Here is a 57,671-nt window from a genome sequence, read left to right as displayed (position 1 = left end):
GCCGAGGATCATGTCGCGGTACATGACGAAATCGCCGAGCAGGCTGTACAGCGGATGCTGGAAAGTCGCCGGACGGTTCTTTTCAAAGAAGAAGTGGCCGACCCAGGCGAAGCTGTAACCGGCCAGCGGCAGGGCCAGCAACAGCAGCCAGGCGCCTTTGGCGATGGTCATGGCCAGAATGAAAATCACCAGCGTGGTGCCGATGAAATGCAATCGTCGGCAGGTACTGTTGGCGTGTTCGCTGAGGTAATACGGGTAGAACTCGGCGAAAGTGTTGAATTGCTTGATGTTTTCCACGACTGCGATCTCTGTGGTTATTGTTCTGACGGCAAGTTGTTCGGCGGGTAGCTTATTTGAGTCTAGAGTGAACACTGGCATCAGCCAGTGACAATGGGCGCCACTTTAGTATCCTTCGCAAATCGGGTCGTCACATGCGATCCATCATGTAAAAGAATAACGCCATGAGCGAACGAACGACTTCTGCAAGCTGGGCGATGGGGATTGTCAAAGCATTGGAGATGGACGGCCTGGATTGCCGGGTACTGTTCAAGCAACTGGGGCTCGATTACGCCGCCCTGAATGATCCGGATGCGCGCTTCCCGCAAGATTCCATGACCCGCCTCTGGCAACGGGCGGTCGAGCTGTCCGGCAACCCGGCGATCGGCCTGAACATGGGCAAGGTGGTACGCCCGGCGTCGTTCCACGTTGCCGGCTATGCCTTGATGTCGAGCAACACCCTGGCCGAAGGCTTCCAACGCCTGGTGCGTTATCAGCGGATTATCGCCGAGAGCGCCGACCTGAGTTTTCGTCTGCTCGAAGAAGGCTATGCGCTGATTCTGACGGTGCATGGCGATCACCTGCCGCCAACCCGGCAGAGCGCCGAAGCCTCGCTGGCCTGTGCGCTGGGCCTGTGCGGCTGGTTGACCGGGCGCACCCTGCACCCGGTCAAAGTGCTGTTTCAGGGTGACGAACCCGCAGACCTGCAACCTTACCGGCAAGCCTTTCATGCACCGCTGATGTTCAACGCGCCGTACGATGCGTTGATTTTCGAACGGGCCGACATGGAAGCACCGCTGCCCACCGCCAACGAAGCCATGGCGCTGCTGCACGACCGGTTTGCCGGGGAATACCTGGCGCGATTCTCTGAAAGCCGCGTGACCCACAAGGCGCGCCAGGTGTTATGCCGTTTACTGCCGCAGGGCGAACCCAAGCGCGATACCGTGGCGCAGACCCTGCATCTGTCGCAGCGCACCTTGCAGCGCCGGTTGCAGGAGGAGGGCACCAGTTTTCAGCAGCTGCTCGACGACACCCGCCGCGAACTGGCCGAGCAGTATCTGGCGCAGCCGAACATGACCTTGCTGGAGATTGCCTATCTGCTGGGGTTTGCCGATCCGAGCAACTTCTTCCGTGCGTTCCGCCGCTGGTTCGACACCACGCCCGGCGATTACCGGGCGCGGCTGTTGCAGGCGCCGGTCAGTGACGCCAAAAGGCCGGAATACACAGCACAAACACCGTAATGATCTCCAGTCGGCCGAGCAGCATGCCGAACGACAGAATCCACTTCGCGGCATCCGGCAAGGTGGCAAAGTTGCCCGCCGGGCCGATGGTCTCGCCCAGGCCCGGGCCGACGCCGGACACGGTGCTGGCAGCGCCGGTCAACGCGGTCATCCAGTCGACGCCGAGCAGCGACAGCAGCAGGGCGATCACGCAGATGGTGATGGCGAAGAAGAACGAAAAGGTCAGGATCGAACGCACGATCTCTTCGTCGAGACGGTGGCCGTTGTACTTTTGCTTGATCACCGCGCGCGGGTGAATCAGCTGGTTAAGGTTGGCCTTGAGCAGGATGTAGGCGACCTGGAAACGGAAGATCTTGATCCCGCCCGCCGTCGAGCCGGAGCAGCCGCCGACAAAGCCCAGATAGAAAAACAGCATCAGCGAGAAATTGCCCCACAGGCTGTAGTCGCCGAGGGCAAAACCGGTGGTGGTGACCACCGACGTTACGTTCAGCGCCACGTGCCGCAGCGCTTCCAGCCAGTGCAGCTTGGTGGTCCACCAATACCAGGTGCCGAGCACCAGCCAGGTCACCAGCAACATGCCGAGCAAACCCTGCACTTGCTGATCCTTGATCAGCGCACGACGGTTGCCGCGCATGGTCGCCACGTACAGGGTGAACGGCAGGCTGCCGAGAATCATCACGACCACCGCGACCCAGTGCACCGCCGGTTGCGTCCACTTCGCCAGGGACTGGTCGGAGGTCGAGAAACCGCCGGTGGAAATCGCCGACATCGCGTGGTTGATCGCATCGAACGGGCTCATCCCGGCCCACCAGAACGCCAGGCTGCCGAGGATGGTGATACCGACGTAGGCCGCCACAATCAGGCGCGCCACCATGTGCGAGCGCGGCATGACCTTTTCCGAGCGGTCGGACGATTCGGTCTGGAACAGGCGCATGCCACCGATGCGCAGCAACGGCAGAATCGCCACCGCCATGCCGATGAAGCCGATACCGCCGAGCCAGTGCAGCAGCGAGCGCCACATCAGAATCCCCGGGGACATGGTGTCGAGCCCGCTGAGCACGGTCGAGCCGGTGGCGGTGATGCCGGACATGCTTTCGAAGAACGAGTCGGTGTAGCTGATGTGCTGGGTCAGCAAAAACGGCAGCGCGGCGAAAATGCACACCACCAGCCAGCTGCTGACGGTCAGCAGGTACATGTCGCGCGGGCGCAGGTGAATGTGCTCGGGGCGGCCGGGGATCACCAGTGCGAGGCCGGCGAGGAAAGTGATCATGCTCGCCCAGAGGAACGACGGCAGATCGCCGGTGCGCTCGAAAATCACCAGGGTGGCCATGGGCACGACCATGGCGATGGCCAGGGTGATCAGGAAGATGCCGATGATGAAACCAATGATCCGTAAGGTCGGCAACGCCATGAAGTCCGCTCGGGCTGATGTAGGAAGGGCGCCATTCTACCCGTGGGGCAGGGCATGTAAACCGGCACCCTGTTGCCGGATACCGCTAGAATAGCCGCACATTTTTCTCAGGAGGTGGCCGATGCAGGCTCTCGACGCTTTGCTCAACCGTGTTTCCGTTCCACGCCTGGTCGAACCGGCCCCTACCGCCGAGCAGCGCGAAGCCCTGTTTGGCGCAGCCCTGCGCGCACCGGATCACGGCCACTTGCAGCCGTACCGTTTCCTCACCGTCGAAGGCGCGACACGTGAGCAAATGGGCGAGTTGCTGGCCGAAGCGGCGCAGATGCAGGAGGGCGAAGTCACTGAAGCGATGATCGACAAGGCGCGCAACGGCCCGCTGCGGGCGCCGCTGGTGGTCGTGGTGATCGCGAAACTGCAGGATCACGTCAAGTATCCGAAGGCCGAGCAGTTGCTGGCGGCGGGGTGTGCGGCTCACGGGATTCTGCTGGCGGCGTACGCGCAGGGGATTGGTGCGGTGTGGCGTACCGGTGATCTGGCTTATTCGGCGCACGTGGCCAAGGGGATGGGCCTGGCTGATGACGAGCAGGTAATTGCCTTCCTGTACCTCGGCACGCCGCAGAAAGAGCCGCGTGTGGCGGAGAAGGTTGATCTGACCGAATTCGTCAGCGCCTGGCCGGGCAAGGCCTGACACCACCGATCAAATGTAGGAGTGAGCCTGCTCGCGATAGCGGTGGATCAGTCAATGAATTTTTGTCTGATCCACCGCTATCGCGAGCAGGCTCACTCCTACAGGTTTGATCAGGGTTGCACGACGGCGCCCGGCACCAACGGCAATTCCAGGCTGGCGACAAACCCGCCCTCAGGATGATTGGCCAGCAGCAGACTCCCGCCATGCCGCTCCGCCGCGCGCCTGGCAATCGCCAGGCCCAGACCATGCCCGGCCGCCGTCTGCCCCGGCGCCCGGTAGAACGGTTCGCCCAGCTGGCTCAGGTGCTCGGCCTGCACACCCGGGCCGTGGTCGCGCACGCTCACCACAATCCGTTCGCCCTGACGCGTGGCCTGCATTTCGATTGCCTGTCCCACCGGGTTGAAGCGTTGGGCGTTGCGCAGCAGGTTGTCGACGGCGCGCTCGATCATGGTTGGCCAACCGGTCAGCGTCAGGTGTGGTTCGGCATCCAGGCGCACGGTCTGCTCCGGCGAGCCAAGTTGCGCGTCTTTCTGCAAGGTGCCGAGCAGGGCGTTCAGGTCTACCGCTTCGGCACTGGCGTTGTCGGCATCGACTCGCGCCAGCACCAGAATTTCGCTGATCAGCGCTTCCAGCCGATCACATTCGCGGGTCAGGCGTGGCCAGAGCTTTTCCCGTTCTTCGGGGTTGGCCCGTTCCGCCAGTGCCAGCGCAATCCGCAGTCGCGCCAAAGGTGAACGCAGTTCGTGGGACACATCGCGCAGCAACTGGCGCTGACTGCCGATCAGGCTTTGCAGGCGCGCGCCCATGCGGTTGAAGTCGTTGGCCAGCACGCCGAACTCATCGCGGCGGTTGGCCAGTTTCGCCAGGCTGTTCTGTTGATAGGTGGTCTGCCCCAGATCATGCACCGCGCCGCGCAAACGGCTGAGCGGGCGGGTGATGGAGAAGGTCACCAGCAGGCTGAACAGGGTCAGCACCACCAGCGCAATGCCCAGCGCACTGAGCGGCCAGAGCAGGCTTTCGCGGTGCCAGGCGTCGAGCTCCGGGTGCGGGATGCGGAAGATGAACAGATAGGTGTCGCCGGTTTTTTCGCTGGTGAATTCGTCGGTCAGGCGCCGCCAGGGCAGGCGTCGGTCATCGTTGTTCTGCCGGGCTTCGAAGGCGGCGGCGCGACGCGGGAAGGTGCCACGCACCACCGGGTCGCCGCTTTCGTTCAGCACCTGGACATCGATGTGATATTGGCGTTTGCGCTGTTCGAGGATGTCCTGCGCGGCGTCTTCGCCTTGGGCTTCGTAGGTTTGCGTCCATTCGGCGGCCAGGGTGTTGAGGCCCGGATGGCGGCTGAGAATCCACGCGTCCTGGTTGAGCATGTGCCCGAGCAGGATCGACAGCCCCGCCACCAGAGCGATGGCCAGCCAGAAGCTCGCAAGAATACGCCAGAACAATGAACGCACAGAAAATCCCCAATCAAACAAAAACCCAACGATGTGGGAGCGGGCTTGCTCGCGAATGCGGTGTGTCAGTCAACATCTCTTTGTCTGATACACCGCATTCGCGAGCGAGCCCGCTCCCACATTTGGATTGAGTGGCAACAGACCCGACGGCGTTTAGCCGTCGGGTCCGAGGTTATCGCATTATTGCGCCTTTTGCGGCTGTTGCGCTTTCCACGCCTTGAACTCGGCCCATTCGGCGCGGCGTTCAGCCTGTTTCTTCTGGATCTCGTCGAATTTCTTCTGTTGATCCGGTTTCAACAGGTTGCGTACGTCAGCTTCGGCTTTCTTGTGGTTGGCCGCGATCTCGTCCTTCATGGCTTTCTGATCCGCCGGCGAGAGTTTTTCCAGGTACTTCTCGACCACCTGGCGACGTTCGTGCATCTGCTCGCCCATGATCTTGCGGATCTGATCACGCTGTTCGCGAGACAGGTCGAGTTGGCTGTACGGGCCTTTGCCGTGCTCGCCGTGCATCTGACCGCCGTGGCGTGGGCCGTCGAGCGGGCCACCCATCGGGCCGCCATCCTGTGGCATGGCCATGGCGACGGTTGGCAGAGCGGCAGCGAACATCAGAGCGATAAGAGTCTTGCGCATGGTGTATCTCCTTGTCTCGTTCCCGGTACGTTCCGGATGAGTTCAGATTACGGAGATCAAGGTCAGCGGCGGTCAGCGCTGCGTAAAGCTTGGGTAAAGACGCTTCGATCCCGACCTGACAAATATCTCTGGCAATCCGCCTGTGGCGAGGGAGCTTGCTCCCGCTGGGCAGCGAAGCGGCCCCTCGCTTTTCAAATCAAAAACGAGGGACTGCTGCGCAGTCCAGCGGGAGCAAGCTCCCTCGCCACAGAGAAGCAAACGGTTTACAGGCTGTAGTAATAACCACGGCTGCGCAGGGCGACGATCCGCGGGCGGCCGTCGGGGTGGGGGCCGATCTTTTTGCGCAGGTTGCTGACGTGCATGTCGAGGCTGCGGTCGTACAGGGTCAGCTTGCGGCCGAGGGCCAATTGCGCCAGTTCCTGTTTGTCCAGCGGTTCGCCGGGCTGCTTGAGCAGGGCTTCGAGCAAACGGCTTTCGGACATGGTGAGGGTCAGTTCTTTCTCGTCGATGCTGACCACGCCGCGCACCGGGCTGAAGCTCAGGTCGCCGAGTTCGAGCTGGGTCGACACGGCAGCCGGGTGACTGCGGCGCAGCACGGCGCGCAGGCGCGCGGTGAGTTCACGCGGATCGCAGGGTTTGGCCAGGTAATCGTCGGCGCCCAGCTCCAGACCGAGGATGCGATCCAGCGGTTCGCCACGGGCCGAGAGCATCAGCACTGGCAAGTCGGCGTGTTCACTGCGCAATTGCTTGAGCAGCTCCAGACCGCTGCCGTCGGGCAGCATCACGTCCAGCACCACAGCGGCAGGCGCCGATTCGGCCAGCGCCTTGCGCGCGCTCTGGCCATCGTGGCAGGCGCGTACCTGGAAGCCTTCCTGGCTCAGCCAGCTACTCAGGAGTTCGCACAACTCCTGGTCATCATCAATCAGTAACAGCTCGCTCATGACTCACTCAATTTAGCCATTGCCGACGTTTTCGGCTTGCTCCACTGGCAAAGATACCGCACAGCAGCGCCAATAGCGCTACCCCGGCGCCGGTGACGAACCATTGCTGCTGTTCGGTCAACAGACGCGGCAATGGACTGGCCTGGGCTTCCTTGAGTTGCAGCTTCAGGCGCTGGTTCTCCTGACGCAACCGGGCAAGCTGGGCGCTTTCGCGGGTGTTATCGGCATTTTGCAGTTGTTTGCTCAGTTCTTCCCGCTGCTGCTCGCTGGCCTTCAGGCGCTGCTGCAGTTCGGTAATCTGACTGCCGGCACTTAACGACAATGGCGTGGAGCTGCCGCTTTCGGTGGTTTCCTCACCATGGGCGGGCGCCATGATCGTCAACGTGACCCACATCAGACACAACGGACCTTTGCGCATTGCGATTCCTGCTTGCAAATGGATATTGGGCAGGTTGTCGGCAGGCAAACGAGAATAATGAGCGATTGAGAGCGGTGAGAAGCGGGAAGGTTCAGTGCTTGGAGTGGGTTGAGTGTGGCGAGAGAGCTGTTGTGGTGAGGGGATTCAGCGAAACGTCGCACCGCCCCGATGGGCAGCGAAGCAGACCTGAAATGGGAGCATGCGGTGTGTCAGGCACACCGCATTGGATGGCTTTGGGTTGCTGCGCAACCATCGGGGATAAATCCCCTCGCCACAGAGCCCCTCCACATTCCTTGGTTACGGCAAGACTTGCTTGAACGGCTTGACGATCACGTTGGCGTACACGCCGGCGGCGATGTACGGATCGGCGTCGGCCCAGGCCTGGGCGGCGCTCAGGGAGTCGAATTCGGCGACGATCAGGCTGCCGGTGAAACCCGCAGCGCCCGGATCATTGCTGTCGACCGCCGGGTGCGGGCCGGCCAGTACGATGCGGCCTTCGCCCTTGAGCACTTGCAGGCGTTCGAGGTGGGCCGGGCGCGCGGCGAGGCGGGCTTCGAGCGAGTCGGCGACGTCGGTGGCAATGATTGCGTAAAGCATGTCAGTCCTCGGTTTTTGGCGTTGTGGTATCGGCGTCATGCAGATGGCGGGACAGGTAGATGCCCTGACCGACCAGGAACAGCACGGTCATGCCCAGGCTGCCGAACACCTTGAAGTCGACCCAGATGCTCTGGAAGGTGAATGCCACAAACAGGTTGGCAGCGCCGCAGAACAGGAAGAAGGCGATCCAGGCGATGTTCAGGCGGGTCCAGACCGGATCCGGCAGGGTCAGCGCGTGGCCCATGATGCGTTTGATCAGCAGGCGGTCACCGATGAAGTGGCTGCCGATGAAGGCCAGGGCGAACAGCCAGTTGACCACCGGGGCTTTCCATTTGAGGAAGGTCTCGCTGTGGAAGGCCAGGGTCAGGCTGCCGAACACCAGGCAGGCGATCAGGGTCAGCCATTGGCTCTTTTCCAGCTTGCGCTGTTTGATGAACAACGCGCCGTAGACCACCAGGGAGCTGATGATCAGCATCGCCGTGGCGCTGTAAATACCACCTACAGTGACTTCGTGACCGGTGATATCGACAACCCGTGGATCAAGTTTGTAAACGATGAAAAACAGCAGAAGCGGGATGAAATCGATGAATTGTTTCACAGTGAGAGCCAGAAGCTGGATGTGGCGGCATAATAACAAACATATGGGCGCGCGATAGCGCCAGCTGATTTGAGGTTACAACTCCCCGTGAATGTTGATTTGCATTGCCACAGCACGGCCTCCGATGGCGCCCTGGCGCCAGCGATTCTGGTTGTGCGTGCGTTCGAAAACGGCGTGCGAATCCTTTCGTTGACCGATCATGACACCCTCGAAGGCCTCGCCGAAGCGCGCAGCGCCGCCGAAGAACTGGGCATGCAACTGGTCAATGGCGTCGAACTGTCCTGCACCTGGGGCGGCGCGACCATCCACGTGCTGGGCTACGGTTTCGACGTCAACGCCGCGCCACTGGTCGAGGCGATCGCCCGATTGCACGATGGCCGCTGGCTGCGGTCGGAAGAAATAAGCCGCAAGCTCGGCCTCAAAGGTATGCCCGGTGCCCTCGACGGCGCCCGGCAGATCCAGCAGGAGCTGGGCGACAGCGGCAACGCCCCGGCCCGTCCGCATTTCGCCGACTGGATGGTGCGTGAAGGTTTTGTAAAGGATCGCGCCGAAGCATTCCGCAAATGGCTCGGCGCCGGCAAGCTGGGTGACGTCAAGCAACACTGGCCGACGCTGGAAGACACCGTCGGCACCCTGCGCGCCGCCGGGGCGTGGGTCAGTCTGGCGCATCCATGGCACTACGATTTCACCCGCAGCAAGCGCCGAAAGCTGATTGCCGACTATATTCAAGCGGGCGGGCATGCAATCGAAGTGGTCAATGGCCATCAGCCCGCGGAACAGGTCGGCAGCCTGGCAATCCTTGCCCGCGAGTTCGGTCTGCTGGTCAGCGCCGGCAGTGATTTCCATGGCCCTGGAGGCTGGTCCGAGATTGGCCAGTACCGGCCGGTTCCCGAGGACCTTCCACCCCTGTGGTGTCGGTTCAAACATGACACAGATATTGCCGCCGTCTGAACAGGTAGAAAACGTGAGTCAATTTTTCCAGATCCATCCGGAAAACCCGCAAGCGCGCCTGATCAAACAGGCGGTCGAGATCATCCGCAAGGGCGGGGTGGTGATTTATCCCACGGACTCTTCCTACGCCATCGGTTGCCAGATCGGCGACAAGACCGCGATCGAGCGCGTGCGCCGTCTGCGCCAGCTCGACGAGAAGCACAACTTCGCGCTGATCTGCAGCGACCTGTCGCAACTGGGCAACTACGCCAAGATCGACACCGGCACTTTCCGCATTCTCAAGGCGCATCTGCCGGGGCCTTACACCTTTATCCTCAACGCCACCCGCGAAGTGCCGCGTCTGCTGCTGCATCCGAAGAAACGCACCATCGGCCTGCGGGTGCCGAGCCATCCGATTGCCCTGGCGTTGCTGGCCGAACTCGGCGAGCCGCTGATGAGCGTGACCCTGATCATGCCCGGCGATGAAGATCCGCTGAGCGATCCGTACGAAATGCGTCAATTGCTCGAACACCAGGTGGACCTGATCATCGACGGCGGTTTCGGCGGGATCAAGGCGTCCACCGTGATCGACCTGACCGGCGACGACCCGGAAGTGATCCGCGTCGGTTGCGGCGACCCCGCGCCGTTCATGGTCGAGGCCTGAATGTCCGCAGTGGAGACCGTTGTCGATCCCCAGGCCGGCGCCCAGCAGGAACTGCCGTTTGCCATGGTCTATGGCCAGGCGGTCACGGAAATGCCGCTGGACCTGTACATCCCGCCGGATGCGCTGGAAGTGTTTCTCGAAGCCTTCGAAGGCCCGCTCGACTTGCTGCTGTACCTGATCCGCAAACAGAACATCAACATCCTCGACATCCCGGTGGCGGAAATCACCCGCCAGTACATGGGCTATGTCGAATTGATGCAGTCGGTGCGTCTGGAGCTGGCCGCCGAGTATCTGGTGATGGCGGCGATGCTGGCCGAGATCAAGTCGCGGATGCTCCTGCCGCGCGCCGAAACCGTCGAAGACGAAGAGGACGACCCGCGCGCCGAACTGATCCGTCGCCTGCAGGAATACGAACGCTTCAAGGCTGCCGCCGAAGGCATCGACGGCCTGAGCCGGGTCGGTCGCGACGTGGTGGTGCCCAAACTCGACGCCCCGGAAGCCCGGGCGCGCAAGCTGTTGCCGGATGTCGCGCTGGAAGAGATTCTGATGTCCATGGCCGAAGTGCTGCGCCGGGGCGACATGTTCGAGAGCCACCAGGTCAGTCGCGAGGCACTGTCGACCCGCGAGCGCATGAGCGATGTGCTGGAACGGCTCAAGGGCGGCGGTTTTGTACCGTTCGTCGAGCTGTTCACCGCCGAGGAAGGTCGCCTCGGCGTGGTGGTGACCTTTATGGCAATCCTTGAGCTGGTCAAGGAATCCTTGGTCGAGCTGGTGCAGAATGAGCCGTTCGCCGCGATCCACGTGCGAGCCCGAGCCGAATAACGAGTCGAAACATGAACCTGACTGAACCCCGCGAGCTGGCGCCCCTGCTTGAAGCCTTTCTGTTGGCCTCGGGAAAACCGCAATCGCTTGAACGTCTCTACGAACTGTTCGAAGAGGGCGAGCGCCCCGAACCGCCGGTCTTCAAGAAAGCCCTGAGCCTGCTGGCCAAGTCCTGCGAGGGCCGCGCGTTCGAGCTCAAGGAAGTCGCCTCCGGCTACCGCCTGCAGATCCGCGAGAAGTTTTCGCCGTGGGTCGGACGTTTGTGGGAAGAACGTCCGCAGCGCTATTCCCGCGCGCTGCTGGAAACCATGGCGCTGATTGCCTATCGTCAACCGATCACCCGGGGCGAGATCGAAGACGTGCGGGGCGTGGCGGTCAATACCAACATCGTCAAGACGCTGATCGAGCGCGAGTGGATCCGCATCGTCGGTTACCGCGACGTGCCGGGCAAACCGGCGATGTTCGCCACCACCAAGGCGTTTCTCGATCATTTCAACCTGAAAAACCTCGAAGACTTGCCACCGCTGGCCGAACTGCGCGAGATGGAAACCGAGCCAGTCCTCGATTTCGACGACGCACCGGTGCCGCAGGGCCTGCAGGAACAGGCCGACGCCAGCGCCGAGCCGGAAGAGCCGAAGGAAGAAACCAGTTTCCACACCTTGCTGCTGGAGCTGGACAGCATGGAGGAGGGGATCAAGACCGACTTCGATGATTTGTTGCGCGATGCTGCGGATGGTGAAGCGTCGACGACTGAGCCGGAAGTCGAGACCGTCGAGCCGGCGATTGAAGTTGAACTCGAGACCGAGCCAGAAGCCGAACCGGAAGAGGACATTCTTGGCGTTGCCGAAGCCCGGGAAAAACTCCTGGCCGCCGTCGCCGCCCTCGAACAACCGGTGCCAGCGCCCGAACCCGAGCTGAGCGAAGAAGAAGCCGAAGCCCGTGCGCTGGCGGAAGCCATCGAGGCCGAACGCCGCGAGTTCGAGGACTGACCCCGATCCGCTTAACACCGCAGCCCCCCTGTAGGAGTGAGCCTGCTCGCGATAGCGGTGTATCTGGCAAAGATGTCGACTGACACACCGCTATCGCGAGCAGGCTCACTCCTACAAGGGAGTTGTGTCGTTCTGGAGTAGCTATGAGTTCCACCAAAGACCCGTGCATCAGCCTCTGCAAGTTCAGCGACGACATCTGTCTCGGCTGTGGCCGCAGCAAGCGCGAGATTCGTGCCTGGAAGAAACTCGACAAGGACGACAAGCGCACGGTGCTGGCCGAAGCCGCGCTGCGCCTGATCAAACTTGGTGGCGCCGGTCGGCGGAAAAAGAAATAACTGGCGATCGATCAGCTAGTCTCTGATGCGCGATGGCGCACATCCGCGTATGATTCGCGACCCTTCGGCGATCCCTTCGCCCGAAAACCAGATTTCAATGCTTCAGGCGTTGCCTGAACAGACCACACCGGGAGGTGCCCAGATGAGTGACATCAATCAGCAAGACGACCAGGAAATCGGCCCAGCAGGCGAAAAACTGCAGAAAGTCCTCGCCCGTATCGGCGTTGGCTCGCGCCGTGACGTCGAAGCCTGGATCAGCCAGGGCCGGATCAAGGTCAATGGCAAAGACGCCACCCTCGGCCTGCGCGTCGACATGCACGACGCCATCACCATCGATGGCAAGGTGATCAAGCGCGAAGAGGCTGCCGAGTCGGTACGCCGCGTGATCATGTACAACAAGCCCGATGGCGAGATCTGCACCCGTGACGACCCGGAAGGCCGTCCGACCGTGTTCGACAAGCTGCCGCGTCCGAAAGAAGGCCGCTGGATCAACATCGGTCGTCTCGACATCAACACCACCGGTCTGCTGATGTTCACCACCGACGGTGAGCTGGCCAACCGTCTGATGCACCCGTCCTACGAGATGGACCGTGAGTACGCCGTGCGTGTACGCGGTGAAGTCGACGACGAAATGATCGAGCGCCTGAAGGCCGGCGTGGTACTGGAAGACGGCCCGGCGCGTTTCACCGACATTCAACAGGCGCCGGGCGGCGAAGGCTTCAACCACTGGTACCACTGCGTGGTGATGGAAGGTCGTAACCGTGAGGTTCGTCGTCTGTGGGAATCTCAAGGGCTGGTGGTCAGCCGTCTGAAGCGCGTGCGTTTCGGTCCGGTGTTCCTCAACTCTGATCTGCCGATGGGCCGCTGGCGCGAAATGAGCCAGTACGAAGTCGACGTGCTCAGCGCCGAAGTCGGCCTGACCCCGGTGGCAATGCCGCAACTCAACGCCAAGAGCAAGGACAAGCTGGAGCGTATGCAGCGTAAATCGTCGCGGCCGATGGCCAAGACCGAGCGCGTGCGTACCCTGCGTCCAGCCGCTGGCGCGCCGACCGGTCCGCGTCCGAGCCGTGAGCCGCAGATCGAAGGCGAGCGTCCGGGTCGCAAGCCGGCTGCACGTCCGGATGGCGAGCGCGCTCCGCGTGGTCGTACCGAGCGTGGCGAAGGTCGTGCGCCGGCCGGTCGCGGTACGCCGGTGGCGGATCGTCCTGCCGACACCACCAACAAGCGTCCGGCCAAGCCTGCACCGAAGCGTCCGGGGATCAAACTGGTCGACGGCGACAAGCCGTCGGGCAAGCGTCGTGGTGCTCCGGCCGGTTCCGGTCAGCGTCCGGGTTTCGGTCGCAAGAAGCCGGAATAAAGCAGTTGTGAGCTTTGAGCGGCAAGCTTCGAGCTAAAGCAAAAAACGCCAACCGCAGGGTTGGCGTTTTTTTTCGTCTGGCGAAAGTATTGTGTTGCCTGAGCCGGCCTCTTCGCGAGCAAGCCCGCTCCCACATTGGATCGGCGTCGAACACAAATCTCCTGTGGGAGCGAGCCTGCTCGCGAAGGCGTCAATCGCCTAAAACACAAACCGCCCATCAAACACTGGCTTGTCATCCAGCGCCAACACCCCGCCGGAGAAGATCAGGTCCAGGTGATGACTGCCCTTGGCCCCACCGCCCAGTCCCAGATGCAACCCACAATGCCGCTCTTCGAACCCGGCATTGCGCGCATACAGATCTTTCACACCTTCATTGGTACCAATCCCCAATTCCTCGATGCGTCGGTTTGACGGGTTGGCGTCCAGGTATTTGTTGAAGTCGTGTTCCAGCCCCGGCACATCGGTGGCGATGCGGCTGATGGTCGAGTTCTCGATCCACAGTTCCAGTGGCGACTCCAGCACGCCGTACTTGCGTGCAAACGGGATGGTGCTGAGGAACGTGCCCTTGAATTTCACATGGCCGTTGATGGCTTCGCTGTGGGTGGCGATTTCGCCGGGGGCCAGGTCGAAGTTGCCGACGCCGTTGATGTCGGTCCACTTCTTGATGCTGCTCAGCGGTGTTTCGAACCGCGAGCCATGTTCGTCGGTAAAGCTTAGTGTGGTGGCCTGGGACATGCGCTGGATCAAGTGGCTGTTGAGCCCGGCGATGCGCTGCGGGGTGACGCTGAAAGTGTCGTAGAAATAGTCGCCGTAATCCTTGAACAGCAGCGACTTCTTCCAGTTTTCCGCCATCACGCCCTGCAGGGCGCGAACGAACTCCGGGCCGTCGGGGCGCGGGTTGGGCAGGGTGGAAGAGTCGTAGAAGAAAATGTACAGATCGCTGTCGGCAATCGCCGCGGTCAGCGTTGCGGTGCTTTCCAGGTCCAGGCGACGGGCACTGAACGTGAAGCGGGGATGATCGCCGGCCTGTTCGGCGATGGCGCCGGTCAGGGCTTCGTAATCGGCGGTGTGGCCGAGCAGTACCTTCGCTGAATCGAGACCGGCAAGGGCAGGGTGATGTTCGAGGTAGTAAAGGAAATGCGAGATCGCGCGGGGCTTATCCATGAGTCCTCCCTGACTGACCGTGAAGAAAGCGGCAGGCACGACCGGCCGGATCGTGCCTGCCCGGGGATGTCTTACAGAGGCCACATCGCCGTGCCGAACGGAACCACCGCGTCGGCTTGCATCATTTCCACAGCCGCCTCATGGGTCGGTGCTTCGAACCATTCGTCCAGTTGCAGTTCGGTGTCCAGGTCTTTTTCCAGTGCTTGCATGGTCGATCTCCTAGATGACTTTCACAGTTATGACTGGCCGGTCGAGTTGGCCGGCAAGACGTGAAGAACCTAGTTCAGGGTGTTTTGTAATGCAAAAAATTATTTATTTAAAATTTAAATAAACTTTTTATTCTGTTTTTAAGCGGCGGATTTCTTATTTGAAAACAAAAAACTAAGCGGCACCTTTCATTAGCAAGCTTGCTACCGTCAATTTGCAGACGTCCTACAGAATTTTCCGAAATGGAAAATCTGCGTTACGCCTCGTAAAGAAAAGTTTACGAAAACACCGGTAAAGCCCAGTGGATTTACCTCTCTGCAGACGCTGTAAGGAAAACCTGCCGAAGCCCGGCTGCAAAGGCGTCGCGCAGGGCTCTGGCGCGCTTGTTTCAGCGCTGTTTGCAGGGTGAGATGCGCCTCATGCCTGTCGTGCAGGTGCATAACAAGAAGGAGGCGCAATGAACGCCGTGATCGATCTCCACTTCTCTCCGTGGGACGTTTTTTTCCTCGTCCCCGTCGATGGCCTGCAAAGGCCTGACTCAATTTTTGCAGCCGCCCGAGTGTCTCGAGGCGGACCCACGCAATCCCGGCAAGCGCCACGCTGATCCAGCGGGGTCTGGCAGCAGGGGGTTAGCGGTGTACAATGCGCCGCGTTTTAACTGTGACCCTCTGCGTAATCGCGCAAACCTCAAGGTTATCCGCCTTGTTCACTCCGCCACGTCACAAGCGTGTCGGGTTCGATTTCGTCACAGATAAAAACAAACAGGTGACGCATGACCGTTGTAAAAACGCTGAATTCCTGGTGCTTGCGCTGGGGTTTGATCGGGGTTGTCTGAAATCGCAACCTTGCAGCAACGTCTACTGAACATCATCAAACCTTGCGTGGGACCTTTTTCATGAGTGGACAAAACTCGCAATCAGGCGAGCTGAAACGCGGCCTGAAAAATCGCCATATTCAACTGATCGCCCTCGGTGGCGCGATCGGTACCGGATTGTTCCTCGGCTCGGCCGGGGTGCTGAAATCCGCCGGCCCGTCGATGATCCTCGGCTACGCCATCTGCGGCTTCATCGCCTTCATGATCATGCGCCAGCTCGGCGAGATGATCGTCGAAGAGCCGGTGGCCGGTTCCTTCAGCCATTTCGCGCACAAGTACTGGGGCGGTTTTGCCGGTTTCCTGTCGGGCTGGAACTGCTGGATTCTGTACATTCTGGTGGGCATGTCGGAGCTGACCGCGGTCGGCAAGTACATCCACTACTGGGCGCCGGACATCCCGACCTGGGTCACCGCCGCCGCCTTCTTCGTGCTGATCAACGCGATCAACCTGGCCAACGTCAAAGTCTTCGGGGAGGCCGAATTCTGGTTCGCGATCATCAAGGTCGTGGCGATCGTCGGCATGATCGCGCTGGGCAGCTACCTGCTGGTCAGCGGCCATGGCGGCCCGCAGGCCTCGGTCAGCAACCTGTGGTCGCACGGCGGGTTCTTTCCCAACGGCGTCAGCGGCCTGGTGATGGCCATGGCGATCATCATGTTCTCCTTCGGTGGTCTGGAAATGCTCGGTTTCACTGCAGCCGAAGCGGACAAGCCGAAAACCGTGATCCCGAAAGCGATCAACCAGGTGATCTACCGCATCCTGATTTTCTACATCGGCGCGCTGGTGATCCTGCTGTCGCTGACTCCTTGGGACAGCCTGCTGGCAACCCTCAACGCGTCCGGCGATTCGTACAGCGGCAGCCCGTTCGTGCAGGTGTTCTCGATGCTCGGCAGCAACACCGCTGCGCACATCCTCAACTTCGTGGTGCTGACCGCGGCATTGTCGGTGTACAACAGCGGCACCTACTGCAACAGCCGCATGCTGCTGGGCATGGCCGAGCAGGGCGATGCGCCGAAAGGTCTGGCGAAGATCGACAAGCGCGGCGTGCCGGTGCGTTCGATCCTGGCGTCGGCAGCGGTCACGCTGGTGGCCGTGCTGCTCAACTATCTGATCCCGCAGCAGGCGCTGGAACTGCTGATGTCGCTGGTGGTTGCAACGCTGGTGATCAACTGGGCGATGATCAGCTTCTCGCACTTCAAGTTCCGACAGCACATGAACAAGACGCAGCAGACACCACTGTTCAAGGCGCTGTGGTACCCGTACGGCAACTACATCTGCCTGGCGTTCGTGGTGTTCATCCTTGGCGTGATGCTGCTGATCCCGGGCATCCAGATCTCGGTGTACGCGATTCCGGTGTGGGTCGTGTTCATGTGGGTCTGCTACGTGATCAAGAACAAGCGTGGGGCGCAGCAGGCGCTGCACGCGGCGGGTTCTGCCGCGAAGTAAGCCAGACGCAGAAAGTGAGAAACCCGGCCAATGTGCCGGGTTTTTTTATTTGCCGTCAGACGTATTCGGCGATGGGATGGGCTGTGCAGAACGCTTCGGTCTGCAACCGGAATTGCTCGCGCAAGGCCGGTTCCAGCAGGTAATCCTGCTCGCTGATCGGTCTCACACTGTCGAGGATCCGGCAGATCAGATCGACGATCTGGCGACATCCCTGCGGATCGATTCTGCGCTGCGCGATGGAGCCCGTGCCGATGCGCAGACCGCTGGTAATGAGTGAAGGGCGTGTCTCGCCCGGTACACGATATTTGTCCACGATAATTGCGCAACGCTCCAGCGCCGACTCGGCAATGGCGCCGGTGATGCCGCCACGCAACCGAATCAATACCGTATGGTTTTCACTGCCCCCGCCGACGACTTCGTAGTCGTGAGCCTGAAAGGCGCTGGCGAACTCGTCAGCCGTGCTGCGAATCCGCCCCATGCTTCTGTCGAACTCCGTGGACTTTGCGTAAGCCAGAGCCGCCGCCTTCGCAGCGATCATGTTGACGGCAGGCGCGCCCTGCATTCGCGGATAAACGGCCTGGTCGAGGGCGCGGCTGAATGTCGTCCTCAAGCCGGGCACCTTGGTGTTCGCCGCTTGACCCGAAAGGATCAGACCGCCGCGCGGGCCCATGAGTTGTTTGTGGGTGCAGGTGGTGGTGACGTGTGCGACGTCGATCGGACTGGGATGCCGCCCTGTGGCAACCAGTCCGGCGATATGCGAAATATCGGCGAGCAGGATGGCGCCGGCTTCATCGGCAATCTCGCGAAATCGTTGGAAATCGATGACCCGTGAGTACGCCGTCGCGCCGCACATGATGATGCGTGGGCGATGGGCGAGCGCCAGTTTGCGCACCTGGTCGTAATCGATGACCCCCGCTGAAGTCGTGCCGTACCGAATCGCCTTGTAGTAAATGCCGGCGAATGAGGTGGAACTGCCATGGGTATGATGGCCGCCGTATTTGACGCCCATTCCCAGCAAGGTATCGCCTGGTTCGAGCAGGGCGGTCAGCACGTGGTAATTGGCGTTTGATGCCGAATGCGATTGCACGCTTGCGTACTGGGCATCGAACAGTTCCCGCGCTCTGCGGATGGCAAGCGCTTCGACCAGATCGACGTTTTCGCACCCGCCGCCGTAACGTCTGCCGGGCAGCCCCTCGGCCGTCACATTGACCAGTGCCGAAGCGGAGGCGGCCAGGGTCATGGGCCTGACGGCGCAAGAGGAGGAGACCAGCGACAGCACCTGGTGCTGACGGGCAACTTCCGCGTCGAGGATCCCTGCCAGTTCGGCGTCTTGCGCCCACAGATCCGCCAGGCCCCGTTGCAGCAGATCAGCCTGGTTCATGAGCGGTTCGGTATGGACTGCCATTGTCTGTATTCCTTCCCTGTGTGCAGCGCGCTGCGAACGAGCGCGACTTCCTTGGTTTTACCGGAGGGTGCGTGCGTTTCTGCCCTTGCCCGACCGGATACAGCGGATTCCTTGTTTTCGCGGCAGTGCGCGCAAACTAATCTCTGTATCGACGACCCGTTTTCTGCTGACTGCGGTCGCTGCCGACAGCCCGGTTGCCCGACGCATCATAGGTTTTTCACGGCGGAACACCAGAAAATTAATCAGAAAAATGAACATTGTTCAAATAAAATGATTCTTTTCTCAGGGCCTCAGGGTGTAAAACTGCAGGCGGGAAGGATCGCTATTCACGAGATTCTGCTGGCCGATAAGCAGAACTAACGGGTCAGTAAAGAATTCGAATTGTTCTTTCTGGTTCACACCAGCGGTGTTGTTCACACTATGTTTATGCCGAAATCAGGGAGGGGGAATGCTATGATCTGCCGCGGCTCTAATACCCGTATAACTATTTCCTAGTGGGCCTGTTGAGTCCCTGAATGATGATTCGAGGGGTATTTTCAAATTGCCTTTATAAAAGACGGTAAGCATTCCATGCACAGAAGAGAACGATCGGAGAATCTGAAGAACAATATCAAGTACCTGATAAAGAGTCGTGGGGAAACGCAGCTGTCGTTATGTAATTCCAGTGGACTGACCCGAACCACGATCTACAACATTCTTGAAGGTAAAGTGGTCAACGTACAGCAGTCCACTGTGCGCAAGATTTCCGACTTTTTCGGAGTGTCCTACGAAGAGATAGAGACGATCTCGTTTGAAGAAAAGGAAATCATCGACAGCAGCATCTCGCCGCAGGGCAACATGAACCCGGCGGCAGTGCCTGTCATCAAGGAAAGTCTGCTTCTGCAGAATCTGGATAAGCGAATCGGCGAGTTGGCGACGATTTTTCCACTGACTTACTATTTCGGAACGTCCTTCAATTTGATAGGCGTCCTGCTGGAAAATGAAGTCAGTGGCATGAATGAACCGGGCGACCTGCTGATCGTGCAGAAAGGCGCGGCAAGCATCGACAAGGAAAAACTGGTGTATGACAAGGTCAGTAAAAGGTTATTCATAACAACTGAAGTTGATCTTGCGCTGGAGAGTGTTTGTGTTGTCGGGGATATAATCGAGGAACGATTTAATGGATTGCAGCGTTGAAAGGGAAAACACCAAATATAAGCTGTTGGGGTTCGAAAACGGAAAAAGCCTGGCGGTGATCATGGTCATTGCGACAGGCAAGATAATTAAAATAAAGCTGAGTGAAGTGTTGAATAGTGAGATTATGGATAATCTGAACAAGATAGAAGTAAAGAATCTGTACAAGAAATTCTACTCCCAGGGAGGGTCGCTTACCGCTTATGAAATAAATGATCGGCATGAGAGCTCCTGGATGATTTATATCATTCTGAACCTGATGCTGTTCACGCTTTATATTTTTACCAGCATTGCGGCGACCAAGCCTATCTATCTGGAATATTTTGATATTGTCGTAACGCCGGGTACTTTCCTGTATCCGCTGACGTTTTTGATCGTCGACTTGCTGAATGAAACCTTCGGCCTCCGGTTGGCGCGCAAGGCGATACTCTTCGCGTTCATCAGTAATGCGGCCATTATCATTTTGCTGGCCATGACTACGTACCTTCCCGGGCTACCCGGGTGGAAGCTCGACGGGCCTTACAATGATGTGATCAGTCAGCTGTCGTCGGTGCTGGTAGCTTCGTCTGTATCGTTTCTGGTGTCGGAAAATATAAACTCTTATCTGTTGTGCAAAATCAAAGAACTGACCAACTCCCGGTTTCTCTTTTTGCGGGTGTTTCTGAGTACTTTGTTTGCGGTGATAATCGACAGTTTTCTTTTCTGCTACATCGCCTTTTACGGGACGATGGAGAACAGCGCGATACTCAGCATGATTTACGTCCAGATCGCGATAAAGGTCGGTTTTGCGTTCTTCAATATCATGCCGGCATACGGTGCCAGGTCATTGTTCAAGAGGTATCTGACGGGTAGTCAGGCTTGATGGATTAAATAATGCGCTCACTCGAAATTTTCAAGTGAGCGCATTTTTGTATGTTGGGTGCTTTATTGCAGATTCAGCTTCGTTTTCAAGCTGTTCATCACCTCATCCTTGTTTTCCAGAAACTCATTGAGTCCTTTTGCGCGAAGATTGCAAGCGTCGCAATTTGCACATCCGCTACCGGTTATGCCGTTGTAGCAGGTCAGTGTCTGGTGGCGAACCAAATCAAGCTGATGGTGATGATCGGCCAGTGCCCAGGTTTCCGCCTTGTTCAGCCACATCAGCGGAGTATCAAGTTTCAATGGGTAATCCATGCCCAGCTCAAGGGCTTTGTTCAGTGCCTTGACGAACTCGTCCCGGCAATCCGGATAGCCCGAGAAGTCCGTTTCGCAAACCCCGGTGATGACCGTTCTGGCTTGTACCTGATAGGCGTAAATAGAGGCGAGGGTCAAAAACAGGATGTTTCTTCCCGGCACAAAGGTGCTTGGCAGACTTTCGCCAGAACTATTAACCGTCGGAACCGGGATGTTGTCGCGAGTCAGGCTGCTGATGGCCAGCTCATTCAGCAAAGATACATCCATCACTTTATGCACGGTCACGCCGAGCTGTTTGGCCAGTTGCTGCGCGACTTCGATTTCCGCGCGATGACGCTGACCATAGTCAAACGTGATGCAATGAATTTCGTCATAGTGGCTCAGTGCATGGATCAAACAGGTCGTCGAGTCCTGTCCGCCACTAAAAACGATAACTGCTTTATTGCTCATGCTTATGCTTCCTGCATTGAACTGGTAAATTTTCGCTGGGGATCATAACGCGAAACGATTGATGCAAGAAGTTGCGCATGGCCGCAGGAGACCTGCTAGGTGGTTAATCGCGGTATCCTGCACGCTCTGAATTCGGACTTTTTTCCATGCTGGTGATTTCCAACAACGTGCATTTGCCGGATGCCGAGATCGAACTGACGTACATCCGCGCGCAAGGCGCCGGTGGGCAGAACGTCAACAAGGTCTCCAGCGCCGTGCACCTGCGCTTCGACATTCCGGCCTCGTCCTTGCCCGAGTTCTACAAGGAACGGCTGCTGGCGCTGCTTGACAGTCGCATCACCAGCGATGGCGTGCTGATCATCAAGGCTCAGCAGTACCGCACGCAGGAAGCCAACCGTGCCGATGCGCTGGAGCGTCTGACCGAGTTGATCCTCAGCGCCACCAAGGTCGAAAAGAAGCGCCACCCGACCAAGCCGACCCTCGGCTCGAAGAAGCGCCGGCTCGAATCCAAGACTAAGCGCGGCAGCATCAAGGCCGGGCGCGGCAAGGTGGATTTTTAAGGGTTGGTGTCATGGAGTTGTTCCATTTCATCCGGAGCGGGCATTGTATCCATTACGCACCTCTCAACTTAAATCAATTTCCGGACATTGAACGACTCTTTTATAACTAATTGGTCTACATGACTGTCATATCTGACAGGTGTGCCGGATTGCTGTTACACGTTTACTGAACTCTCTTTTCATTGATTGAGCAAAAGTAAATGAATAACTTAAATGTTGTGCGTGGTACTCCTGATACTGATTTTGGTGTGCGCAGTGAGGTCGTTTTATACGGAGAACAAGGTCAGAGGCTTCAGCCTCGGGTCGTCACTCTTCTCTCAGAACCGAACAGGATTCTTTGCGCAGCAACTGACGAGGAGCGGCAAGAGATTTACCTGTGCATGCTTGATGAGGAAGGAGGTATCGACGAGAGTTTCGGAAAAGCGGGTAGTGTTTTTTTTAAACTCTCGGAGTTTTTTCCTGGGTGGGATTTGCCGCAGCCCTATAGCGTGAAGTTTGATAGTGTTCATGGCAAGTATGTGTTGGGGTTCTTCGCTCGTAAAGATGGCTTTAATCGTGCTACCGGCCTGGCTCGATTCGATTTGAATGGGGAGATTGATGAAGGGTTTGGCAGCAAAGGCGTCATGTTGTGGAGTCTGGATCTGAAAGAGGTTGTTCCTGCAAGTTCAGATGTTCCAAAGCTGAAGCAGCCTCTGGCGGATAAAGGCCGCGACTACCACGGAACTATGGAATTATTGGACGATGGCGGCGTTTTGCTTCTGACCACGCTTGACGACAGAGGATTTTTCGATAGGGCGTTTGTGGTCAAGTTAAAAAATAACGGTGGGTTGGACGAAACGTTCGGTAATGGCGGGTACCGATTGGTTTCTCGAGGTCCGTCTGTTTTAGTCATAGGACAGGATATGTTTCGCCAAGGGAATGGTTATGTTGTCGCCGCGTCAGACGGTCTGCGTGATAAACGTTGGTTTGTTGGCCGGTATGATGCCCGTGGTGATCTTGACTCCAGTTTTGGGGCCGGAGGTTATTATGATGGAGTACCTTCGGTTAAAAATGTGATTCTGAAACGTGACGATAAGTTTTATATTGTAGGTACTTCGGATAATGGAGTTCCGCAGTATCTGTTTCTCCAGCTTCAACGTCGTGGGTCGAATGGTGAGGAAGATGACCTTTTTGGCAAACAAGGATGGGGAGGATTTATCACTGATGATTTCAGCGATATCTATATGACGAAAGCAGCACTCTATAATTTGAAATCAACCGTTGTGGTAGCAGGTTATGCTTATTTGCGTGGCGGGTCGGATAGTCAGGCATTTATTGCCAGTCTTGAACAAGACATGGGTTGGGACGAGGGGTTTGGTAATGTTGGAAAGGTTGTATTTCCAAAAGACCAGATTATTCACGATCTCGCGGTCCAGGAAGATCGAAAAATTGTGTTTGTATCCAGTAAAAATAGAGAGAACGGTAGCTTCGCCATTTTCCGTTTGCATGGTTAGCGTATAAAAGCCGCAGTTGTTTATTGGCCATTCGGAACCAATGAATGGCCAATATTGGGCGATCAATGAAAGTGGTGTTTTGGTTTAATGCGGTACAAATACACACTCAGGATCAGGCCGCTCAGTGAGGCAATGGCGGCAAACAGAAAGATCGAAGCAAAGCCGAAACCCGCCGCAATTGCCCCCGCCAACGGTCCGGTGATCCCCAGCGACAAGTCGATGAACAGCGAGTACGCGCCGACCGCTGCGCCACGGCTGGAGGCTGGCACCAGATTCACCGCCTCCACGCCCAGCGCCGGGAATACCAGCGAGAAGCCGAAACCGCTCAACGCCGCCCCGGCCAGCGCCCAATGCGCATCCGGCGCCAGCCACAGCAGCAACAGGCCGAGGGTTTCCACCGACAGGCAGGCGATCGCTACGCGGAAGCCGCCGAGGCGGTTGATCAGGTTGCCGAACAGCAGTCGCGCGCCGATGAAGCTGGCGCCGAACAGGCTCAGGCACAGCACTGCGTTGTCCCAGTGCCGGGTGGCGTAATACAGGGTGATGAAGGTGGCGATGGTGCCGAAACCAATCGAGCCTAGCGCCAGGCCGCAGCCGTGGGGGAACACGCGACCGAGCACATGCATGAACGGCAAGCGCTCGCCGGCGACAATCGGCGCCGCGGTTTTCGGCCACGCCAGCAGCAGGCCCAGCGCTGCCAGCAGAATGATGCTGACGCCCATGCTCCACAATCCCAGCTGGCCGACCAGCCAGACCCCGAACGGCGCGCCGACCGCGAGCGCGCCGTAACTGGCGATGCCGTTCCACGAAATCACTTTGGCGGTGTTCGCCGCGCCAACGCGGCCGATGCCCCAGCCGATCGAACCGGAGCCCACCAGACTTTCCGCGCTGCCCAGCACCAGACGCCCGATCAACAGGCTGATCAGGCTGAACATCGGCAAGTTGGGTGTCCACGCCGAAATCAGCATAAACACACCACTCAAGCCGCATCCGGCCAGACCGATCATCACCGCGCGCTTGCTGCCCTGGTTGTCGATGATCTTGCCGGCGTACGGGCGGCTGAGCAGGGTGGCGAGGTATTGCACGCTGATCACCAGCCCGGCGATCACCGCGCCAAAGCCCAAATCACTATGGACGTAACCCGGCAGCACGGCGAGCGGAATGCCGATGTTCAGGTAGCCGATGAAGGTGAAGAGGACGATGGACACGACTTGCAGCGTGACCGCCAGGGGGCGCTGGGGTTGTGGCATAGAGGACGACATGAGAAACGATCCACGGCAAAGCAGGATTAGATAGGCTGCTTATGATACCGGCGCGGACGAGTCAGGGGCGGGGAAAAGTAAAACTATTTGCCGGGAGGGTGGCTTCAGGGTTTGGCCGGGGCGACCAGTTGTGTAGTGACCAGTGCAGCGAGGGCGTTTTCTTCGCTGCCGAAACGGGCGAGCAGGGCGGCCTGCTTTTCCGGGGAGAGGCGGTTCCAGATCTCGATCATTTTCTCGGTGGCGCCGATCAGGACGGCGGCTTGGCTTTCAGAGAATTCGTCGGTCATGGCGGGCTCGGTTTCAGGCAGTGTGGAAAGCGCATCTTAGCGCTTTCCACACGGTCTGTACGGCGGGGTTTTACTCTTCGCTGTCGGCCTGGCGGCTCTCAACGGCTTCTTTCGGCTCGGGCTGTTGGGCACCGGCTTGTTGCGTGGTCGTCTGCTCAGGTACGTGCAGGCTTGGGAAGGGGAGATTAGGAATCTCGTGCATGGTTGCGCTCCTCGCTAAGTCTGTTGATAGATCTGGTAGATCCGCGCTTCTTGAAAGCCTGCGCAGGATACAGCAGGAAAAATGACAATCAGACTTTTAATTGAAAATAATGCGACAGATGGCCGCAGGGGGGGCGCGATAACAAAGGTCGCCGCAAAAACAACTGTAGGAGTGAGCCTGCTCGCGATGGCGGTGTGTCAGTCAACTCATATGCTGGCTGATACGCCGCTATCGCGAGCAGGCTCACTCCTACAGGGGGATTGCGGGGTTATTTGCAGGCGTTGGCGATGGCCTCGGCCAGCAATGCCAGGCGCGTGGCGTCGATCCCGGCGACGTTGGCCCGACCCGAGCTGACCATGTACACGCTGTGCTGCTCACGCAGTTGTTTGACCTGCTCCGGCGACAGCCCGGTGTAGGAGAACATTCCGCGTTGCACGCCAATGTGCGCAAAGCGCTCGCGCAGACCGTGTGGTTCCAGTGCTTCGACCAGACCGCTGCGCAATTGGGCGATGCGCAAGCGCATGGCTTCCACTTCATCGGCCCAGCGCGCTTTCAGCTCCGTGTCGGCGAGGATGGTCGCCACCACGGCCGCGCCGTGATCCGGTGGCGTCGACCACAGGTTGCGGGCGATGTTGGCCAGTTGGCTGCGGATGTCGATCAGCTTGTCGGCGGTTTTCGCGCAGACAATCAGCGCGCCGGTACGGTCGCGGTACAGGCCGAAGTTCTTCGAGCAGGAGCTGGTGATCAGCAGCTCAGGCACCTCGGCGGCGAACAGTCGGGTCGACCACGCGTCCTGTTCCAGTCCTTCTCCAAAGCCCTGGTAGGCAAAGTCGATCAGCGGCAGCAGGTCACGGCGGCGCACCACGTCGAGCACACGCTGCCAGTCGTCATGGTTCAGGTCGAAACCGGTCGGGTTGTGGCAGCAGGCATGCAGCAGCACCACGTCGCCTTGCGGCACTTCGTTGAGTGCGGCGAGCATCGCATCGACGTCGAGGCGGTTGTCGCTGCCCACGTACGGGTAGTGACTGACCTTGACCCCGGCGGCGGCGAAAATCGTTTCGTGGATCGGCCAGGTCGGGTTGCTCAGCCACACGCCTTTGCCCGGCAGGCACTGGGCGATGAAGTCGGCCGCCAGACGCAGGGCACCGGTGCCGCCAGGAGTCTGGGTGGCGCCGGCGCGCTGTTCGGCGATCAGCTTCGAGTCGGCGCCAAGCACCAGTTCATTGATGACTTTGCCGAACAGCGGATTGCCGTGCCCGCCGATGTAGGTCTTGGTGTCCTGGCTTTCGACCAGTTGCGCCTCGGCGATTTTCACCGCTTCGGGGATCGGCGTCAGGCCCTGGGCATCCTTGTAGACGCCAACGCCGAGGTCGAATTTGCGCGGGTTAGTGTCCTGCGCATAGGCCTCCATCAAACCGAGGATCGGGTCGCCGGGTACCCGGCCGATGGCGTCAAAGTGCATTACTTGCGTCCTTCTGCGGTCTTGGCTACTTCGTCAGTGCGCGCGGCCATGATGAAGTCGTTGCGGTGCAGGCCTTTGATCGAGTGGCTCCACCAGGTCACGGTGACTTTGCCCCACTCGGTCAGCAGACCCGGGTGGTGCCCTTCGGCCTCGGAGATCTCGCCGACGGCGTTGGTGAACGCCAGAGCATGCTTGAAGTTCTTGAACAGGAAAACTTTCTCCAACTGCATGATGCTGTCGCGTACTTCGATGTTCCAGTCCGGGATCTGCTTGATCAGGATCGGCAGTTCTTCGTCGCTGACTTGTGGCGCATCGGCACGGCAGGCTTCGCAGTGGGCTTGGTTCAAAGTGGACATGGTGTGATTCCTGAAATCGAGTGTGTTTTTTTTTATAGAAGCTATCGGCCCGTCAATGCCGTCACGCTAAACCAAAGTGACGGCGACTGACAGACTCAATTGTCAGCAAAAGACGCGGATCACGCGGCTTTCGGTTTTGGCGGAAACTTCGGTGCGTGCAACCCCAGCTGCATGCCTTGGCGAACCATGGCCATGATGTCTTCATGGGCGACGTCGAACAGGCGCTTGAGGTTCGGCAGGACAAAATACAGCGGCTGCAGGATGTCGATGCGATACGGTGTGCGCATGGCTTCCAGCGGATCGAAGGCCTGATGCTCGGGTTCGTCCGACAGCGAGTAAACGGTTTCCTTCGGCGAGGACAGGATGCCGCCGCCATAGATGCGTTGGCCTTGCGGGGTGTCGACCAGGCCGAACTCGATGGTCATCCAGTACAGGCGCGCCAGATACACGCGCTCTTCCTTGGTGGCCTGCAGGCCGAGCTTGCCGTAGGTGTGGGTGAATTCGGCGAACCATGGGTTGGTCAGCAGCGGGCAGTGGCCGAAAATCTCGTGGAAAATGTCCGGCTCTTGCAGGTAGTCCAGTTCTTCGCGGGTACGAATGAACGTGGCCACCGGAAACTGTTTGCTGGCGAGCAATTCGAAGAAGGTCTGGAAGGGGATCAGTGCCGGGACGCGGGCAACCTGCCAACCGGTGGTCTCACCGAGCACCTTGTTGATCTCGCCCAGCTGCGGAATGCGGTCGTGGGGCAGACCGAGTTTTTCGATACCGTCCAGGTACTCCTGGCACGCCCGACCCTCGATCACTTTCAACTGGCGGGTGATCAGCGTGTTCCACACCGCATGCTCTTCGGCGGGGTAGTCGATAAAACCTTGCGCATCGGGCTCGCGGGCCACGTATTGCGTCTGCTTCATACTGCTCTCCTGCTAGGGGAATTCGTTCTTGTTATGTCCAGCGATGGACTGAGAATTACCCGAGAGTGCGGCGTGATGCAGCAGGTTGAGTGCGTTCCTAGTAGGAACAACCACTGCATTTCGTAAAAAAATCGTTACGCTTTGGCTGATATCGCGCATTTGCAGTGATTTGCAGGTTTGAAAAGGGCTGTGGCTGTCACATAATCTTGACAACTATCTGCGCGCCTCGACAGAAAAGTCGGGGCGCTATCCCTGTGGGAGCGGGCTTGCTCGCGAAGGCGGTGTGTCAGTCACCATTCATTCAGCTGACACACCGCCTTCGCGAGCAAGCCCGCTCCCACAGGGATTGTGTTTAACCCCTCATCCTCGTCGGGCCTCTTTATATGCGTATCAAAGTCCACTGCCAAAACCGCATCGGCATCCTGCGCGACATCCTCAACCTGCTGGTGGAGTACGGGATCAACGTTGCACGCGGCGAGGTCGGCGGCGAGCACGGCAACGCGATCTATCTGCACTGTCCGAACCTGATCAACATCCAGTTCCAGGCGCTGCGGCCGAAGTTCGAGGCGATTGCCGGGGTGTTTGGGGTCAAACGCGTCGGGCTGATGCCCAGCGAGCGTCGGCACATGGAGTTGAACGCGTTGCTCGGCGCGCTGGAATTCCCGGTGCTGTCGATCGACATGGGCGGCTCGATCGTTGCGGCCAACCGCGCGGCGGCGCAGTTGCTCGGAGTGCGCGTGGATGAAGTGCCGGGGATTCCGCTGTCGCGCTATGCCGAGGATTTCGACCTGCCGGAACTGGTGCGCGCCAACAAATCGCGAATCAACGGCATGCGCGTCAAGGTCAAGGGCGACATCTTTCTCGCCGACATCGCGCCGCTGCAATCGGAGCACGACGACAGCGAAGCCATGGCCGGTGCGGTACTGACCTTGCACCGCGCCGACCGCGTCGGTGAGCGCATCTATAACGTGCGCAAACAGGAATTGCGTGGCTTCGACAGTATCTTCCAGAGCTCGAAAGTGATGGCCGCTGTCGTGCGTGAAGCGCGGCGCATGGCGCCGCTGGATGCGCCGCTATTGATCGAAGGCGAAACCGGCACCGGTAAAGAGTTGCTGGCCCGTGCCTGTCACCTCGCCAGTCCGCGCGGGCAGTCGCCGCTGATGGCGCTTAATTGCGCAGGGCTGCCGGAGTCGATGGCCGAGACCGAACTGTTCGGCTACGGCCCCGGTGCCTTTGAGGGCGCGCGCGCCGAAGGCAAGCTCGGCCTGCTGGAACTGACGGCGGGCGGTACGCTGTTCCTCGATGGCGTCGGTGAAATGAGCCCGCGCTTGCAAGTGAAGTTGCTGCGCTTTCTGCAGGACGGCTGCTTCCGCCGGGTCGGCAGCGACGAAGAGGTGTATCTGGACGTGCGAGTGATCTGCGCCACTCAGGTCGACCTGTCCGAATTGTGCGCGCGCGGCGAGTTTCGTCAGGATCTGTATCACCGCTTGAACGTGCTGTCGCTGCACATCCCGCCGCTGCGCGAATGCCTCGACGGTTTGACCCCGCTGGTCGAGCACTTCCTCGATCAGGCCAGCCGTCAGATCGGTTGCTCGCTGCCGAAACTGGCGCCGGCGGCGATGGATCGCCTCAGTCATTATCACTGGCCGGGCAACGTGCGGCAGCTGGAGAACGTGCTGTTCCAGGCGGTTTCACTGTGCGAGGGCGGCACGGTCAAGGTCGAACACATCCGCCTGCCGGATTACGGCGTGCGTCAGCCGCTTGGCGATTTCTCGCTGGAGGGCGGGCTGGACGAGATCGTCGGACGCTTCGAGAAAGCGGTGCTGGAGCGCTTGTATTCCGAACACCCGAGCAGTCGGCAACTCGGTAAGCGGTTGGGGGTTTCGCATACCACCATCGCTAATAAGTTGCGTGAGTATGAGGTCGGTAAAGACCCCGAGAGTTAACAGCAACACTGTGGTGAAAAGAGCTTTTGTGGTGAGGGGATTCATCCCCGAAGGGTGGCGAAGCCGCCCCAAACCAGCGAATGCGGTTCATCTGTTACACCACCATGTATGGATTGGGGGCTGCTGCGCAGCCCGTCGGGGATAAATCCCCTCACCACAGGTTCTTTTTCCATCTGCAACAATCGGGATTGCCGCCCAGCGGCATAACACCGCCGGTTTTTCGACTTCGATACATTTCCAATTTCCCCGCAAAACCCCGCAAGTCCTTTGTTTACCGGGCCGCAAGCCGCCAGAAAAAAGTTGGTCTGCAAATTGCTTATGGCTCAGCAGTACAGCGGTGGGCGGCAAACGTCCGGCATGCAGAGGAAAGAGTGTGGACAAGTACCTTTATGTGGCAATGACCGGCGCCAGTCAGAACGCACTGGCGCAAAAGGCCCATGCCAACAACCTGGCGAACATCTCCACCAATGGTTTTCAGCGCGACCTGGAGCAGGCGCGTTCGATGCCGGTGTTCGGTGACAGCTTTCCGGCGCGTGCGTTTGCCATGAGCGAACGGCCCGCCACCGACTTCACCGCCGGTTCGCTGGTGCAGACCGGGCGTGACCTCGACGTCGCCGTGACCGGCAACGGTTTTATTGCCGTGCAGAACCCTAACGGTGGCGAAAGCTACGTGCGCACCGGCAGCCTGAACATCGACGCCCTCGGCGTATTGCGCGCCGGCAACGGCATGCCGGTACTCGGCAACGGCGGTCCGATCGCCGTGCCGCCGGAGCAGCAGGTCGAAGTTGGTGAAGACGGCACCATCAGTATTCGTGCGATGGGCGAAGGCCCGCGCGTCATGGCGGAAGTCGACCGGATCAAACTGGTCAACCCGGACATCAAGAACCTCAACAAAGGCCTCGACGGCTCGATCTACACCAAGGACGGCCAGCCGGCGCCGGCCGATGCCAACGTCAAACTGGTGTCGGGTTTCCTTGAGTCGAGCAACGTCAATGCCGTGGAAGAAATGACCTCGGTGCTGGCCCTGGCCAAGCAGTTCGAGTTGCACGTCAAGATGATGAACACCGCCAAAGACGACGACCAGGCCATGGCTCGGGTCTTGCAGATCAGCTAATTATCAGAACGTCGCGCCGTAAAACAGGCGCACGAGGAGAATCGAATGCTTCCGGCTCTATGGGTTGCCAAAACCGGTCTGTCCGCCCAGGACACCAACCTGACCACCATTTCCAACAACCTGGCGAACGTCTCGACCACGGGTTTCAAACGTGACCGTGCCGAGTTCCAGGACCTGCTGTATCAGATCAAGCGTCAGCCAGGCGCCCAGTCGACCCAGGACAGCGAACTGCCGTCGGGTCTGCAACTGGGTACCGGTGTGCGCATCGTCGGCACCCAGAAAAACTTCACCGCCGGCAGCCTGCAAACCACCGAGCAGCCGCTGGACATGGCCATCGACGGTCGCGGTTTCTTCCAGATCCTGCAGCCGGACGGCACCACGTCCTACACCCGTGACGGTACTTTCCACCTCGACTCCAACGGTCAGATCGTCAACGCCAGCGGTTTCGCCCTGGAACCGGCCATCGTCATCCCGAACAACGCGCAGAGCTTCACTGTCGGCACCGACGGCACCGTGTCGATCACAGTGCCAGGCAACCCGGCCGCTCAGGTGATCGGCAACCTGCAAACCGCCGACTTCATCAACCCGGCCGGTCTGCAGGCAGTGGGCAACAACCTGTTCCTGGAAACCGCTGCTTCCGGCGCGCCGCAAATCGGCACCCCGGGCCTGAACGGTTTCGGTACCACGCTGCAGAACACCCTGGAAGGTTCCAACGTCAGCACCGTTGAAGAGATGGTCAACATGATCACCACTCAGCGCGCTTACGAGATGAACTCCAAGGTGATTTCCACCGCCGACCAGATGCTCTCGTTCGTAACGCAGAATCTGTAATCAAGTCTATGGGGCGGCCATGAGGTCGCCAGCAACACCGTGAGGTAGGGTCATGAAACGCTTCGTATCTGTTCTGGCATTGGGTGGGGTCGTCTCGCTCGCGGGCTGCGTCGCACCGACGCCCAAGCCCAATGACCCTTATTACGCTCCGGTGTTGCCACGCACGCCATTGCCGTCTGCGGCCAACAACGGCTCGATCTATCAGGCCGGCTTCGAGCAGAACCTGTACAGCGACCGCAAGGCATTCCGGGTCGGTGACATCATCACCATCACCCTGAACGAGAAGACTCAGGCCAGCAAAAACGCCAACTCGCAAGTGGCCAAGAACAGCAAGACCGGCATCGGCCTGACTTCGCTGTTCGGCGGCAGTGGCACCACCAACAACCCGTTGGGTGGCAATGACCTGAGCCTCGACGTCGGCTACAGCGGCGACCGTGCGACCAAGGGCGACAGCAAGGCGGCGCAGGGCAACACCCTGACCGGCTCGATCACCGTGACCGTGGCCGATGTGCTTCCCAATGGCATCATCGCCGTGCGCGGCGAGAAGTGGATGACCCTCAACACCGGCGACGAGCTGGTGCGCATCGCCGGTCTCGTGCGTGCCGATGACATCGCCACCGACAACACCGTGTCGTCGACCCGTGTCGCCGATGCGCGCATCACCTACTCGGGCACCGGTTCGTTTGCCGATGCGAGTCAGCCAGGCTGGTTCGACCGTTTCTTCCTCAGCCCGCTGTTCCCTTTCTAGGTGGCGACTTTGAATTTCAAGAGCCTCATGCTGGCTGCGGCCCTGTTGTCCGCAACCTTTGGTGCCCACGCCGAGCGGCTGAAAGATATCGCCAGCATTTCCGGCGTGCGTTCCAACCAGTTGATCGGTTACGGCCTGGTGGTCGGGCTTAACGGCACCGGCGACCAGACGACGCAGACCCCGTTCACCCTGCAGACCTTCAACAACATGCTCTCGCAGTTCGGCATCAAGGTGCCGCCGGGATCGGGCAACGTGCAGTTGAAAAACGTCGCGGCGGTGTCGGTGAGTGCCGATCTGCCGGCGTTCGCCAAACCGGGTCAGCAGGTCGACATCACCGTTTCGTCCATCGGTAACTCCAAGAGTCTGCGCGGCGGCACCCTGTTGCTGACCCCGCTCAAGGGTATCGACGGCAACGTCTACGCCATCGCTCAGGGCAACCTGGTGGTCGGTGGTTTCGATGCCGAAGGGCGTGACGGTTCGAAGATCACCGTCAACGTTCCGTCGGCCGGTCGTATCCCCGGCGGTGCGTCGGTGGAGCGTTCGGTACCGAGCGGTTTCAACCAGGGCAACAGCCTGACGCTGAACCTCAACCGTTCCGACTTCACCACGGCCAAGCGTATCGTCGACAAGATCAACGACATGCTCGGCCCTGGCGTGGCGCAAGCCATCGACGGCGGCTCGATCCGTGTGACGGCGCCGCTCGATCCGAGCCAGCGCGTCGACTACCTGTCGATCCTCGAAAACCTTGAAGTCGATCCGGGTCAGGCGGTGGCGAAAGTCATCATCAACTCGCGCACCGGCACCATCGTCATCGGCCAGAACGTGAAAGTTTCGCCGGCCGCCGTGACTCACGGCAGCCTGACCGTGACCATCACCGAAGACCCGATCGTCAGTCAGCCGGGCCCATTGTCCAACGGCCAGACCGCGGTGGTTCCACGTTCGCGGGTCAACGCCGAACAGGAAGCCAAGCCGATGTTCAAGTTCGGCCCGGGCACCACCCTCGACGAGATCGTGCGGGCGGTGAACCAGGTTGGCGCGGCACCGGGTGACCTGATGGCCATTCTCGAAGCACTGAAGCAGGCCGGCGCGTTGCAAGCCGACCTGATCGTGATCTGAGGACGCCGACCATGGATATGCGCAAAGGCAGTCTGGTGGGCACTGGCGATTCGGGTTCGTACTCCGACCTCAATCGTCTGAACCAGCTCAAGGTCGGCGACAAGAACAGCGATGCGAACATGCGCAAAGTGGCGCAGGAGTTCGAATCGCTGTTCCTTGGCGAAATGCTCAAGTCGATGCGTTCGGCCACTGAGGCATTGGGTAAAGACAACCCGATGAACACCCCGGCGGCCAAGCAATATCAGGAAATGTACGACCAGCAACTGGCGGTATCGCTGTCCCGCGAGGGCGGCGGTATCGGTCTGGCCGACGTGCTGATGAAGCAGATGTCGAGGAACAAACCGCTAGCACCGGGTGAGGCTGCGGCCGCGTCCGCTGCCAAGCAGGAAGCGGCGAAAGCCGCTGCGGTGCAGACCCCGATTGCCGCCGGCACCACCGCCACCAATGGGCCGTTATCGCGGCTCAATGGCGAGCGTCCGTTGTGGGCCTCGCGTTCCGGGCGTGTCGCCAATACCGAAGCCTCCCACAGCAATGACATGGCAATGATCAACAAGCGTCGTCTGGCATTGCCGCCGAAGCTGGCCGATCGTTTGCTCGCCGGTCTGGTGCCGTCCGCCACCAATGCCTTGCCACAACGTGCCGTAAGCACGGCCGCCACCGGCGCCGGCCCGCTGTACAACGGCGACTGGCTGACCCGTGCCGAAGACGCCAAGGCGTCCGGCGGGCAGATGCAGATTTACGGCCGGGCGATGGCGCAGATTCCGCTGGCGCCGGCCAAGCGCGCCTTCAGCTCCGCCGACGAATTCGTCAACACCATGCTGCCGATGGCCAAAGAAGCCGCCGCGCGTATTGGCGTCGATCCGCGTTATCTGGTGGCGCAAGCCGCACTGGAAACCGGCTGGGGCAAATCGGTCATGCGTGCCCAGGATGGCAGCAGCAGTCACAACCTGTTCGGCATCAAGGCCAGCAGCAACTGGACCGGCGATTCGGCCCGAGCGATCACCAGCGAGTTCCGTAACGGGCAGATGGTCAAGGAGACGGCGCAGTTCCGTTCCTATGCCTCGTACAAGGACAGTTTCCACGATCTGGTGACTTTGCTGCAGACCAATAATCGCTATCAAGATGTGGTGAAGTCGGCCGATAACCCAGAACAGTTTGTACGCGAGTTGCAAAAGGCCGGTTACGCGACCGACCCGAACTACGCGACGAAGATTTCGCAGATAGCCAAGCAGATGAACAGTTTCGAAAACTACGCTGCGGCCGGCGTTTCAACGACGCCTCTATAAACACACGGTAAGGTTTGAATCATGAGTTTGCTCAATATCGGGATGTCGGGGTTGTCTGCGAGTTCTTCCTCTCTCGCGACCACAGGTAACAACATTGCCAACGTCGACACCGCCGGGTATTCACGCCAGCAAACCGTGCAGAGCACCAAGTCATCGCAGCAGTTCGGCAACGTCTTCATCGGTACGGGGACGACCCTGGCCGATGTGCGCCGGGTCTACAACTCTTACCTCGAAAACCAGCTGCATACCGCGACCTCGCTCAATAGCGAAGCGGCTGCGTACGGTGCCCAGGCCACTGCGCTGGATGCCTCGATGTCCGATACCAACACCGGCCTGACCGGTGTGCTGCAAAAGTTCTTTACCTCGATGCAGGGCGTGGCGACCTCGGCCACTGATGACACCTCCCGTCAGTCGGTGCTGACCGGTGCGCAGGCCCTGACCAGCCGTTTCAATGCGCTGGCCAAACAGCTGAACGATCAGAACACCACGATCAATGGCAACCTGGGCGACATGACGTCCCAGGTCAACAAGCTGGCGACTTCGATTGCCAACCTGAACCAGAAGATCGGCGAGATTTCCACCAGCGGCGGCCAGCCGAACGATTTGCTCGACAGTCGTAACGAAGCGGTGCGCCAGCTCTCCGAGCTGACCGGGGCGCAGGTTGTCGAACGTGGCACCAGTTTTGACGTGTACATCGGCACCGGCCAGCCGCTGGTGATCGGCAACACCACCAACACCCTGAGCACCGTGCCGAGCAAGGACGATCCGACGCGCATGGCGATTCAGCTGGACCGCGGCTCAAGCGTGATCGACATCACGTCGGCCATGAGCGGTGGCGAAATCGGTGGCCTGCTGACCTATCGCAAAGAAGTGCTCGACCCTTCGCTCAATGAGTTGGGGCGTGTCGCGCTGGTGGTGGCCGATCAGGTCAACAGCCAGCAAGCCCAGGGCATCGACAAGAACGGTGACTTCGGCGCAGCGATCTTCAACAACATCAACAGTGCCGCACTGGTCAGTCAGCGCAGCATTGCGCAGTCGACCAATAGCGCCGGCTCGGGCAACCTCGATGTCACCATCAAGGACACCGGCAAGCTGACCACCAGCGACTATCAGGTGACCTTCACCAGCGCCACCGACTATTCGGTCAAGCGCTCCGATGGCACCGACATGGGCTCGTTCAGCACCACGACCACGCCACCGCCAGTGATCGACGGCTTCACCCTGGCCCTCAACGGCGGCGCCCTGAGCGCTGGCGACACCTTCAAGGTGACCCCGACCCGTAACGCGGCAAGCACTATTCAGACCGTGCTGACCGATCCGAAGAAAATCGCTGCGGCAGCGCCGTTGACCGGTGTGGCCAGTGCCAACAATTCCGGTACTTACACCCAGCCGACGCTGACTGATTCGTTCGACATCTACAACCCGGCGTCGCAGACCGAGTTGCAGAATGCGCTCAAATATTCGACGCCGGTCAAACTGGTGTTCGGTGCGGTCGCCAGCGGCAGCCAGTCGTACAACATGGTCGACGCCAAGGGCAACACCATCGGTTCGGGCACCATCGTGCCGGGGCAGGCCAACACCTTGAACCTCAAGGTCGGCATGGTTGACTCCACCGGTGCTCCGGTGATGGACACCACGGTCACGCCGAACGTGCAGAAGACCTTCACCGTACAGACCACCGTGGGCGCGACGCCGAAGTCCGGCGAAACCTTCACCATCAACCTGACCGGCGCGGCGTCTTCGGACAACCGCAACGCACAGACACTGGTTGGCCTGCAGACCAAGCAGACCGTGGACACCGGCAGCGGCAGCAAGGGCATCAGCCTGACCGACGCCTACAACAAACTGGTGACCAACGTCGGTACCAAGGCTGCCCAGAGCAAGTCCGACAATGACGCCACCTCGGTGATCCTCGATCAGGCCAAGGGCGCGCGTGATTCGCTGTCCCAGGTCAACCTCGATGAAGAGACCGGCAACCTGGTCAAGTATCAGCAGTACTACACAGCGTCTTCGCAGATCATCAAAGCTGCGCAGGAAACTTTCGCCACGCTGATCAACAGTCTTTAAGGAGTCGTAATTCATGCGCATTTCCACCGCCCAGTATTACGCGACGCAAGCTGCTCAATATCAGCGCAACTACAGCAAGACGGTCGCGACCGCCAACGAAGCGAGCAGCCTGCAGCGCATCAACACCGCTGCCGACGATCCGATCGGCGCCGGTCGCCTGCTCAAGCTGGGGCAGCAAAGTGCGATGCTCGACCAGTATCAGGGCAACATCGACACCACCAAGAGCTCGCTGACCGTGCAGGAGTCGACGTTGAACTCCATCACCACGGCTCTGCAGCGCGCCAAGGAAATCGGCCTGGCCGCCAACAACGGTATCGCTACCGACGACAACCGCAAGGCGTACGCGGCGGAACTGAGCCAGATCCAGCAACAAGTGCTGGGCCTGATGAACTCCAAGGATGCCAACGGCAACTACCTGTTCTCCGGTTCCAAGACCGATACCGCGCCGTACTCGCAAAACGTCGACGGCACCTACACCTATAACGGTGACCAGACCCAGATCAACCTGGGCATTGGCGACGGTATGTCGGTCGCGACCAATACCACGGGTTGGGACGCCTTCCAGCAGACCATCAACACCAGCCGCACCCAGACCACCATGACCGCTCCGGCGGTGGATGACGGTCGTGTGGTGCTGTCCAACGGTACGGTCGGCACCGCAGCGACCTACAACGCCAAGTTCACGGCGGGCCAGCCATACACCGTGGATTTCATCAGCAGCACGCAGTTGAAAATCACCGATGCCCTGGGCAACGACGTGACGTCCGAGGCCAGCCAGAACGGCCTGATCAGCAACAGCAATGGTGCCAACCAGACCGTCAGCTTCCGTGGCGTCGACATGAAGTTGAACATCAACCTCAAAGCCGGCGACACCAACCCGGATGCGGTCATCGCCGGTCACAGCTTCCAGCTGTCGGCCACGCCTGATTCGTTCACCACTGCGCGCAGCCCGGGCAACCCGTCGACGGCGGTCATCACCGGCTCCAGCGTGACCAACCAGGCGGCGTACAGCGCGGCCTTCCCGTCGGGCGGCGGCGCGGTGCTGAAGTTCACCAGCGCCACCGATTTCGACCTGTACGCGGCCCCGGTGACCGCTGACAGCAAGCCAGTGTCGTCGGGCACCATGGTTGGTGGCAACGCCACGGCTGCCGGTGTGACCTTCGCCATCGGCGGTACGCCGGGCGCGGGCGATCAGTTCTCGATTCAGTCCAACAACCACCAGACCCAGAACGTGCTCGACACCCTGGGCCAGATGGTCACGGCGCTGAACATGCAGGTTGACGGTGATCCGGTAGCCAAGCAGAAATTCCAGGGGGCCATGGAGTCGGCCCTTGGCAACATCGACAGTGCCTCCAACCAGATTGGCGCTGCGGTGACCTCGATCGGTGCGCGCGGTCAGTCGCTGGATGACCAGGACACCACCAACCAGAGCCTGATCCAGGCCAACACCACGACCCAGGGTTCGATCCGTGATTCGGATCCGGCCGAGGTGATGACCCGCCTGACGTTGCAGCAGACCATGCTGCAAGCCTCGCAACTGGCGTTCAGCAAGATCAGTCAGTTGGGTCTGTTCAACAAGATCTGACATTGGACGGGCGCGCAGGCGCCCGTTTGTCTCGTCCTTCAGTTAATGTTTTTTTGCGGTTTCATGGGCTCGCTTTACCGAGCGGGCTCGTACCGCCTGTGAGCCCGCCGTGAATCCACTTCCTCTCGTCAGTCTGGTCATTCCCGCCTTCAATCCGCGCTTCTTCGAGCGGACCTTGAACAGTGCGGTGAGCCAGACTTATGGCCAACTCGAAATCATCGTTTGCGACGACAGCCGCGGCAGCGAGATTGAAGCCATCGTTGCGGCGGTAGTCGAGCAGTCCGGCGTCGCCGTGCGTTACGTGCGCAATCCGCGCACCCTGGGCATGGTCGGCAATCTCAAGGCCTGCCTGGAACAGGCGCAGGGCCAATTGGTCAAATTTCTGTGCGACGACGACCATCTCTATGCCGCCTGTGTTGAACAGCAAGCGCAGGAAATGGTGCGTGAGGAAGTCCGGCTGGTGCTGGCTCAGCGTCTGTTCTGGGACGCTGACGACATCATTCTTCCGGCACGTCTGGAAAACACTTCGCTGTCTCCGCTCAGTGGCTTGTTCAAGGGCGACGACCTGCTGGGCATCTTTGAAAAGTTTCCGGTCAATGTGCTGGGTGGGTTCACCAATGCGCTGTTTCGCCGGGAAGATCTTGTCGAGTTGCTGCCGGCGTTGACCCAGGAAGGCCACTGCTTTGTGGCAACCCTGGATTTCGCGCTGTTCGTCTGTCTGATGCGGCGCGGCAATGTGGCGGTGTCCAACAAGGTGCTGAGTGCCGAGCGACTGTACCCGGAGCGCCTGTGCGCCCAGCAGTCGATGAAAGATGCGGTTGAAGTCGAGCGCGAGTGGATTCTGCAAATGCTCAAGGCGCGCAGCGGCGAATCTGCGCCTGCGCCGGGTTGGGTTCGCTACATCCCGCTGACCAAGGCTGATGAGACACCCCGGGTCTGGGAAGAGCTGCCTCTGAGCCGCACCCTGGGTACCAAGCAAAGTCGCCAGGAGTGGTGTGTCGGCATCGACAGCTGGAGTTTTGCCGAGCTTTATGCGCAATGGCTGGAGTGCCGGGTGCTCACCGAGGGGCAGCGCAAGTTGCTGCCGGAGACCCTGGCTGGCTGGTCGCATCAGCCGCGCATCGTCCCGATCGTCATCGATCGCGACGGCAGTCGCGACGGTGTCGAGCGCACGCTGGAGGCGCTTGCCGCACAGGATTATCTGCCGGAGTTGATTCTGGTGCTGTCCGCTGCCTGTTCCGAGGCCGAGCTCGATGGTCGGGTGTTCCGCATGCCGTTGCAGGACGACGGACTGGAGCAGATCAATGCATTGTTACCGCAACTGGAAGGGGCCGACTGGTTCTACCTGTTGCAGGCCGGCGATCGTCCGGTGGTGCCGGCGTTGTTGATCATGGCCGAGCGCATTGCCCATTCTCCGGCGCTGACGTGTCTGTACAGCGATGAAGGCAGCCTGCGCAACGGCGAATCGGCGGAGCCTGCGTTCAAACCGGATTTCAACCTCGACCTGCTGCGCAGTTACCCGTACGTCGGGCGCGCGCTGGCGTTCAAGCGCGAACGCTTTCTGGCGCTGGGCGGATTCGCGGCGACGTTCGCCGAACTGGCCCCCCACGACGTGCTGTGGCGCATGGTCGAGAGTGATGGTACGCAGGTGGTCGGGCATGTCGCCGAAGTTCTGGTGCAATCGCCCTTCGATCTGTCCGCCTGGCTCGCCGCTCCGGCGGTCATCGAGCAGAATCCGCGTGTACTCGAGGCCCATCTGCAGCGCCTGGGGATTGCCCACGAAATCCGCCGTGGCAGTTCCGGGTTGCTCAATCGTGTCGACTATCGCCATGCCCGGCGTCCGCTGGTGTCGATCATTATCGTGACCAAGGATCAGACGGCTGCCTTGCAGCGCTGCGTCGAGACGCTGTTGGAGAAGACCGCTTACTCCGAGTACGAGTTGTTGCTTGTCGACAATGGCAGTGAAAGCCACGAGGCGCGGGCCTGGCTGGACGGTATGGCGCAACTGGGCGGCGAGCGGATTCGTGTCCTGAACTACCCGCAGCAGGGCAACGCGGCGGCGCTGCATAATTTTGCGGTAGGGCAGGCGCGTGGTGAATACGTGCTGCTGCTCAATTCGTTTGCGGTAATCACCCAGGCCGACTGGCTCGACGAACTGCTCAATCATGCGCAGCGTCCGGAAGTCGGCGTGGTCGGCGCCAAGCTGTTCAATCCTGATGGGTGCGTACTGCACGCGGGTCTGATTCTTGGTCTGCAAGGTGCAGTGGGTTTGCCGTTCTATGGTCAGTCGTTGCAGTCGGATGGTTACATGTTCCGGCTGCAAGCGGTCCATGACCTGAGTGCCGTCAGTGGCGATTGCCTGATGGTGCGCAAGGCGGTTTATGAAGCTGTCGCCGGTCTCGATGAGCAAGCGCTGAAACAGGCGCTGAATGTCGTGGATCTGTGCCTGCGGATCGGTCAGGAAGGATACCTGGTGGTGTGGACCCCTTATGCCTTGCTGGCACTGGGCGCACGCCCCAGTGTTCAGGCGACGGCAGAAGAGGAGCAATTGCAGCTTCAGGAGCAGGAAACCTTCTACCAGCGCTGGTTGCCGCGCATTGCCCGTGATCCGGCCTTCAACGTCAATTTGTCGTTGCAGGGTGTCGGTGCGACGAGCTTCAGCCTGGAACCGGGCCTGCGTACCGGCTGGAGTGCATTTTCCAGGGCGCAGTTGCCGAACGTGCTTGCCGTGCCGATCAACGCCTCGGCCATCGGTCACTACCGCATGAGCCAGCCGCTGATCGAACTGGAAGCGGCCAACCGCGCTGAAGGGCGGATTTGCTATGGACTGCCGTCGATCATTGATATCGAGCGTCAGTCCCCGGACGTGATTGTGCTGCAGGGGCGTTATTCGCAGGGTGCCATTGATGAGATTCCGCCACTGAAGAAATTCAGTCATGCCCGGCGCATCTTTGAGCTTGATGACTATGTTATCGACGTTCCTCATCGCAATGCGCATATTCGCAACATGCCCAATAAACAGGAAATGGAGCGGATGGTGCGCAGTGCGATCAGCCTGTGTGATCGGGTGGTGGTATCGACCCAGCCACTGGCCAATGCATTGTCGGACATGCACCACGACATTCGCGTCGTCCCCAACATGCTCGCGCGCAACTTGTGGACTGACTTGCGCAGTCAGCGCCGCACTTCGAAAAAACCACGAGTCGGCTGGGGCGGTGGGACCAGTCACCACGGCGACCTGGCGGTGATCGCCGATGTCGTGCGTGAGCTGGCCAATGAAGTCGACTGGGTGTTCTTCGGCATGTGCCCGGATGATCTGCGTCCGTACATGCATGAATTCCACGGGGTAATCCCGTTGGAAGTGTACCCGGCCAAACTGGCAAGCCTGAATCTCGATCTGGCGCTGGCGCCACTGGAATTCCACATCTTCAACGACTGCAAGAGCAACCTGCGTCTGCTGGAGTACGGCGCCTGCGGTTACCCGGTGATCTGCACCGATACCGAGGCCTATCGCGGCTACCTGCCGTGCACCCGGGTCAAGACCAACAGCACCGATGAATGGCTGCAGGCGATCCGCATGCACCTGGCCGACCCGGATGCCAGCTACCGCATGGGCGATGAACTGCGAGAAATCGTATTGCGCGACTACGTACTGCGGGGCGACAACCTGCGCTATTGGGAAAACGGCTGGCTGGCGGATTGACCGGCACTGCTGAAAAAGGCGACTTTCGAGTCGCCTTTTTTGCGTCTTCAATATCCTGTTTGTATCAGTATCGACACTTTTTTACCGCAGAGCCTCAAGCATAGCGCTTTTCCTGTCGATACTTCTCTATTCGCTGACCTCGGACGGTTGCTGCTGGCGTGATCGGCTTGTTACCGGGAGGCAGGTTTCCGGATTCAACAACAATGCAAGGAAGAAGCAAATGGCAGTGATTTATGGGACGAGTGAAGCCGATGTCATGAGCGGCAGTGAAGGCAATGACGAGCTCTTCGGACTGGAATCGGATGATCAGATCTGGGGGACTGCCGGAGCCGATCTGCTGGATGGTGGCGAGGGTTTTGATTCCGTGGATTATCGAATCATGTCTTCGGGCGTCAGCGTCGATATCCGCCAAGGGCTTGCCAGCGTCACGAAGGCAGATGGTTCCATTGACACGCTGGTTGCCATCGAAAAAGTGGTCGGCAGCTTCCTTGATGACACCCTTGCCAGTTCGGTTTCCGGCGTCACGCTGGAAGGCAGCGGCGGGGATGACGTTTACATCATCGGCAGTGAGGGCGTGACGATCATCGAAGACGAGCGCGGCGGCTACGACGAGTTGCGCACCAGCGTTAACATCCAGAAGATGGACCCGTTCCTCGACAAAATGACCTTCACCGGAATCGGCGACTTCAAGGGCTACGGCAATGCCGAGCACAACGTGATCATTGCCGGCGCCGGTAATGACTGGCTGTGGGGTGGCGACGGTGGCGATCAGTTCATTGGCGGCGAGGGCTTCGACACCGTCAGCTATACCGACAGCCTTGAAGGCGTCAGTATCGAGCTCTCGAGCATGTGGGGCGCCACTGGTATTGCATTCGGCGATACCTACTCGAGCATCGAGGCCGTGCAGGGTTCGAATTTCAACGATGTGATCTTCGCCGGCGCAGGCGCAATGGTCATGGACGGTGCCGATGGCTTTGACGCCGTCGATTACAGCCGTTCCAACGACGCGGTCAGCATCGAGTTTCGTGATGGCAAGGGCTTCGGTTCCGGCGACTACGCCGAGGGCGACACCTTGATCAATGTGGAAAAGGTTGTCGGGACTAACCTGGACGATCACTTCACTGCCAACTCGGGTGGCGTGACCTTCGAAGGTGGCTGGGGCAGCGACGTCTACACGATCAACAGCGAGGGTGTGACCATCGTCGAGACAGACTCAGGCATGGGGTTTGACGAGCTGTACACCAGCCTGTCGGTTATGAAGATGGACCCGTTCATCGAGAAAATGACCTACACCGGTACAGCCGATTTCACCGGTTATGGCAATGATTCCGACAACTACATCTTCGGCGGCAGCGGCGATGACCTGTTCTACGGTGGCGCCGGACGGGATGTCTTCGTGGGCGGCGCGGGAATGGACATCGTCAGCTATGAGGACAGCGACACGGGTGTGGTGGCCACGCTGTGGAGAATCGGCCAGAACGGCACGGCTGACGGTGACACGCATTACGGTGTCGAAGGCTTGCGTGGCAGCCATTTTAACGATGAGCTGGGTGCCAACAGGGAAGATACGATTCTGGAAGGCAGCAGTGGTGACGATACCCTGAACGGCAACGATGGCAACGATCATCTCTATGGCGGGCTGAAGTCCGGTCTCGACGGCGACGTGGCGCAGGCTGACAAATTGTTCGGCGGCAACGGCGATGACGTCATCGTTAGTGCTGCGAATGACCTGGGCACTGTGGCGGACGGTGGACAAGGTAGTGACACCATCACGGTCCACAACGGCAGTGCCTTTGGTGATGACGGTTTTGACGTGCTCACCGGCACCGGCAACAGTTATCTGTTGTCAGGTGGCAGTGGCAACGACGTGCTGAACCTCAATCTCACGGGGCAGTCGGGCACTGGCGGCATCGCATTGGGCGGTATGGGTGACGATACCTATATCGTGAACACCACTGGGTTGGTATCGATTCAGGACGAGGGCTGGGATATCAATGACACCCTGATCCTGAACACCATCGCCAATATCAGCCAGTTGAACGTCACCCGCATCGGTGACGACGCCTATCTGCATGGTGCCAACGACGGCAGCGCCGGCGTTCCCGACAACGGCGTGAAGCTGCAGGGCTGGTACGCCGGGTACAACAACATCGAACATCTGCAGACCGCTGACGGCCAGTCCTACGACCTGCCTGCCACGATCGATGGATTCGCGATGTTTGGCTGATCCGTCCGATTCATTGAAGTAGCTTGATGAAAGGGATGACTCCGGCAACGGACTCATCCCTTTTTCATGCCTTGAATTCCCGCCGACGCAGCGCTCGCGGAGCTGGCGCGTTTCCTGCAAGTCCCCCTCAAATCGCCATAAAACGAGCGCTCGCGGTCATCGCAGCGGCGCCGCAGGCGGCAAAAGGGTTAGCCAGACGGCCCGCATCGCTCAACAAAGCCATGCGCAGCCCGGTGACGAACGAGAGGGGAGACGATGAAGGCAGTTATTTTGGCGGGTGGCCTCGGCACGCGCATCAGTGAAGAGTCGCACCTCAAGCCCAAACCCATGATCGAGATCGGCGGCAAGCCAATTCTCTGGCACATCATGAAGCAGTATTCCGCTCACGGAATCCACGACTTCGTGATTTGCCTGGGCTACAAGGGCTATGCGATCAAAGACTTCTTCGCCAACTACTTCCTGCACACCTCCGACGTCACGTTCGACATGCGCAACAACCGCATGGACGTGCACCAGAACTACAGCGAGCCGTGGAGCGTCACCCTGATCGACACCGGCGAGGAAACCATGACCGGTGGCCGTCTGCTGCGTGCCGGCCGTTACCTCAAAGATGAAGAGGCGTTCTGCTTCACCTACGGCGACGGCGTTTCCGACATCAACATTGCTCAACTCGTCGATTACCACAAAGCCCACGGTCGCCTGGCCACCGTCACCGCGGTGCAGCCGCCGGGACGTTACGGTGCCCTTGAGCGCCAGGGCGATCAGGTGCTCGGTTTCACCGAAAAACCGCGTGGCGACGGTGGCTGGATCAACGGTGGCTTTTTCGTGCTGTCGCCCAAAGTCCTGTCCTACATCGCTGGCGATGAAACCACCTGGGAGGCCGAGCCGCTGGCGCGTCTGGCAGAGGATGAACAGCTGAACGCCTTCGAGCACGAAGGCTTCTGGCATCCGATGGATACCCTGCGCGACAAGAACCACCTCGAAGCGTTATGGCAGAGCGGGGAGGCCCCATGGAAGCAATGGGCCTGAGTGCGGATTTCTGGCGCGGCAAACGCGTACTGGTCACCGGTCACACCGGTTTCAAAGGCAGCTGGCTGAGCCTGTGGCTGCAAAGCCTCGGCGCGCACGTCAGCGGTTTCTCGCTGGATCCGTCAACCGAACCGAGCCTGTATGAACTGGCGCGGGTTCACGAAGGGATCAACGATCAGCGCGGTGATCTGCGCGATCTCGGCGCGTTGCTGGAGATCATTGCCGACACCGAGCCGGAGATCGTTCTGCACCTGGCCGCGCAGCCACTGGTGCGTGAAGGCTATCGCGACCCGCTGGGCACTTACTCCAGCAACGTCATGGGCACGCTGAACCTGCTCGAAGCGATCCGTCAGGTCGGTTGCGTGCGCGCCTGCGTACTGGTGACGACCGACAAGGTTTACGCCAACAAGGAATGGCTGTGGCCGTACCGCGAAGACGAAGCCCTCGGCGGCCACGATCCCTACAGCAGCAGCAAGGCTTGCTGTGAACTGTTGGCGCAGTCTTACGCCGCGTCGTTTTTCCCGGCCGACAAGTACGCTGAACACGGTCTGGCCTTGGCCACCGCGCGCGCCGGCAACGTCTTGGGTGGCGGTGACTTCGCCCCTGAGCGGCTGATTCCCGACGTGCTCAAAGCCTGGACTGCCGACGAGCCGGTGACCTTGCGTTACCCGCAAGCCGTGCGCCCGTGGCAACACGCGCTGGAACCGCTGGCCGGTTACCTGCAACTGGCTGCCGGCCTCTACGAACAAGGCCCGGAATACGCCGGGGCGTGGAACTTCGGCCCGGGCGAGGCGGACATGTGCAGCGTCGGCGAAGTGGTCGAACTGCTCGCCAGTCGCTGGCCACAGGCACGCGGTTTGCGCATTGAGAAAAGCGAATTGCACGAGGCCGGTCTGTTGCGTCTGGACAGCAGTCGCGCCCGTCAGGTACTCGGCTGGCAGCCACGCTGGACCTTGCAGCAATGCCTGACCCAGACCCTCGACTGGCATCTGGCGTGGCAGAACGGCGATGACATGCGCAACGTCACTCTCGGCCAACTGAACCTGTACCGAGGCGCGCTGTGAGCGAGTTTTCCTTGAAACCGTTGCCGCTGGCCGGGCTGTTCAGCGTCCAGCACAGACGCTTCGAAGATCAGCGCGGGCATTTCGCCCGGCTGTTCTGCGAAGGCAGCCTGAGTGCGTTCGGCAGCGAATTTCACATCCGCCAGATCAACCATTCCTGCACCCGTGAAAAGGGCAGCGTGCGCGGTCTGCATTACCAGAATGCCAATGCGCCGGAAGCCAAGCTGATCACCTGCCTGCGCGGTGAAGTGTGGGACGTGGCGGTGGATCTGCGTCCGGATTCCGAAACCTTTCTGCACTGGCACGCCGAGCACCTCAAGGCTGGCGATGGTCGCAGCCTGTTGATTCCGGCCGGGTTCGCCCACGGTTTCCAGACCCTGACCGATGACGCCGAACTGCTTTACCTGCACAGCGCCGATTACGCGCCGGAGCACGAAGGCGGCTTGTCGGTGAACGATCCACGGCTGGCGATTGCCTGGCCGTTGCCTGTCAATAATTTGTCAGCGCGTGATGCCAGCCATCCCGCGCTTGATCAACACTTTGCCGGAGTGCGTCTATGAACTGCCGTGGGTGCGCCGCACCGCTGAGCCTGCCGCTGATCGACCTCGGCACCTCGCCACCGTCCAACGCCTACGTGCACGCCGAGCGCCTGGAACAGGCCGAGCAATGGGTGCCGCTCAAGGTTGCGGTGTGCCAGCAATGCTGGCTGGTGCAGACCGAGGATTACACCCGCGCCGACAGCCTGTTCGATGCCGAGTACGCCTACTTCAGTTCGTTCTCCAGCACCTGGCTGGCCCATGCCGAGCGTTATGTCGCCGAGATGGTCGAGCGCTTTGACCTGAGCGCCGACAGCCGTGTGGTCGAAGTCGCAGCCAACGACGGTTACCTGCTGCAGTACGTCGCCGCTCGCGGCATTCCGTGTCTGGGTGTCGAGCCGACCCGCAGCACCGCGCAAGCGGCGCGGGAAAAGGGTCTGCAGATTCGTGAAGTGTTCTTCGGTCGCGACAGCGCTGCGCAGCTGCACAGCGAAGGCTGGGGCGCCGACCTGATGGCCGCCAACAACGTGCTCGCGCATGTTCCGGACATCAATGATTTCCTCGGTGGTTTCGCCACGCTGCTCAAGCCGACCGGCGTCGCTACTTTCGAATTTCCGCAACTGCTGACGCTGATGGCTGGCGCGCAGTTCGACACGCTGTACCACGAGCACTATTCCTACCTGTCGCTGACCGCCGTGCAGACCTTGTGCGAGCGCAATGGTCTGGAAGTGTTCGACGTCAGTCAGTTGAGCACTCACGGCGGTTCGCTGCGGGTGTTCGTGCAGCGCCAGGACGGAGAGCGTCGTGCTGTGCAGCCGGCGGTGCAGCAACAGTTGCAGGCCGAGCTGGATGTCGGGGTGAAAACCCCTGAGTACTACGCGACCCTCGCGCCTGCTGCCGAACGCATCAAGCATGAACTGCTGCGCTTTCTGTTGCAGGCCAAGGCCGACGGCAAGCGGGTGGTCGGTTACGGCGCGGCGGCCAAGGGCAACACCTTGCTCAACTACGCCGGGGTCAAGCCGGATCTGCTGGCGTGGGTGGCCGATGCCAACCCGCACAAGCAGGGCAAGTTTCTGCCGGGCAGCCGTATCCCGATTGTCGCGCCGGCGCAGATCGACATCGAAAAACCGGACTACGTGCTGGTGTTGCCGTGGAACCTGCTGCACGAAGTCAGTCAGCAACTGGCGCAGGTGCGTCAGTGGGACGGGCGCTTCGTGATCGCCGTGCCTGAGATGAAAGTCCTGTGAAAGTCCTGGTTACCGGGGCCACGGGCTTCGTCGGTCGGCATCTGGTCGCGGCGTTGCTGGCGCGTGGCTGCGCGGTACGTGCGGTGGCGCGTAACGTCGAGACTGCGGCGAGCATGCCGTGGATCAACCACGTCGAATTCGTCGCGGCGGATATTCACGCGGCGGATCTGGACATTGCGGCGCTCACCGACGGTATTGACATCCTCGCGCACCTGGCCTGGCCGGGGTTGCCGAACTATCGGGCGCTGCTCCATTTCGAGCACAACCTGATGGCCGACTACCGCTTTATCAAAGGCGCGGTCGAGGCGGGTGTGGCGCAAGTATTGGTGACCGGCACCTGCTTCGAGTACGGCATGCAAAGCGGGCCTCTCAGTGAGCAGGTCGAGCCGCAGCCGAGCAATCCTTACGGTCTGGCGAAACACACGCTGCACCTGTTTTTGCAAAATCTGCAGCAGGAAAAACCGTTCACCTTGCAGTGGGCGCGTCTGTTCTATCTGCATGGCGAAGGGCAGAACCCCAACAGTCTGCTGGCGGCGCTGGACCGGGCGATCGATGCCGGCGAGACGTCGTTCAACATGTCTGGCGGCGAGCAACTGCGCGACTTTTTGCCGATCGCCAGCGCTGCTGATTACCTCGCCGCGATCCTGCACCAACGTGATTTCAACGGCGTGATCAATTGCGCCAGTGGCCAACCGGTATCGGTGCGCGCACTGGTTGAACAACGGCTGCGCGAGCGCGGTGCGGCACTGAAACTGAACCTCGGCCATTACCCGTATCCGAGCCATGAACCGATGGCGTTCTGGGCCGTGACCGAGCGTTTGCAACAGCTACTGGGAGAGCCGCAATGAGGCACGAGTTGTATCGGGTCACCGACCTGCCGGTGTTGCAGAACCGCACCTTCGCCGACCCGGAGTCGGCCAAGGCTTCGGCCAGCGCCGACATGCTGCTGGTGCAGGATGAGCGCAGCGGCCTGATCTTCAACGCCGCGTTCGATGCCGACAAGCTCAGCTATGACGCCGACTATCAGAACGAGCAGGCCCATTCGGGCCAGTTCCAGAAGCACTTGAGCGACGTCGAAGGCATCATCGCCAAACACTTCAAGGGCCAGGAGCTGATCGAAGTCGGCTGCGGCAAGGGCTACTTTCTTGAGCTGCTCAAGGGCCTCGGTTATTCGATCACCGGGATCGATCCGGCCTACGAAGGCGAGAACGCCGACGTGATCAAGGCGCCGTTCACCCGTGGTCTTGGCCTGGCAGCTGACGCCATTGTCCTGCGCCATGTGCTGGAACACATCGAAGACCCGGTGAGCTTTCTGGCGGTGATCGCCGAAGCCAATCAGGGCGGGCAGATCTACATCGAAGTGCCATGCTTCGACTGGATCCTCGAGCACAAGGCCTGGTTCGACCTGTTCTACGAGCACGTCAATTATTTCCGCCTCGATGACCTGCGCCGGATGTTCGGCACCGTGCACGAGGCCGGCCACCTGTTTGGCGGCCAATACCTGTACATCGTCGCCGACCTTTCGACGTTGCGCTTGACCCCGGAGCAACCGGTGCCACGCCTGACGCTGCCGGACGGTTTCACCGCCAGCCTTGAGCGCGCGGTGCAGATCATTCAGTCCGCACCCGAGCAGGGTTCGGCGATCTGGGGCGCGTCGTCCAAAGGCGTGATCTATTCGCTGTTCCTGCAACGCGCCGGTGTGGCGGTGGATCGCGTGGTGGATATCAACCCGGCCAAGCAGGGGCGTTATCTGCCGCTGAGCGGCGCGCGGGTGTCCTCGCCGCAAGAGGCGATGGATGCGCTGCCCGAAGGCGCCCACCTGTTTGTGATGAATTCCAATTACCTCGAAGAAATCAAGCGGATGACCGGTGGACGCTACGTCTATCACGCCGTCGACAGCGCTTCGTTCCAGTGACCATTGAGACTTTGAACATGACCGACAACAGCATCAACCAAGCTTTCGAAGCCGAGTGCCGCGAGCAGATCGCCCAGCAGGGTGACGACCAGAAACTCACTGGCCTGGCCCGTGATTTCTTCAACGAATCGGCCAAACACAAGTACAGCTATCACTTCTCGTGGATGGGCCGCCCGATCATCCAGCTGCCGCAGGACATGATGGCAATGCAGGAGATCATCTGGCAGGTCAAGCCGGATCTGGTCATCGAGTGCGGCATCGCCCACGGCGGTTCGATCATCTACTACGCCTCATTGCTGGAACTGCAAGGTCACGGTGAAGTGCTGGGCATCGACCTCGACATCCGCCCGCACAACCGTGAAGCGATCGAAAGCCACCCGATGGCCAAGCGCATCAAGATGATCGAAGGTTCGAGCATCGACCCGGCCATCGCCGCTCAGGTGCAGGCTGCGGCCAAAGGCAAGAAGGTCATTCTGGTGCTCGACTCCAACCACACCCACGACCACGTGCTCGAAGAGCTGCGCCTGTATGCGCCGCTGGTCTCGGTCGACAGCTACTGCGTGGTGATGGACACCGTGGTCGAAGACATGCCGGCCGATTTCTTCCCGGATCGTCCATGGGGCCCGGGCGACAATCCGAAAACCGCGGTGTGGAAGTACCTGGAAGAGAACCAGGACTTCGAGATCGACCAGCAGTTGCAGAACAAGCTGCTGATCACCGTGGCGCCGGACGGCTATCTGCGTCGCGTTCGTTAATTCGCACCATCACCAAAGCGTTATCTCGGCGAGTCGCCGGTTGTGGAGAGAAGTTATGCAAGGCAAGTACAGTTCTGAACTGGCGCTACCGCTCAACGAGCTGTTGACCGTGGTGCTGATTACTCACAATCGGCCGGCGTTCCTGCGTCGGGCGGTGAAGTATTACAGCAGCTTGCCCTGCCGGATCATGGTGCTGGACTCCACACCCGAGCGGCCGGAGGGGGATTTTTCCGCCGTCGATTACCATCACGTGCCGCAATTCGCCTACTGGGGCATGCAGGCCAAACTGGCGTACGGTGTAGAGCGACTGACCACGCCGTACATGGTGCTGGCGGCTGACGACGATTTCATCCTGCACGATTCGCTGGCCGAGTCCGTCGGTTTCCTTCAGGCGAATCCGGACTATGGCATGTGCCATGGCTATTGCCTGATGTACCTGACGCTGTCGGGTGGTGTGAGCTATTACCGTCGCGACAAGAAAGTCCAGGAAGACTATGCGTCCGAGCGGGCTCAGGATCGGGTTATCGACTACATGAGTCAGTACATCCCGCCGTTTTATGCGGTGACCCGTACTGACCTGATGAAAACCTGGCACTCGGCATTGCCGGCGGGTACCAATTTCCAGTGGCAGGAAATCGGCCACGTGTACTTCCTGCTGGCGAGTGCCAAGGCGCGGATTCTGCCGATGCCCTATGTGGTGCGCGAGATCAACTACGGCAATTCCGAGCACAGCACCGAGGTGTATCACTCGTTGACTTACGTCGACGCCAAATCGGTCGCCGAGCGAGAAGCGTTCGCTGAATTCCTTGCGTCGCTGCCGACCGGTATCAAGGATCTTGATGCGCAACAGGGCAAGGCGTTTGCCCTGCAGAGCTTCGAGGCGATGGTCGACAGCCTGCAAAGCGGCCGGGCACTGACGGCAGAACTGATTATTCAGTCCACCTGGAATCAGTCGCTCAAGAGGCCTGACCGGCGGTTCGGGCCTTTGCAATACGTCGAGATGCCGTTTTACAACCAGCCATTTTTCGATCGTCTGGAACAGTTCGAATTCATGCTGCACGCCATGCCCGCCGGGCGCATTCAACTGCGCGACCTGGAGGGTGTGTGGACCCGTCAGGCGCACTTGCTGCAGGCGCGCAACAACGATACCCCGGAAAGTGTTCTGGATCGCTTGTGGCAGGCGCACGACCTCAATGCGTTCAACCGCACCGTGGTCAAGCGTCTGGCACAACAGCTGGAACTGGCCGGCGAGGACGAAGAAGCGCAGAACATGCGCGACTGGAATGCTCGTCTCGAAGCGTTGACGCTGGAAGACCATCATCAGGTGTTCGACCAGACGCAGTCCGGCCGACTGCTCAAGTGGCTGGATTCGCGTCAGGCCGATGGTGCTCAGTTGGCATCGATTGCCGAGCACCTGTCGGTCAACGGCGGTGGCCCGCAGTTCGGCATCTTCCTGCTGGATCTGGACGATGACATCGACAAGTTGCAGGTCAGCCTCGACAGCCTGCTCGAAGGCCAATGCAAGGCGTTCAGAATTGTCGTGTTCACCACCGGCGAAGCGCCGGCGGCCACCACGGCGCAGAACACTTTGCACTTTGTCCGGGTTACGCCGGCCAACCTGGTCGATAAACTCAATCAGAGTGCCCGTCAGTCGCCGTGCGACTGGGTGCTGCTGGCCGAGGCGGGCGACGAGTTCACCGCCAGTGGTTTGTTGCGCGCCAGCCTGGAGTTGATGTCCGCAGGCGATTGCCGTGCTGTTTCCACCGACGAGATTCAGCGCGGGGAGAAGGGCGCGCTGATGGATGTGTTCCGTCCCGGCTTCAACCTTGACCTGCTCTTGAGCCTGCCGGGCCTGATGGCGCGACACTGGCTGGTGCGGCGTGACGCTTTGATCGAGGTAGGCGGCTACCGCGCCGATTTCAACAAGGCGCTGGAATTTGACGTGCTGCTGCGCATCATCGAAGAGCACGGTTTGAACAGCCTGGCCCACCTCGACGAGCCGCTGCTGATCACCGAAGCCGCGTCGCTGGAAGAAAACGCGCATGAGCGTCTGGCGCTGTTGCGCCACCTGGGCAATCGCGGCTACAAGGCCAAGGTCACCTCGGCGGTGCAGGGCATTTATCAGATCGATTACCACCACAGTGATCGTCCTCTGGTATCGATCGTGATTCCGGCCGGCGATGACCTGCCCGCCCTGCAACGCTGTCTCGAAGGGGTGCAACTGCGCACCCGTTATCACCATTACGAGATCCTGATCGCCACCACGGCCACGCAATCGGCCCAGGTCAATGACTGGCTGGGTACGTACCAGCATCCGAAAGTCCAGGTGCTGCGTGCCGATCAATCACTGAGCGTACCGGCATTGCTCAACGCCGCCAGCCGCCAGGCGCAGGGCGAATACCTGGTATTGCTTGCGGCCGACGCGGAAGTGGTCAACCCGAACTGGCTGGACTCGCTGCTCAACCATGCCCTGCGTCCGGAAATCGGCGTGGTTGGGCCGAAGCTGGTCGATCGCGACGGCAAAGTCAGCCAGGCCGGGCTGATCCTTGGTATGCATGGCGGGGTGGGTTCGGCGTTCGTCGGTGAGAAACATGATGCCGACGGCTATCTGTACCGGTTGTCGGTGGAGCAGAACTGCTCGGCGGTATCGAGCGTGTGCCTGATGGTGCGCAAAGAACTGTTTGAAGCATTGGGTGGTCTGGACGACAGCACATTCGGCGACGCTTTCAACGATGTCGATCTGTGTCTGAAAGCCGCTCAGGCCGGTTACCTCACGGTATGGACGCCGTCGGTGCAGGTCCTGCATCAGGGCGCGATTGCCCAGGCACCCCAGGCACTGGCAGCGCTACAGGAAAAATGGGCCGCCGCGTTCGCTCAGGATCAGGCGTACAACGCCAACCTGAGCCTGAGCGGCAAAGGGTATGGTCTGAACGACAGTGCGTCGCTGGACTGGTCGCAGTTACTCGCTTGAGTCCGTCGGACAAGGAACAGGAATCAGCACATGTTCAACGGTAAATCGATCTTCATCTCTGGCGGCACCGGCTCGTTCGGGCGCAAATTCATCGCCCGTCTGCTTGAGCAATACCAGCCCAAGCGCGTGGTGGTGTTCTCCCGCGATGAGCTCAAGCAGTACGAAATGCAGCAGACGTTCAACGCGCCGTGCATGCGTTACTTTCTCGGTGACGTGCGCGACGCCGACCGGCTGCGGCAGGCCATGCGCGGCATCGACTACGTGGTGCACGCGGCGGCGCTCAAGCAGGTGCCGGCGGCGGAGTACAACCCGACCGAGTGCATCCGCACCAACGTCAATGGTGCGGAGAACATCATCGCCGCCGCCATCGACAATGGCGTGAAGAAAGTCGTCGCGCTGTCCACCGACAAGGCCGCCAGCCCGATCAACCTGTACGGTGCGACCAAGCTGCTCTCGGACAAGTTGTTCGTCGCCGCCAACAACATTGCCGGCGAACAACAAACGCGTTTTGCCGTGGTGCGCTACGGCAACGTGGCCGGATCCCGTGGCTCGGTCGTACCGTTTTTCAGCAAGCTGATTGCCGACGGTGCGCAGGAGTTGCCGATCACCGACGAGCGCATGACCCGTTTCTGGATCACTCTGGATCATGGCGTGCAGTTTGTTCTCGACAGCTTTGCGCGGATGCACGGCGGCGAAGTGTTCGTGCCGAAGATCCCGTCGATTCGCATCGTCGATCTGGCGCGGGGCATGGCCGAGCATCTGCCGCACAAGAACGTCGGTATTCGTCCCGGGGAAAAACTGCATGAACTGATGGTGCCGCTGGACGATGCAAGGATGACCCTGGAATTCGAAGACCACTACACCATCCAGCCTTCCATCCGCTTTACCAGCGTCGATGTCGATTTCTCCATCGACAAGCTTGGCGAACATGGGCGGCCGGTGAGTGAAGATTTCGAATATCGCTCCGACACCAACCCGCACTACCTCTCGGTCGGGCAGATCGCCGAGCTGCACGCGAAGTTGTCGGCATGATTCCCTACGGTCGGCAGAGCGTTGATCAGGCGGACATCGATGCAGTGGTCGAGGTTCTGCAATCGGACTGGCTGACTCAAGGGCCAACTATCGAGCGTTTCGAGCAGGCAATGGCCGAACGATGCCAGGCCGACTTCGCGGTGGCGGTGTGCAACGCCACCGCGGCGCTGCACATCGCTTGCCTCGCTGCCGGCCTTGGCCCGGGTGATCGCTTGTGGACCACGCCGAACACTTTTCTGGCCTCAGCCAACTGCGGGCGCTATTGCGGCGCCGACGTGGATTTCGTCGACATCGATCCGCTGACCTGGAACCTCGATGCCTTCGCCCTCGCCGCGAAGCTCGATCAGGCCGAGCAGGACGGCACGTTGCCGAAAGTACTGGTGGCGGTGGCGTTCTCCGGGCAGAGCTGCGACCTGCGCAAGATTGCCGAACTGGCCGAGCGCTACAACTTCACGGTGATCGAAGACGCCTCGCACGCGGTGGGCGCCAGCTACGCCGGGCGTCCGGTGGGTTGCGGGGAGTTTGCGGCGATGACCGTGTTCAGTTTCCACCCGGTGAAGATCATCACCAGTGCCGAAGGCGGCATGGTCCTGACCAATCGCCCGCAACTGGCCGAGCGTCTGCAACGCCTGCGCAGCCACGGCATGACCCGCGATCCGCAGCATATGAGCGAACCCAGCCACGGCCCGTGGTATTACCAGCAGATCGAGCTGGGCTTCAATTACCGGATCACCGATTTGCAAGCGGCGCTGGGTCTGTCGCAACTGGCCAAACTGGACGGGTTTATCGCCCGTCGCCGCGAACTGGCGGCGCGTTACGACCGGTTGCTGGCCTACCTGCCACTGAGCTTGCCCAGCGCGCAGCCGGAGGCGGAATCGGCGTGGCACCTGTACGTGGTGCGCTTGCAGACCGAACGCATCGGCCTGACCCATCGTCAGGTGTTCGAAGGCTTGCGTGCCGCCGGTATCGGCGTGAACCTGCACTATATTCCGGTGCATTTGCAGCCGTACTATCGCGAACTGGGTTTCGCCGAGGGCGACTTCCCAGAAGCCGAGCGTTATTACGCCGAGGCGATCAGTCTGCCGCTGTATCCGCTGCTCAGTGACGAGCAGCAGGATCATGTGGTCGAGCAATTGCGCCGGCTGACCGAATGAATCCCGCTGCGGCGGCGAATGAGACTGTGCAATGCGTGATCTGAGTGAACAGGAAAAATTCTGGCAGGGCGATTTCGGCAACCAGTACGTCGATCGCAACGTCGGTCAGCCGCTGGTCGCGGCCAACCTGGCGTTGTTCGCCAAGGCCCTGAGCCGCGCCGGGCGCATCGACAGTGTGGTCGAGCTGGGCACCAATGCCGGCAACAACCTGCAGGCGCTGCGTCAACTGCTGCCGCACAGTGAATTGTTCGGCGTTGAGATCAATGAAAGCGCCTGTGCTCAGGCGCGGGCACTGGGCATCGCGCAGATCTGGCACGGCTCGCTGTTCGATTTTCCCCGCGAGCGCAGCTACGACCTGACCCTGAGCAAAGGCGTGCTGATCCATCTGGCGCCGGAGCTGCTGCCGACCGCCTATGCGCAGCTGTATGAGCTGAGCCAGCGCTACATCCTGATCGCCGAATACTACAATCCGGCGCCGGTGGAAGTGTCCTATCGCGGCAACAGCGGCAAGCTGTTCAAGCGCGATTTCGCCGGGGAAATGCTCGATCGTTATGCCGATCTGCAATTGCTTGATTACGGCTTTGGTTATCACCGTGACCGGCAATTCCCGGTGGACGACATCACCTGGTTTCTGCTGGAAAAACGTCCTTGAACAGCGTCGCAATCATCCCGGCCCGTGGTGGCAGCAAGCGCATCCCGCGCAAGAATCTGTTGCCGTTCGACGGTGTGCCGATGATTGTCCGCTCGATCCGTACGGCGCTCGACAGTGGCCTGTTCGAACAGGTCGTGGTCAGTACCGATGACGCCGACATTGCCGAGCTGGCGCTGGCCCATGGCGCGCAAGTGCCGTTCCTGCGCCCGGCTGAACTGGCGGATGATTTCACCGGCACCGCTGCGGTGATCGTGCATGCCTTGCAGCAACTGCCAGCCTTCGATTACGCCTGCTGCGTGTACGCCACGGCGCCGTTGTTGCAGGCGCGTTTTTTGCGCGAGGGATTCGAGTTGCTGCAGCAGCACCCGGACAAAGCCTTTGCGTTCTCCGTGTGCAGCTTTGGTTTCCCCGTGCAGCGGGCGCTGACGCTGGACGGGCAGGGCGCATTGACCGCGTTGTACCCGGAATTTCGCCAAACCCGCTCGCAGGATCTGCCCGAGGCCTTTCAGGACGCCGGCCAGTTTTACTGGGGTCGCAGCGAGGCGTGGTTGCGCGGTGAAGTGTTGTATTCGTCCGCGAGTCTGCCGGTCATTCTGCCGCGACATCTGGTACAGGACATCGACACACTGCAAGACTGGAAACGCGCCGAATACCTCTACGCCGCGCTCAAGGCCGGCGGAGAACTGCAATGAGAGTGCTGATCCGCGCTGACGCTTCGCCGACCATCGGCAGTGGCCACATTGCCCGTTGCCTGACGCTGGCGCGAGTGCTGCGCAAACAGGGCAGTCATGTCGCGTTTGCCTGTCGGCGGTTGCCCGGGCATCGGCTCGATGCCTTGGCTGCCGAAGGTTTCGAGACCTTCGCCTTGCCGGACGTCTACCCCGACGAAGACCCGCAGCAAGCCATTGAATCGATGCTGCCGTGGC

General features: G+C 60.1%; 54 protein-coding genes (2 of these 54 cut by a window edge). 36 read left to right on the top strand and 18 right to left on the bottom strand.

Going from position 1 to position 57,671, the window contains the following annotated elements:
• Nucleotides 1-297, bottom strand: partial view of a DUF962 domain-containing protein gene (locus CRO59_RS23060; RefSeq protein WP_003222750.1) — the 5' portion only. It extends 15 nt beyond the left edge of the window; the window shows 297 of its 312 coding nt (coding positions 1-297); the start codon lies at nt 295-297; the stop codon falls past the left edge of the window.
• A 164-nt stretch (nt 298-461) separates the two neighbouring features.
• Between CRO59_RS23060 and CRO59_RS23055 the strand changes: the two genes are divergently transcribed.
• Complete coding sequence (locus tag CRO59_RS23055; RefSeq protein WP_202369364.1) at nt 462-1,517, top strand: AraC family transcriptional regulator; 1,056 nt, start codon at nt 462-464, stop codon at nt 1,515-1,517.
• Here CRO59_RS23055 and CRO59_RS23050 read toward each other — a convergent pair.
• The gene (locus tag CRO59_RS23050; protein WP_097090175.1) at nt 1,474-2,928 is read right to left on the bottom strand and encodes a TrkH family potassium uptake protein; all 1,455 of its coding nucleotides are present in this window, start codon (nt 2,926-2,928) and stop codon (nt 1,474-1,476) included. The two genes, CRO59_RS23055 and CRO59_RS23050, sit on opposite strands and share 44 nt — an antisense overlap.
• A 121-nt stretch (nt 2,929-3,049) precedes the next feature.
• Between CRO59_RS23050 and CRO59_RS23045 the strand changes: the two genes are divergently transcribed.
• Nucleotides 3,050-3,616 carry a nitroreductase family protein gene (locus CRO59_RS23045; RefSeq protein ID WP_097090174.1) on the top strand — a complete coding sequence of 189 codons (567 nt, stop codon included), beginning with the start codon at nt 3,050-3,052 and terminating at the stop codon, nt 3,614-3,616.
• A 110-nt stretch (nt 3,617-3,726) separates the two neighbouring features.
• Here the strand turns inward: CRO59_RS23045 and CRO59_RS23040 are convergent, their stop codons facing one another.
• From CRO59_RS23040 to CRO59_RS23015, 6 genes are all read right to left on the bottom strand, one after another.
• Complete coding sequence (locus CRO59_RS23040) at nt 3,727-5,067, bottom strand: cell wall metabolism sensor histidine kinase WalK (RefSeq protein WP_097090173.1); 1,341 nt, start codon at nt 5,065-5,067, stop codon at nt 3,727-3,729.
• 180 nt (nt 5,068-5,247) lie between these two features.
• Nucleotides 5,248-5,697: a Spy/CpxP family protein refolding chaperone gene (locus tag CRO59_RS23035; RefSeq protein WP_097090172.1), complete on the bottom strand. Its 450-nt coding sequence runs from the start codon at nt 5,695-5,697 to the stop codon at nt 5,248-5,250.
• Between the two features lie 263 nt (nt 5,698-5,960).
• A complete protein-coding gene (locus CRO59_RS23030; RefSeq protein ID WP_097090171.1) occupies nt 5,961-6,638 on the bottom strand; it encodes a response regulator transcription factor in 678 nt (225 codons plus the stop codon).
• 7 nt (nt 6,639-6,645) lie between these two features.
• Nucleotides 6,646-7,056 (bottom strand): translation initiation factor 2, encoded by a 411-nt coding sequence (locus CRO59_RS23025; protein WP_041073068.1) that lies wholly within the window; start codon nt 7,054-7,056, stop codon nt 6,646-6,648.
• A 297-nt stretch (nt 7,057-7,353) separates the two neighbouring features.
• On the bottom strand, nt 7,354-7,653 hold the full coding sequence (locus CRO59_RS23020; RefSeq protein WP_097090170.1) for a YciI family protein: 300 nt from the start codon (nt 7,651-7,653) through the stop codon (nt 7,354-7,356).
• A 1-nt stretch (nt 7,654) separates the two neighbouring features.
• Nucleotides 7,655-8,251, bottom strand: a complete 597-nt coding sequence (locus CRO59_RS23015; protein WP_097090169.1) for a septation protein A — start codon at nt 8,249-8,251, stop codon at nt 7,655-7,657.
• An 87-nt stretch (nt 8,252-8,338) separates the two neighbouring features.
• Here CRO59_RS23015 and CRO59_RS23010 point away from each other — a divergent pair, with 87 nt between their 5' ends.
• The 6 genes from CRO59_RS23010 to rluB all read left to right on the top strand — a co-directional run bounded on the left by CRO59_RS23010 (nt 8,339) and on the right by rluB (nt 13,348).
• Entirely contained in the window at nt 8,339-9,202 is an 864-nt protein-coding gene (locus tag CRO59_RS23010) for a PHP domain-containing protein (protein ID WP_097090168.1), read from the top strand.
• Nucleotides 9,203-9,215: 13 nt separating this feature from the next.
• On the top strand, nt 9,216-9,845 hold the full coding sequence (locus tag CRO59_RS23005; protein ID WP_007966016.1) for an L-threonylcarbamoyladenylate synthase: 630 nt from the start codon (nt 9,216-9,218) through the stop codon (nt 9,843-9,845).
• A 123-nt stretch (nt 9,846-9,968) separates the two neighbouring features.
• Nucleotides 9,969-10,667 carry a ScpA family protein gene (locus tag CRO59_RS23000; protein WP_171061841.1) on the top strand — a complete coding sequence of 233 codons (699 nt, stop codon included), beginning with the start codon at nt 9,969-9,971 and terminating at the stop codon, nt 10,665-10,667.
• A gap of 11 nt (nt 10,668-10,678) precedes the next feature.
• Entirely contained in the window at nt 10,679-11,656 is a 978-nt protein-coding gene (scpB, locus tag CRO59_RS22995) for an SMC-Scp complex subunit ScpB (protein ID WP_097090167.1), read from the top strand.
• A 143-nt stretch (nt 11,657-11,799) separates the two neighbouring features.
• Complete coding sequence (locus tag CRO59_RS22990) at nt 11,800-11,991, top strand: DUF1289 domain-containing protein (RefSeq protein WP_047292462.1); 192 nt, start codon at nt 11,800-11,802, stop codon at nt 11,989-11,991.
• 142 nt (nt 11,992-12,133) lie between these two features.
• On the top strand, nt 12,134-13,348 hold the full coding sequence (gene rluB, locus CRO59_RS22985; protein WP_027613970.1) for a 23S rRNA pseudouridine(2605) synthase RluB: 1,215 nt from the start codon (nt 12,134-12,136) through the stop codon (nt 13,346-13,348).
• Between the two features lie 198 nt (nt 13,349-13,546).
• Here the strand turns inward: rluB and CRO59_RS22980 are convergent, their stop codons facing one another.
• A complete protein-coding gene (locus CRO59_RS22980) occupies nt 13,547-14,512 on the bottom strand; it encodes a leucyl aminopeptidase (aminopeptidase T) (protein ID WP_027613969.1) in 966 nt (321 codons plus the stop codon).
• Nucleotides 14,513-14,583: 71 nt separating this feature from the next.
• Nucleotides 14,584-14,721, bottom strand: coding sequence for a hypothetical protein (locus CRO59_RS28795; protein WP_003222780.1), 138 nt, complete (start codon nt 14,719-14,721; stop codon nt 14,584-14,586).
• Nucleotides 14,722-15,614: 893 nt separating this feature from the next.
• Between CRO59_RS28795 and CRO59_RS22975 the strand changes: the two genes are divergently transcribed.
• Nucleotides 15,615-17,036: an amino acid permease gene (locus CRO59_RS22975; RefSeq protein ID WP_027613968.1), complete on the top strand. Its 1,422-nt coding sequence runs from the start codon at nt 15,615-15,617 to the stop codon at nt 17,034-17,036.
• Between the two features lie 55 nt (nt 17,037-17,091).
• Here CRO59_RS22975 and glyA read toward each other — a convergent pair whose 3' ends face one another.
• Nucleotides 17,092-18,441: a serine hydroxymethyltransferase gene (glyA, locus tag CRO59_RS22970; protein ID WP_097090166.1), complete on the bottom strand. Its 1,350-nt coding sequence runs from the start codon at nt 18,439-18,441 to the stop codon at nt 17,092-17,094.
• A 570-nt stretch (nt 18,442-19,011) separates the two neighbouring features.
• Here glyA and CRO59_RS22965 point away from each other — a divergent pair.
• A complete protein-coding gene (locus CRO59_RS22965; RefSeq protein ID WP_027613966.1) occupies nt 19,012-19,617 on the top strand; it encodes a helix-turn-helix transcriptional regulator in 606 nt (201 codons plus the stop codon).
• Nucleotides 19,601-20,476: a queuosine precursor transporter gene (locus CRO59_RS22960; RefSeq protein ID WP_027613965.1), complete on the top strand. Its 876-nt coding sequence runs from the start codon at nt 19,601-19,603 to the stop codon at nt 20,474-20,476. Before CRO59_RS22965 ends, CRO59_RS22960 begins: the two co-directional genes overlap by 17 nt.
• Nucleotides 20,477-20,538: 62 nt before the next feature.
• Here the strand turns inward: CRO59_RS22960 and queC are convergent, their stop codons facing one another.
• On the bottom strand, nt 20,539-21,237 hold the full coding sequence (queC, locus tag CRO59_RS22955) for a 7-cyano-7-deazaguanine synthase QueC (protein ID WP_097090165.1): 699 nt from the start codon (nt 21,235-21,237) through the stop codon (nt 20,539-20,541).
• Between the two features lie 146 nt (nt 21,238-21,383).
• On the opposite strand from queC, the gene arfB reads away from it, so the two are divergent.
• The gene (arfB, locus tag CRO59_RS22950) at nt 21,384-21,797 is read left to right on the top strand and encodes an alternative ribosome rescue aminoacyl-tRNA hydrolase ArfB (protein ID WP_097090164.1); all 414 of its coding nucleotides are present in this window, start codon (nt 21,384-21,386) and stop codon (nt 21,795-21,797) included.
• Between the two features lie 200 nt (nt 21,798-21,997).
• Entirely contained in the window at nt 21,998-23,290 is a 1,293-nt protein-coding gene (locus CRO59_RS22945) for a hypothetical protein (RefSeq protein WP_097090163.1), read from the top strand.
• A gap of 62 nt (nt 23,291-23,352) precedes the next feature.
• Here the strand turns inward: CRO59_RS22945 and CRO59_RS22940 are convergent, their stop codons facing one another.
• The 6 genes from CRO59_RS22940 to phhA all read right to left on the bottom strand — a co-directional run bounded on the left by CRO59_RS22940 (nt 23,353) and on the right by phhA (nt 27,770).
• Complete coding sequence (locus CRO59_RS22940) at nt 23,353-24,552, bottom strand: MFS transporter (RefSeq protein WP_049827945.1); 1,200 nt, start codon at nt 24,550-24,552, stop codon at nt 23,353-23,355.
• 104 nt (nt 24,553-24,656) lie between these two features.
• Nucleotides 24,657-24,839: a hypothetical protein gene (locus CRO59_RS22935; protein WP_003222790.1), complete on the bottom strand. Its 183-nt coding sequence runs from the start codon at nt 24,837-24,839 to the stop codon at nt 24,657-24,659.
• 70 nt (nt 24,840-24,909) lie between these two features.
• Nucleotides 24,910-25,041 carry a hypothetical protein gene (locus CRO59_RS29035; protein ID WP_256214475.1) on the bottom strand — a complete coding sequence of 44 codons (132 nt, stop codon included), beginning with the start codon at nt 25,039-25,041 and terminating at the stop codon, nt 24,910-24,912.
• 268 nt (nt 25,042-25,309) lie between these two features.
• Nucleotides 25,310-26,503 carry an amino acid aminotransferase gene (locus CRO59_RS22930; RefSeq protein WP_097090162.1) on the bottom strand — a complete coding sequence of 398 codons (1,194 nt, stop codon included), beginning with the start codon at nt 26,501-26,503 and terminating at the stop codon, nt 25,310-25,312.
• Nucleotides 26,503-26,859, bottom strand: coding sequence for a 4a-hydroxytetrahydrobiopterin dehydratase (locus tag CRO59_RS22925; RefSeq protein ID WP_003222798.1), 357 nt, complete (start codon nt 26,857-26,859; stop codon nt 26,503-26,505). The genes CRO59_RS22930 and CRO59_RS22925 overlap by 1 nt, the downstream gene beginning before the upstream one ends.
• 119 nt (nt 26,860-26,978) lie before the next feature.
• Nucleotides 26,979-27,770, bottom strand: coding sequence for a phenylalanine 4-monooxygenase (phhA, locus tag CRO59_RS22920; protein ID WP_096796288.1), 792 nt, complete (start codon nt 27,768-27,770; stop codon nt 26,979-26,981).
• 383 nt (nt 27,771-28,153) lie between these two features.
• On the opposite strand from phhA, the gene CRO59_RS22915 reads away from it, so the two are divergent.
• The 23 genes from CRO59_RS22915 to pseG all read left to right on the top strand — a co-directional run.
• Nucleotides 28,154-29,716: a sigma-54-dependent phenylalanine hydroxylase transcriptional regulator PhhR gene (locus tag CRO59_RS22915; RefSeq protein ID WP_027613959.1), complete on the top strand. Its 1,563-nt coding sequence runs from the start codon at nt 28,154-28,156 to the stop codon at nt 29,714-29,716.
• A gap of 373 nt (nt 29,717-30,089) precedes the next feature.
• Entirely contained in the window at nt 30,090-30,830 is a 741-nt protein-coding gene (locus tag CRO59_RS22910) for a flagellar basal body rod protein FlgF (protein WP_007965507.1), read from the top strand.
• Nucleotides 30,831-30,875: 45 nt separating this feature from the next.
• A complete protein-coding gene (gene flgG, locus CRO59_RS22905) occupies nt 30,876-31,661 on the top strand; it encodes a flagellar basal-body rod protein FlgG (protein ID WP_003222804.1) in 786 nt (261 codons plus the stop codon).
• Between the two features lie 52 nt (nt 31,662-31,713).
• Nucleotides 31,714-32,409: a flagellar basal body L-ring protein FlgH gene (flgH, locus tag CRO59_RS22900; RefSeq protein ID WP_027613958.1), complete on the top strand. Its 696-nt coding sequence runs from the start codon at nt 31,714-31,716 to the stop codon at nt 32,407-32,409.
• 27 nt (nt 32,410-32,436) lie between these two features.
• Nucleotides 32,437-33,525, top strand: coding sequence for a flagellar basal body P-ring protein FlgI (locus CRO59_RS22895; protein WP_177409042.1), 1,089 nt, complete (start codon nt 32,437-32,439; stop codon nt 33,523-33,525).
• A gap of 11 nt (nt 33,526-33,536) precedes the next feature.
• A complete protein-coding gene (gene flgJ, locus CRO59_RS22890) occupies nt 33,537-34,811 on the top strand; it encodes a flagellar assembly peptidoglycan hydrolase FlgJ (protein ID WP_097090160.1) in 1,275 nt (424 codons plus the stop codon).
• Between the two features lie 21 nt (nt 34,812-34,832).
• Complete coding sequence (gene flgK, locus CRO59_RS22885; RefSeq protein ID WP_097090159.1) at nt 34,833-36,878, top strand: flagellar hook-associated protein FlgK; 2,046 nt, start codon at nt 34,833-34,835, stop codon at nt 36,876-36,878.
• Nucleotides 36,879-36,891: 13 nt separating this feature from the next.
• Nucleotides 36,892-38,463 (top strand): flagellar hook-associated protein 3, encoded by a 1,572-nt coding sequence (locus CRO59_RS22880; protein WP_097090158.1) that lies wholly within the window; start codon nt 36,892-36,894, stop codon nt 38,461-38,463.
• 109 nt (nt 38,464-38,572) lie between these two features.
• Nucleotides 38,573-42,166, top strand: coding sequence for a glycosyltransferase (locus CRO59_RS22875; protein ID WP_097090157.1), 3,594 nt, complete (start codon nt 38,573-38,575; stop codon nt 42,164-42,166).
• 220 nt (nt 42,167-42,386) lie between these two features.
• Nucleotides 42,387-44,393 carry a calcium-binding protein gene (locus CRO59_RS22870; RefSeq protein ID WP_097090156.1) on the top strand — a complete coding sequence of 669 codons (2,007 nt, stop codon included), beginning with the start codon at nt 42,387-42,389 and terminating at the stop codon, nt 44,391-44,393.
• 255 nt (nt 44,394-44,648) lie between these two features.
• Nucleotides 44,649-45,422: a glucose-1-phosphate cytidylyltransferase gene (gene rfbF / locus CRO59_RS22865; protein ID WP_095139348.1), complete on the top strand. Its 774-nt coding sequence runs from the start codon at nt 44,649-44,651 to the stop codon at nt 45,420-45,422.
• Complete coding sequence (gene rfbG, locus CRO59_RS22860) at nt 45,404-46,486, top strand: CDP-glucose 4,6-dehydratase (RefSeq protein ID WP_097090155.1); 1,083 nt, start codon at nt 45,404-45,406, stop codon at nt 46,484-46,486. The genes rfbF and rfbG overlap by 19 nt, the downstream gene beginning before the upstream one ends.
• Nucleotides 46,483-47,043 (top strand): dTDP-4-dehydrorhamnose 3,5-epimerase family protein, encoded by a 561-nt coding sequence (locus CRO59_RS22855; protein WP_097090154.1) that lies wholly within the window; start codon nt 46,483-46,485, stop codon nt 47,041-47,043. Before rfbG ends, CRO59_RS22855 begins: the two co-directional genes overlap by 4 nt.
• Nucleotides 47,040-48,266 carry a class I SAM-dependent methyltransferase gene (locus CRO59_RS22850; protein ID WP_027614217.1) on the top strand — a complete coding sequence of 409 codons (1,227 nt, stop codon included), beginning with the start codon at nt 47,040-47,042 and terminating at the stop codon, nt 48,264-48,266. The genes CRO59_RS22855 and CRO59_RS22850 overlap by 4 nt, the downstream gene beginning before the upstream one ends.
• Nucleotides 48,263-49,114, top strand: coding sequence for an NAD(P)-dependent oxidoreductase (locus tag CRO59_RS22845; RefSeq protein ID WP_097090153.1), 852 nt, complete (start codon nt 48,263-48,265; stop codon nt 49,112-49,114). The genes CRO59_RS22850 and CRO59_RS22845 overlap by 4 nt, the downstream gene beginning before the upstream one ends.
• The gene (locus tag CRO59_RS22840) at nt 49,111-50,181 is read left to right on the top strand and encodes a class I SAM-dependent methyltransferase (RefSeq protein ID WP_097090152.1); all 1,071 of its coding nucleotides are present in this window, start codon (nt 49,111-49,113) and stop codon (nt 50,179-50,181) included. Before CRO59_RS22845 ends, CRO59_RS22840 begins: the two co-directional genes overlap by 4 nt.
• Before the next feature lie 17 nt (nt 50,182-50,198).
• The gene (locus CRO59_RS22835) at nt 50,199-50,936 is read left to right on the top strand and encodes a cephalosporin hydroxylase family protein (protein ID WP_027614220.1); all 738 of its coding nucleotides are present in this window, start codon (nt 50,199-50,201) and stop codon (nt 50,934-50,936) included.
• Between the two features lie 55 nt (nt 50,937-50,991).
• Nucleotides 50,992-53,907, top strand: a complete 2,916-nt coding sequence (locus CRO59_RS22830) for a TIGR00180 family glycosyltransferase (RefSeq protein WP_097090151.1) — start codon at nt 50,992-50,994, stop codon at nt 53,905-53,907.
• Between the two features lie 30 nt (nt 53,908-53,937).
• Entirely contained in the window at nt 53,938-54,939 is a 1,002-nt protein-coding gene (pseB, locus tag CRO59_RS22825; RefSeq protein ID WP_027614222.1) for a UDP-N-acetylglucosamine 4,6-dehydratase (inverting), read from the top strand.
• Nucleotides 54,936-56,093 carry a UDP-4-amino-4,6-dideoxy-N-acetyl-beta-L-altrosamine transaminase gene (pseC, locus tag CRO59_RS22820; protein ID WP_097090150.1) on the top strand — a complete coding sequence of 386 codons (1,158 nt, stop codon included), beginning with the start codon at nt 54,936-54,938 and terminating at the stop codon, nt 56,091-56,093. The genes pseB and pseC overlap by 4 nt, the downstream gene beginning before the upstream one ends.
• 31 nt (nt 56,094-56,124) lie before the next feature.
• Nucleotides 56,125-56,745 (top strand): pseudaminic acid biosynthesis-associated methylase, encoded by a 621-nt coding sequence (locus tag CRO59_RS22815; RefSeq protein ID WP_097090149.1) that lies wholly within the window; start codon nt 56,125-56,127, stop codon nt 56,743-56,745.
• Nucleotides 56,742-57,437 (top strand): pseudaminic acid cytidylyltransferase, encoded by a 696-nt coding sequence (gene pseF / locus CRO59_RS22810; RefSeq protein ID WP_097090148.1) that lies wholly within the window; start codon nt 56,742-56,744, stop codon nt 57,435-57,437. The genes CRO59_RS22815 and pseF overlap by 4 nt, the downstream gene beginning before the upstream one ends.
• Nucleotides 57,434-57,671: the 5' end (the start) of a UDP-2,4-diacetamido-2,4,6-trideoxy-beta-L-altropyranose hydrolase gene (pseG, locus tag CRO59_RS22805; protein WP_097090147.1), read on the top strand. 1,268 nt of this gene lie beyond the right edge of the window; only the first 238 of its 1,506 coding nucleotides appear in the window; its start codon is at nt 57,434-57,436; the stop codon falls past the right edge of the window. The genes pseF and pseG overlap by 4 nt, the downstream gene beginning before the upstream one ends.

Source organism: Pseudomonas sp. LAMO17WK12:I5 (assembly GCF_900215165.1).
In the GTDB taxonomy this organism is placed as follows: Bacteria; Pseudomonadota; Gammaproteobacteria; order Pseudomonadales; family Pseudomonadaceae; genus Aquipseudomonas; species Aquipseudomonas putida_A.
Note: the sequence above shows the minus strand (reverse complement) of the source record. Positions and strands in the feature narration are given on the sequence as shown.

Coding starts and splice junctions, on each gene's coding strand:
- CRO59_RS23055 (WP_202369364.1), top strand. CDS start 462: ATGAGCGAACGAACGACTTCTGCAAGCTGGGCGATGGGGATTGTCAAA.
- CRO59_RS23050 (WP_097090175.1), bottom strand. CDS start 2,928: ATGGCGTTGCCGACCTTACGGATCATTGGTTTCATCATCGGCATCTTC.
- CRO59_RS23045 (WP_097090174.1), top strand. CDS start 3,050: ATGCAGGCTCTCGACGCTTTGCTCAACCGTGTTTCCGTTCCACGCCTG.
- CRO59_RS23035 (WP_097090172.1), bottom strand. CDS start 5,697: ATGCGCAAGACTCTTATCGCTCTGATGTTCGCTGCCGCTCTGCCAACC.
- CRO59_RS23030 (WP_097090171.1), bottom strand. CDS start 6,638: ATGAGCGAGCTGTTACTGATTGATGATGACCAGGAGTTGTGCGAACTC.
- CRO59_RS23025 (WP_041073068.1), bottom strand. CDS start 7,056: ATGCGCAAAGGTCCGTTGTGTCTGATGTGGGTCACGTTGACGATCATG.
- CRO59_RS23020 (WP_097090170.1), bottom strand. CDS start 7,653: ATGCTTTACGCAATCATTGCCACCGACGTCGCCGACTCGCTCGAAGCC.
- scpB (WP_097090167.1), top strand. CDS start 10,679: ATGAACCTGACTGAACCCCGCGAGCTGGCGCCCCTGCTTGAAGCCTTT.
- CRO59_RS22990 (WP_047292462.1), top strand. CDS start 11,800: ATGAGTTCCACCAAAGACCCGTGCATCAGCCTCTGCAAGTTCAGCGAC.
- rluB (WP_027613970.1), top strand. CDS start 12,134: ATGAGTGACATCAATCAGCAAGACGACCAGGAAATCGGCCCAGCAGGC.
- CRO59_RS22980 (WP_027613969.1), bottom strand. CDS start 14,512: ATGGATAAGCCCCGCGCGATCTCGCATTTCCTTTACTACCTCGAACAT.
- CRO59_RS28795 (WP_003222780.1), bottom strand. CDS start 14,721: ATGCAAGCACTGGAAAAAGACCTGGACACCGAACTGCAACTGGACGAA.
- CRO59_RS22975 (WP_027613968.1), top strand. CDS start 15,615: ATGAGTGGACAAAACTCGCAATCAGGCGAGCTGAAACGCGGCCTGAAA.
- glyA (WP_097090166.1), bottom strand. CDS start 18,441: ATGGCAGTCCATACCGAACCGCTCATGAACCAGGCTGATCTGCTGCAA.
- CRO59_RS22965 (WP_027613966.1), top strand. CDS start 19,012: ATGCACAGAAGAGAACGATCGGAGAATCTGAAGAACAATATCAAGTAC.
- CRO59_RS22960 (WP_027613965.1), top strand. CDS start 19,601: ATGGATTGCAGCGTTGAAAGGGAAAACACCAAATATAAGCTGTTGGGG.
- queC (WP_097090165.1), bottom strand. CDS start 21,237: ATGAGCAATAAAGCAGTTATCGTTTTTAGTGGCGGACAGGACTCGACG.
- arfB (WP_097090164.1), top strand. CDS start 21,384: ATGCTGGTGATTTCCAACAACGTGCATTTGCCGGATGCCGAGATCGAA.
- CRO59_RS22945 (WP_097090163.1), top strand. CDS start 21,998: ATGAATAACTTAAATGTTGTGCGTGGTACTCCTGATACTGATTTTGGT.
- CRO59_RS22940 (WP_049827945.1), bottom strand. CDS start 24,552: ATGTCGTCCTCTATGCCACAACCCCAGCGCCCCCTGGCGGTCACGCTG.
- CRO59_RS22935 (WP_003222790.1), bottom strand. CDS start 24,839: ATGACCGACGAATTCTCTGAAAGCCAAGCCGCCGTCCTGATCGGCGCC.
- CRO59_RS29035 (WP_256214475.1), bottom strand. CDS start 25,041: ATGCACGAGATTCCTAATCTCCCCTTCCCAAGCCTGCACGTACCTGAG.
- CRO59_RS22930 (WP_097090162.1), bottom strand. CDS start 26,503: ATGCACTTTGACGCCATCGGCCGGGTACCCGGCGACCCGATCCTCGGT.
- CRO59_RS22925 (WP_003222798.1), bottom strand. CDS start 26,859: ATGTCCACTTTGAACCAAGCCCACTGCGAAGCCTGCCGTGCCGATGCG.
- phhA (WP_096796288.1), bottom strand. CDS start 27,770: ATGAAGCAGACGCAATACGTGGCCCGCGAGCCCGATGCGCAAGGTTTT.
- CRO59_RS22915 (WP_027613959.1), top strand. CDS start 28,154: ATGCGTATCAAAGTCCACTGCCAAAACCGCATCGGCATCCTGCGCGAC.
- flgG (WP_003222804.1), top strand. CDS start 30,876: ATGCTTCCGGCTCTATGGGTTGCCAAAACCGGTCTGTCCGCCCAGGAC.
- flgH (WP_027613958.1), top strand. CDS start 31,714: ATGAAACGCTTCGTATCTGTTCTGGCATTGGGTGGGGTCGTCTCGCTC.
- CRO59_RS22895 (WP_177409042.1), top strand. CDS start 32,437: ATGCTGGCTGCGGCCCTGTTGTCCGCAACCTTTGGTGCCCACGCCGAG.
- flgJ (WP_097090160.1), top strand. CDS start 33,537: ATGGATATGCGCAAAGGCAGTCTGGTGGGCACTGGCGATTCGGGTTCG.
- flgK (WP_097090159.1), top strand. CDS start 34,833: ATGAGTTTGCTCAATATCGGGATGTCGGGGTTGTCTGCGAGTTCTTCC.
- CRO59_RS22880 (WP_097090158.1), top strand. CDS start 36,892: ATGCGCATTTCCACCGCCCAGTATTACGCGACGCAAGCTGCTCAATAT.
- CRO59_RS22870 (WP_097090156.1), top strand. CDS start 42,387: ATGGCAGTGATTTATGGGACGAGTGAAGCCGATGTCATGAGCGGCAGT.
- rfbF (WP_095139348.1), top strand. CDS start 44,649: ATGAAGGCAGTTATTTTGGCGGGTGGCCTCGGCACGCGCATCAGTGAA.
- rfbG (WP_097090155.1), top strand. CDS start 45,404: ATGGAAGCAATGGGCCTGAGTGCGGATTTCTGGCGCGGCAAACGCGTA.
- CRO59_RS22850 (WP_027614217.1), top strand. CDS start 47,040: ATGAACTGCCGTGGGTGCGCCGCACCGCTGAGCCTGCCGCTGATCGAC.
- CRO59_RS22840 (WP_097090152.1), top strand. CDS start 49,111: ATGAGGCACGAGTTGTATCGGGTCACCGACCTGCCGGTGTTGCAGAAC.
- CRO59_RS22835 (WP_027614220.1), top strand. CDS start 50,199: ATGACCGACAACAGCATCAACCAAGCTTTCGAAGCCGAGTGCCGCGAG.
- CRO59_RS22830 (WP_097090151.1), top strand. CDS start 50,992: ATGCAAGGCAAGTACAGTTCTGAACTGGCGCTACCGCTCAACGAGCTG.
- pseB (WP_027614222.1), top strand. CDS start 53,938: ATGTTCAACGGTAAATCGATCTTCATCTCTGGCGGCACCGGCTCGTTC.
- pseC (WP_097090150.1), top strand. CDS start 54,936: ATGATTCCCTACGGTCGGCAGAGCGTTGATCAGGCGGACATCGATGCA.
- CRO59_RS22815 (WP_097090149.1), top strand. CDS start 56,125: ATGCGTGATCTGAGTGAACAGGAAAAATTCTGGCAGGGCGATTTCGGC.